Raw genomic sequence first — 55,998 nt, forward strand, 5'->3', positions numbered from 1 at the left:
AAGAACTGTATTCGGTGCTACTTTCGCGCTATCGACAAAGCGTTGTGTTTGTCAGCTGCGAAGAAGGAAGAGTATGAAGCATTTCGCTAAATCCGTCAACTCCTTCTTTTCCCTACCTTACTCGGCATTTGCATGCGTCGTTCAGCGAGGGGGCGAATTATAGCCCTGCTCCGCGTGCGCTGCAAGGGCTATTTTTCCGCCCTCACCGCCCAGCAAGCATAGTCTTCACTTCAAGCGCCTTTTTGTGCAGCCTGTCGCAATCGGCTGGCGTAGTTCGTGGTCTTTAGGCACAGTGGCAACATCAGACTCTGACGCTACTCAACAAGGGTTAAACTTGCCCGCTGCGTCGATTAACTCTTGTACTTGAAAGTGCCACCATGCTTCCGATTTCCAGCCTGCCCCAATTGTTGAAAACCATCCTCGCTTGGTTGCAACGGGCATTCGACGCGACGACGACCTGGGTCACCCAACTGTCCTGGTGGAAATTCTTCCTGTTCGCTGCACTGGCCCTGATCGCCGGTTCCATTTTGCAAGATGAGCTGTTCTCTTCCAGCCCGGACGAAGAAGTTGTCATCAAGTCGCATAAACGCAGCAGCAAGGGTTCGGGGGAAACCAATATCCTGATCGACGATACGGGGATTCACTTCAATCCCCGCAACAGCAAGAACCGGCGCAGCAGCGCGGCCGATGCAGCCAGCGAGCCGGCCGATGCCGCCGAGGCGGACGCACAAGCCAGTGCCGTGCCCCCTGAACCACCGGAGCCGCCGGCCGCCCCTGCCAAGCCCAGTTATCCAGTAACGACGAATGCCTCGGGCGAAGAAGTCCATATTGAATTGCCGCCACAAATCGGTGAAGAGTTGTCGAATGCCATCGAAGAAGCGGTCGATGATGCGGCGGAACAAAAAGTGTCGCGCTATCACCAGCAAGCCTCGACCTGGTTCAAGAGCTTTGTGTCCTTGCTGGTCTTGGCCCTGTTCGCCATGAAAGCCCTGGTCGGCGGCAAGAAACGTGCGGAAGCGGAAACCGTCACGGCGAATGAGGCGGCCGAACGGGAATCCATGCAGCGCCAGCTCAGCGAAGCAAAGATGCAGATGATGCAGGCGCAAGTCGAGCCGCACTTCCTGTTCAACACGCTTGCTTCCGTCGAACACCTGATCCAGGTCGATCCGCCGCGCGCGGCCAAGATGCAGCGCAGCCTGATCCAGTATCTGCGCGCCGTGCTGCCGCAAATGCGCGACAACGCCCTGATTACCAACCTGGGCCGCGAAGCGGACATGGTGCAAGCGTACCTGAACCTGCTGAAAATGCGCATGGAAGAACGCCTGACCGTCGACTTCCAGATTCCCGATGGCCTGCGCAGCGCCGCCTTCCCGCCCATGATGTTGCAATCGATGGTGGAAAATGCCATCAAGCACGGCCTGGAAGTCAAACCGGAGGGTGGCACCCTGCGCATCGTGGCCGAAGTGGCGCACAGCAAGCTGCGCGTCACGGTGACCGATGACGGCCTCGGCTTTGGCGTGGTGCCCAGCGATGGCACGGGCCTCGGTTTGCCCACCATCCGTGAGCGCCTGAAGCTGCTGCATGGCGACGAGGGCAGCCTGACCATTACGCCAAATCAACCGTCCGGCGTGTGCGCCGTGATCGAAGTGCCATATCAATTGTCCAAATAAGACAGAGTAGTTGATAAAAACGCTAAATCATTGAATAATCAATCTTCGCCTGTTCACACTTGAGACCTATGCCTACCGCTATTATTGCCGACGACGAAAGACTGATGCGCGACCAGCTGCGCCTGCGCCTGGGCCAGGCCTGGCCTGAACTGGAAATCATCGGCGAAGCCAAGAATGGCGACGAAGCGATCGAACTGGTGGAGCAACTCAAGCCGGACTTTGCCTTCCTCGATATCCGCATGCCGGGCAAGACGGGCATGGAAGCGGCGCAAGTAATCGGCGGCAAGACGCATATCGTCTTCGTCACGGCCTATGATAGCCACGCCGTCGAAGCCTTCGAGCGGGGCGCCGTCGACTACGTGCTCAAGCCGCCCGAGCATGAGCGCTTGCTGGTCACGGTGGAGCGCCTGAAAACGCACTTGAACAAGCCGGCGCTGGACGTCAACAGCAGCGTCACGGCCATGCTGTCGCAGCTGGCGGAGAAAATCACGGCCAAGCCCACCTATTTGCAATGGATACAGGCCAGCATCGGCCAGGACTTGCGCATGATCCCCGTGGAAGAGATCCTGTTCTTCCGTTCTGACGAGAAATACACCTGCGTGCAGACCGCCAAGTATGAGGCGCTGATCCGCAAGCCCGTGCGCGACCTGGCCGAAGAGCTCGATCCTTCGCTGTTCTGGCAAATCCACCGCGCCACCTTGGTCAACGTGAATGCCATCGAAGGCGTGACGCGCGACATCCGCGGCCGCCACCTTGTGCTCATCAAAGGCAAGTCCGACAAGCTCGAAGTAAGCCGCAGCTTCCTGCACCTGTTCAAGCAAATGTAAGTCTCCCGCCGCCGCCCGGCCCTGGCCGGCGCGGCGCATGCCTCTCTTCTTCCCCCTTCCTGCGCCACATCAAGCCGCGCCGCGCCAACAGGCATAGGCTAAAGTCCTGTCCGCCATTCCTGTCTTGCCTGCCTTCGTTCACGTTCGCAAGGAGAAGCCCATGCCTGACCGAGGCAGTTCCACACTGCTGCGCATCCTGCCGTTGGGCATGGCGGCGGCGCTTTTGCTGTGCCTGTTTCCTCCCCTCAAAGCCCGCCGGCAACGACAGGCGCGTGGCCAGGCCATCATCGACAGCGCCAGCGACGCCATCATCAGCATCGACAGCCGGCAAATCATCCTGCATGCGAACGCGGCGGCAGCCAGATTGTTCGACGACACGCCGGCCGGCATGCGCGGCATGCGCCTGGGCCAGTACATCCTGCGCGACTTGCGTACCCTGGGCGGCCTGGGCAAGCACGAGGGCGATCCGCCGTTTGGCGACATCAACCTGGAGCTGCGCCTGACGGGCCGGCGCACCACCGACTACACCCTGACGGGACGGCGCAGCGACGGCGCCATGTTTCCCCTCGAAGGCTCGCTCTCGGCCATGCTGGAAGACGGCCAGAGCGTATTTACCATCATCGTGCGCGACATCAGCGCGCGCCAGCAGATGCATGAACAACTGGCCCGCTCCTTTTCGCAACTGCGCGAATTGTCGAGCGCGCTGCAATCGATCCGCGAAGAAGAGCGCAAGCATATCGCGCGTGAACTGCATGATGACTTGGGGCAACTGCTGGCCACCTTGCGCGTTGACCTGACCCTGGTGCGCCAGCACACGGAGACCACCGCGTCCCTGCAGGCGCTGCTGTACAGCATGGATGGCTTGCTGGTGACGGCCATCACCTCGTTGCGGCGCATCGCCAGCAACCTGCGCCCGCGCGCGCTCGATGAAGGGGGCTTGTATTTTGCGCTGCAAAAACTGCGCCACGACTTTCTGTTGCGCCGTGCCATCCATTTCGACTTGCTGGCCGACGAGGCCGACCTCGTGCTCGACGATGCGCGCAGCACGGCCATCTACCGCATCGTGCAGGAAGCGCTGACGAATATCGCACGCCATGCCGAGGCCAGCCATATCACCATCGCCCTGCACCGCATCGACTCCTCACTGGCCATCACCATCCAGGATGACGGCCGCGGCATCGCCGAACACGACCTGGAAAAAGCCACGGCCCTGGGCTTGCTGGGCATGCGCGAACGGGTATGGGGTTTGAATGGCAGCATCCATATCGGCGCCGATAGCGAGCTGGGCGGCACTCGCATCGAAATCTCGCTGCCCATGCATGCGGAAGCGGCAACAGCGGCGATGCAATAAAAAAGGCGCCCGCAGGCGCCTTCTACTTCGTCACATCGAATACTGCTTAGAACTTGTGTGCCAGACCGATCTGGTACGAGGTCAGCGACTTGACGCGCTCGCGGCCAGCGTAAGCGTACACGTCGGTACGCTTCGACAGGTGGTAGTCGTAGCCGACGCCGAATTCCTTGATGGTGTCCTGATCCTTGACCTTGTTGTTGCTTTGCTCTTGCTTGCCATACGACACTTTGGCATCGCCGCCGCCAACCGTGTAGTTCAGGCCAATCAGGTAAGACTTGAATTCGCCGTTGGCAGCTACCTTGGTGTCGCCTTTCGAGTAGGCGGCCGTGACCTTGGCTGGGCCGAATTTATAGCCGCCACCGATGGACCACAGGTCCGGCTTGGCGGCCGTTGCCGTTGCTTGTACGGCTTTTTCGTAGCCGGCGTGCAAGCTGATCGGGCCGTTGTCGTAGGTTGCCAGGCCAATCACGCCTGCGTCAGCGCTGTTGACTTCGCTCAGCACGTATTGCAGGCTGCCCACGAAACCGTCAAAGCTTGGGCTGTTGTAGGTCACGGCATTGTTGACGCGCGACGAGCCGACGCCCGAACGCAGCAGGGTTTCATTGTTCTTGCCGACCACGCCGTAGGTGTTGAATGGATCGACGCGGGCGATGGTGCCATCAACCAGGTTCTTGGTGCGGCCCAGGATGGCGGTACCAAACGCGCCTTTCAAGCCCACGTAAGCTTGACGGTCGAACAACACGCCTTTTTGCGCGCCGGTGTCAGCCAGGAATTCACTTTCCAGGTTGAAAATTGCGGACAGGCCGCCACCCAGATCTTCCGTACCCTTGAAACCGAGGCGCGACGCGTTGTTTTCGCGTTGTACCGTCGGCTGGCCAGTGGTCTTGGCAATACCGAGGTCAACCAGGCCATACACGGTGACGTTCGATTGTGCTTGTGCCGTAGCTGCTGCGAAGGTGCCGATGATCAATGCTGCCAGAGTAATTTTTTTCACTTGAGATTCTCTACATTAGGTTGGACAAGAATGGTGCTGCTTAGCTGCTGAACCGAATCATGCCCACCAAATACTTCAACAATATGACATCGACAAGATGTTGTTTTTTGGCACAACATCGTGTCAGATAAAAACAACAGGCGAAAAAAAACCGCCCGAGGGCGGCTCATGCGGCGGCAAGGCCTATTTACCGTAGGTCGGAGTAGCGTGGCAAGGCCACGCGTAATCCGACAACATTGTTGGCAAGGCGGCGGTGTCGGATTACGCGGCTGCGCCGCTAATCCGACCTACCATATAGACAGATCAGCTTTATTTCAGACGACAGCTCAGCAGCCAGTAGTATTCCAGACGCTTCATGCGAATTTCGCGGGCCGAATGGGCAAACTTCTTGCGCAGGTGGCTATCCGATGGGAAATTCTTCAGCACTTCATAGCGCTCGCCCCCATCCGTCGTGCGGAACTGGTGGGTGTTGCCTTCCAGGTCGGTACGCGCGATCACGGTGCTGCTGCCGTCGACATAGGAATTGTCGATCAGCACCAGCAGGATGTCCTTGCCCAGCTTGCTGCGCAATTGCTTCAGGTATTTATCCTGGTCTTCACGCTTGACGTGCGACCACCAGAAACCGGCGAACACGGCCGTGAACTTGCCCAGCAGATCGTCGGGCAAATTAAAGGCGTCGAGCTTGGCGAAACTGACGTTGTCCGGCAAGCCGCGCGACTGGGCCAGCGCCAGCATTTCATCGTTGACATCGGTGGCCAGCACGGACTCGGCCGACTCGGCGACCACTTCCGTCCAGTAGCCGGTGCCGCAAGCCAGTTCCAGCACGGTGTGGCCTTCCAGCACGTCGGCGACCTTGTCGCGCAACACTTCCAGGTCTTCCTGGCGTTCGGGCTTGTCATAGACGCGCTCGTACTGCTGCGCGATGGTGGCGTAATATTTGGCAAGCTGATCGGTAATCATTGTTTCTTCTCTTCTTAAATAATCTTGGCCAGGCAACTCGCCCGGCCGACTTCCTGCATTGTTTATAGTTCGTAGTGCTCTTTATCACCGCTCATCGCCTGCTCGATGAGCTTGCGGTTCAGGGTCGGCGTCAGCAACTCGATAAAGGTATAAATATAGCTGCGCAAATACGCGCCTTGCTTGACGGCCACGCGCGACACATTCATGCCGAACAGGTGGCCGACAGGGATGGCGCGCAAGCCTTTGTCGCGCTCGGCATCGAAGGCCATACCCGCTATGATACCAATCCCCATGCCCAACTCGACATAAGTCTTGATCACGTCCGCATCGATGGCCTCGAGCAAGATGTCCGGCTTCAGGCCGCGCAGCACGAAAGCGTGGTCGATCTTGTTGCGTCCGGCGAACGCGCTGTCATAGGTAATCAGGGGGAAGGCGGCGATTTCTTCCAGGGTCACGGACTTCGATTTGAGCAGCGGATGGTCGACCGGCACCACCACCACGTGCTCCCATTGATAGCATGGCAAGGTAATCAGGCCATCGATGGCGGCGATCGATTCCGTGGCGATGGCCAGGTCGGCCTGGTCGCGCTGCACCATCTCGGCGATCTGGCGCGGATTTCCTTGCAACAAAGACAATCTTACCTTCGGGAACTTCAGCATGAAGGCTTGCACGACCTTGGGCAAGGTGTAGCGCGCCTGCGTGTGCGTGGTGGCAATGGTAAAGCTGCCGCTGTCCTGCGCCGCGAATTCCTTGCCGATGCGCTTCATGCTGTCGATTTCCTGCATGACCAGCTCGACCGACTCCAGCACCAGGCGGCCTGGCTCCGTCAAGCCGCGGATGCGCTTGCCGTGACGCGTAAAAATATCCACGCCCAGCTCTTCCTCCAGCTCGATGATGGCTTTCGATACGCCCGGTTGCGACGTAAACAAGGCCTTGGCGGCGTCCGTCAGGTTGTAATTCTGCCGGACCGCTTCGCGCACGAAGCGCAGTTGATGGAGATTCATTGCTGGTTTGCCCTAGATTGCCGTGATTTGCCGAGTTTCCGCCCCACCCATGATTTTGCGTTCATGCATATACGCATATCGCATATAAGCAAATGCGTACTTAGTAGTTTGGAATAAACACTAAGTTTATTACTATTGCGGGTACTTTGGGGGTGCAAGCATGACTTTGTCTTATATAGTCTCAGGATTTGCCGTAGGATTACTCGTAGGAATGACCGGCGTGGGCGGCGGCTCGCTGATGACGCCGCTGTTAACCCTGCTGTTTGGCGTACCGCCTTCCGTGGCCGTGGGCACCGACCTGGCGTTCGCCTCGATCACCAAGAGCGCCGGCACCCTGACGCACCGCCTGCGCGGCACCATCCGCTGGGATATCGTCAAGCGTCTGTGCATCGGCGCCCTGCCCGCCGCCGTCATCGCGACCCTGGCGCTGAAATCGTTCGGTACCCTGTCGCCGGAAATCGGCCAGATCATCCGTTACTCGATCGCCGGCTCCGTGCTGCTGACCGTCGTGGCGCTGATTTTCAAGGGCCGCATGCTGGCCTGGATCAACGCGCACCCTGAGAAACAATTGCAAGGCAACAAGCTTGCCGCCGCGACCATTATTTCCGGCGCCGTGCTGGGCGTGCTGGTGACGGTCTCGTCGATCGGCGCCGGCGCCATCGGCGCGACCCTGCTGGTGATGCTGTATCCACGCATGAGCTCGGCCGAAGTGGCGGGCACCGATATCGCCTACGCCGTACCCCTGACGGCCATCGCCGCCCTGGGCCACTGGTGGCTCGGTTCCATCCACTGGGAATTGCTGGCCTCGTTGCTGGTCGGCTCCCTGCCCGGCATCACGCTCGGTTCCTGGGTCGCCCGCTCGGTGCCGGAAAAGTTTTTAAGAGTCCTGCTGGCGATGACCTTGACCGGCGTGGCAGTGAAGCTAATCTATTAATTACCGAACAAGTGACTAGAGCAGTATCAAGAACATAATCCCAGGCAATCTTCCAGCACCCCGGCTTTTTTAGGAATTGATATGTACCATTACGATCAGTACGACCACCTCATCATCAAAGAACGCATCGCCCAGTACCGAGACCAGGTTGCGCGCCGTATCGCCAATGAACTGACGGAAGAGGAATTCATTCCGCTGCGCCTGCAAAACGGCCTGTACATGCAACGCCACGCCTACATGCTGCGCATCGCCGTGCCCTACGGCTTGCTGTCGTCGACGCAGATGCGCATGTTCGCGCACATCGCGCGCAAGTATGACCGCGGCTATGGCCACTTCACGACGCGCCAGAATATCCAGTTCAACTGGATCGAGCTGGAACAAACGCCCGATATCCTGACCGATCTGGCGTCCGTGGAAATGCACGCGATCCAGACGTCCGGCAACTGTATCCGTAATACAACATCGGATCCGTTCGCCGGCGTCGCCGCCGATGAAATCATCGATCCGCGCCCGTACGCGGAAGTATTGCGCCAGTGGAGCACCTTCCACCCCGAGTTCATCGCCCTGCCCCGTAAATTCAAGGTCGCCATCAATGGTGCCGAAGAAGACCGTGCCGCCATCGCCGTGCACGACATCGGCTTGACGGCCGTGCGCAACGCCGCTGGCGAAGTGGGCTTCAAGGTGATGGCGGGCGGCGGCATGGGCCGCACGCCGATCCTGGGCAGCGTCGTGCGCGACTTCCTGCCATGGCAGCATTTGCTGACCTACATCCAGGCGATCATGCGCGTGTACAACCTGCACGGCCGCCGCGACAACAAATACAAGGCGCGCATCAAGATCTTGCTGAAAGCCATCGGCGTGGAAGAATTCACGCGCCAGGTGGAAGCGGAATGGGTCGACTTGAAGGACGGTCCGGAAACCCTGACGGCCGAAGAAATGCAGCGCGTGGCGGACTTCTTCAATCCGCCTGCCTACCTGGCCTTGCCGGAACTCGACTACAAAACGGAACACGCGGACAACAAGGCGTATGTGAACTGGCTGGCGCGCAACGTCAAGCCGCACCAGCGCCCCGGCTACGTGGCCGTGGTGCTGTCCCTGAAGAAAACGGGCGTGCCGCCCGGCGACGCGACGGCCGAGCAGATCGACTTCGTGGCCGATCTGGCCGACCGCTACAGCTTTGGCGAACTGCGCGTGACGCACGAGCAAAACCTGGTGCTGGCCGACGTGGAACAGTCGAAACTGTTCACACTGTGGCAGGAAGCCAAGGCGCACGGCCTGGCCACGCCGAACATCGGTTTGCTGACGGACATGATCTGCTGCCCCGGCGGCGATTTCTGCTCGCTGGCCAACGCCAAGTCCTTGCCGATCGCGGCCGCCATCGCGGAACGCTTCGACAGCATCGACTTCCAGCACGACATCGGCGAGATCGAACTGAACATTTCCGGCTGCATCAATGCCTGCGGCCACCATCACGTGGGCAGCATCGGCATTCTCGGCGTCGACAAGGATGGCAGCGAATGGTATCAAGTGTCGATTGGCGGCGCGCAAGGCAACAACGCCGCCATCGGCAAGATCATCGGACCATCGTTCTCTTCCCTGCAGATGCCTGAAGTCATCGGCCGCCTGCTGCACGTCTACGTGCGCGACCGCCATGAAGGCGAGCGTTTCGTCGACACGGCCCAGCGCCTGGGTGTGGCACCGTTCAAGGAACACGTATATGCAACGCCGATCACGGTCGGCAACCTGGTGGGAGAAGACGAATATGTTTGAAGTACGCGAAGAAATCATCAAGAACGCCGCCGTGGTGCCAAATACCTGGGGCTTGCTGCGCCTCGATGAAACCGACACGCCGGAAACAGTGGTCGTGCCTGCCGGCAAGGTCATCGTGCCGCTGCCCGTATGGCAAGCCCAGCGCGAGACCCTGGCGGCCCGCCTGCCCGACATCGGCGTGTGGCTGGCCAGCGACGAGCGCCCGGAAGAGTTGGCGGCCGACGTGGCGCAACTGCCCGTCATCGGCGTGGACTTCCCGAAATTCACGGATGGCCGCGGCTATTCCATCGCCTTCAACCTGCGCGCCCGCCTGGGTTTCCAGGGTGAATTGCGCGCCATCGGCGACGTCTTGCGCGACCAGCTGTTTTCCATGCACCGGGTCGGCTTTGACGCGTATGCGACGCGCCCGGATCGCAGCATCCACGACGCCCTGAAAGGATTGTCGGTCTTTTCGGAAACCTACCAGGCATCGTGGGATCAGAAGTCGCCGCTGTTCCGCCGCCACCAGCGCGAAGGCCAGAATCCTGACCTCGACAACGCGGCCGGCATCTGAGGACCCATCATGAGCGATTTGACTTCTTTGATTGACGCCACCGAGCAAACGCTGACACGTATCGCCGCGGATTTTTCGCCAGCCGTGTTCGCGTCCAGCCTGGCAGCCGAAGACATGGTGCTGACCCACATGATACTCAAGGCGAAGCTGCCCATCGGCATCTTTTCCCTGGAAACAGGCCGGCTGCACCAGGAAACCCTGGCCGTGCTCGACAAGGTCAAGACCCGTTACGACCACGACATCACCCTGTACCGCCCGCAGCCGGAAGCCGTCGCCGCCTACGTGGAACAAAATGGCCTGAACGCGTTCTACAACAGCGTCGAGATGCGCCGCGAATGCTGCCGTATCCGCAAGGTCGAGCCCCTGGGCCGCGCCCTGGCCGGCAACAAGGCCTGGGTGACGGGCCAGCGCCGCGCGCAGTCCACCACGCGCGCCGAGCTGCACGTGCAGGAAGACGACGCCGCGCACGCGATGACGAAATTCAATCCGCTGGCGGACTGGTCGGAAGAAGACGTGTGGGACTATATCCGCGCCAATGACGTGCCGTACAACGCATTGCACGACCAGGGTTACCCGTCGATCGGCTGCGAACCGTGTACGCGGGCCGTGCAGCCGGGCGAAGATGTGCGCGCCGGACGCTGGTGGTGGGAAAACCCGGATTCGAAGGAATGCGGCCTGCACATGGTGGACGGTAAGTTGATACGCATCAAATCCGTGGCAGCCTGAACAGACACAACAGACTCAGCAGAACAAGAAAGCACCCATATGAGCAATATTTTGAACCAGCGTCACCTCGACAGCCTTGAATCGGAAGCCATCCACATCATGCGCGAAGTGGCGGCCGAATCGGCCAACCCTGCGCTGCTGTTTTCCGGCGGCAAGGATTCCGTCGTCCTGCTGCGTTTGGCCGAGAAAGCCTTCCGCCCAGGCAAGTTTCCATTCCCCCTCGTACATATCGACACGGGCCACAACTTCCCGGAAGTCATCACCTTCCGTGACAAGAAAGTGGCGGAACTGGGCGAGCGCCTGATCGTCGGCTCCGTGGAAGACTCGATCCAGCGCGGCACCGTGCGCCTGCGCAACCCGGCCACGGATTCGCGCAATGCGGCGCAAGCCGTGACCTTGCTGGAAACCATCGCCGAACATGGCTTTGACGCCTGCATCGGCGGCGCGCGCCGGGACGAAGAAAAGGCCCGCGCCAAGGAACGCATCTTCTCGTTCCGCGACGAATTCGGCGCCTGGGACCCGAAAGCCCAGCGTCCGGAACTGTGGGACCTGTATAACACCCGCGTGCATCCTGGTGAAAACATGCGCGTCTTCCCGATCTCGAACTGGACCGAACTGGACGTGTGGCAATACATCGCCCGCGAGCAACTGGAATTGCCGCCGATCTACTTTGCGCACGAGCGCCAGGTGATCCCGCGCAACGGTTTATTGGTGCCGCTGACGGATCTGACGCCGCCGCGCGACGGCGAAACGGTGGAAACACAAATCGTGCGCTTCCGCACGGTCGGCGATATCTCGTGCACCTGCCCCGTGTCGTCCGACGCGGCGACGGTCGACGCCATCATCGCCGAGACGGCAATCACGCAAATCACGGAACGGGGCGCCACCCGCATGGATGACCAGACTTCCGAAGCCTCGATGGAAAAACGCAAGAAAGCAGGATACTTCTAATGAACGCAGCACTCCAGAACACCACCTCCACCGACAGTTTAGAGCGCGGCATGTTGCGTTTTATTACGGCCGGTTCCGTCGATGACGGCAAGAGCACCCTGATCGGCCGTTTGCTGTTCGACAGCAAGGGCATCTTCGCCGACCAGCTCGACGCCATGTCGCGCTCCAAGCACAAGCGCACGGTGGGCGACACGGTCGACCTGTCGCTGCTGACGGACGGCCTGGAAGCGGAACGCGAGCAAGGCATCACCATCGACGTGGCCTACCGTTACTTTGCCACGCCGAAACGCAAATTCATCATCGCCGATACGCCGGGCCACGAGCAATACACGCGCAACATGGTCACGGGCGCCTCCACGGCTGACGCCGTCATCATCCTGATCGACGTGTCGAAAGTCAAACTCGGCGACGACGGCAGCGTGGAACTGCTGATCCAGACCAAGCGCCATTCGACCATCGCCCACTTGCTGCAGATCGAGCACGTGGTCGTCGCCGTCAACAAGATGGACCTGGTCGATTACGATGAAACGGTATACAACCGTATCGTCGCGGCCTACCGCGAATTCGCCCAGTCGCTGGGCCTGAAGGACATCACGCCGATTCCATTGTCCGCATTGACGGGCGACAACGTCGTCGAACGCGGCGACAAGCTGGGCTGGTACACGGGCCCGACCCTGATCGAGCTGCTTGAGTCCTTGTCCGTCTACGACGAATCGCACGACACGCCTTTCCGCTTCCCGGTGCAGCTGGTGGCGCGCCACAACGGCCACGAAGCGAACGACTTCCGCGGCTACATGGGCCGCATCGAGGCAGGCAAGGTCAGCATCGGCGACACCCTGGTGGTGCAGCCATCAGGCCAGACGGCCACCGTCAAGGATATCGTCACCCTGGACGGCTCGCTGAGCACCGCCGTGGTGGGCCAGTCCGTGACCCTGCTGCTCAATGAATACCTCGACATTTCGCGCGGCGACTTGCTGGCCAGCAGCGAGCGCCCTGCCACCCTGCTGAAAACCGTGGTGGCCGACGTGTGCTGGCTGTCGGAAGACGCACTGGATCTGCGCCGCAAGTACTGGATCAAGCACGGCACCAAGCAGACGGCGGCCAAGGTGACGGCGATCGAATCGATCCTCGACATCAATACGCAGCAGCGCCATCCAGCCGAAGGCCTCAAGCTGAACGATATCGCCCGCATCAGCCTGAACGTGCAGCAGGCGCTGGCGGCCGACGCGTATGCCGATATCCGCGCCACCGGTGCTTTCATCCTGATCGATGAAGTCACCCACCAGACGGTCGCGGCCGGCATGGTTCGACTCTAACCCCGCATCGTCCAGGAAAGGCAGCCACATGAACAGCTCCCCATCTCTCCCCGGCAAGGTCTACCTGGTCGGCGCCGGCCCCGGCGCGCAAGACCTGATGACCTTGCGCGGCGCGCGCCTGCTGGCGCAAGCGGACGTCGTGCTGCACGACGCGCTGGTCACCGAAGAGATGCTGGAGTTGTGCCCGCAAGCGCAAAAAATCCTGGTCGGCAAGCGCTGCGGCCAGTTGTCGACGGCGCAGGCGTTCATCAACAAGCAATTAGTAGACAACGCGCGCAAGCACGCCGTCGTCGTGCGACTGAAAGGGGGCGACCCCATGCTGTTCGGCCGCGCCGACGAGGAATTGCGCGCGCTGGAAGAGGCGGGCATCGAAGTGGAAGTGGTGCCCGGCATCACCACGGCCCTGGCGGCGGCAGCGGCCACGCAGCAGCCGCTGACCAAGCGGGGCGTGTCGCGCAGCGTCGCCTTCTTTACTTCCAGCACGGCGCCAGGCGAACCTGACCAGACGCGCATTCCCGACTGCGATACCCTGGTGCAATACATGGGTGGCCGCGAAGCCATCGCCACGGCGCAGCGCCTGCTGGCGCAAGGCCGCCGCGCCGATACCCCGGTGGTGGTGATTGAAAACTGCAGCCGCCCGGACCAGCACATCGTGCGCCTGCCGCTGAGCGCCCTGGCGCGTGGCCTGGGCGATACCCACGGCCCCGTGCTGGTGATGCTGGGCGACGCCATGGCCGCGCGCGCGCACCAGGCCATCGACAAAACGGCCGCTCTTCTGGCGCGCCATGCCTGATTAAACACAGCGTATTTTACCGACTTTAAAGTCAGTAACCGACGTCTTCAGAGGAAACATGATACGATGCTGACGCATCTTTTCTCGAGAAGTTGTTGCGTGATAGCAATAAATTCACGCTTCGCCCCGCCATAGCGCTTGCCATGCGGTTTCCCGGCTGACGGGAAGCACTGGCAATCTCCCCGAAAAAAGCTGCGCCCGCAGGCTGCAATACCGCGCCGCGCAACTTTAGCCTTACGATCACACATGAATTTCACCTCCGTGCGCGAAGCCCTGACTTCGCTCAGCCGCAGCAATGTCGGCGTCGCCAGCGCTGTGCTGCTCAGCATGCTCGCCTCCATCGCCCTGTGGACAGTGTTTCCGAATATCGACGACGAAAACCATTTGCTGGAGTGGCTGCAGGCGCTGTTCCTGGCCCTCGCCTGCACCGTGCACGGCGTGCGCGCCTGGCAAGAGACTGACCGCCAGTCGCTGCGCTTCCTCATGCACGCAGGCCTGTGCGCACTGCTGTTCGGCTTCCTGCTGCGCGAACTCGATATCGACCAGTTCGGCACGGCGCCAGCGTGGGCGCAACTGGAAAAAGCCCTGCGCGTGCTGGAATTGCTGATACTGATACGCATACTGATCTTTTTCGCGCCGCGCGCGCGCAAGGTGTTTGCCCATGCCGGCCTGATTTTCACCATGCGCATCACCATCCTGACGGCCATCGGCGGCTTGCTGATGGTTGCTGGCTGGCCCTTCGACAAGAAGGTCTTCCATGGCATGCCGGACGCTTACGCGCTGCTCGGCGAAGAAGTCTTCGAACTGGGCGCCTATTTGCTGCTGTTCCTCGCTTCACTGTCCGACAGCTCGGCCGCCGCCCGTATCAGCCTGGCGCCGAAGAAGAAATCGGCTTAAGCGCCTTCAAATGATGATGGCAGCGGCAGCAGCCGCTGCAAGGTGGCGGCCACGCGCAGCAGGCGCGGGTCGTCATCATCCGCCTCGTCGCAAGTATCGTTGATGCAGAAAAACGGCAAGCTGCCGAAACGCGCCGCCAGTTCCTCCAGCTGCCGCGGCGCCTGCACATCGCCGCTGGCGATATGCAGCGGGTCGAGCATGCGCGAGCGCGCAATCCCCTGATGCACCATCCAGCGCGGCACCAGGTCGGGCAGCAATGCCGGCACCTGCCACGAGCGGAACACCGTCGCGCGCACGCTGGCAAACATGGCCGGCGCCAGCCCTTCCAATGCATGCAGCGCGCTTTTCAGCATGGGCCGCGGCGCATGCGCATACAGGCGCGGTTCATGCAGGTATCCGGCGTACTGCGCCGACAGCCATTGCCGCGACAACGTGGCGCAGTTGGCTGGCGCGGCCACGTCGGCGCGCAAGTCCTGCAGATCATCGTGCAGCGCGCTCTCCGTGAACACACTCAAACGCCCCTCCCCTTCCCCGCCAAACCAGAAAGCGGGCTCGAACGGCGCGCCGAAAAATACGTCGTCGTTCAGATACAGGAAGCGTTCGGACAGGCCCGGAATATGGTGCAGATACGATTCGATATGGCCCGAGTCGAACACCGGCAGGGATGCAGCGGGCATCAGGCTCGCATGGTCGATCACCGTCAGGCGCGGTGAGGCGCGCAGCCAGTCGGGCACTTGCCGGTCCGTCAGCAGGTAGATGTGGCCGTGGCCGGGGAAGAAGCGCTCGAGCGCGCGCAGGTTGTAGCGCAGTTCGCCGTTGTCGCGGTAGCGCCCCGCCACGTTGCCATGCAGGGCCAGCTGGCCGGGATGCGCCTGCGCCCAGGCGGCATAGGCGCGCTGCCGGCGCGTGCGCCAGGCGGGATCGGCGCCGTCCACCCACAGGTAGACGATGTCGATGCCGCTCAAGGGAGAATGCTGGAGCCTGGCGCCGCCACGCAGTAATCGGCGATGGCGGCGAGCACGCTGGCGTTCTCGCCCACCGCCTCGACCACCTTCAGGCGCAGTGCCGGATGCTGCTGGCGCAGTTCTTCCAGCAACAGCGGCAAGTCGCGCAGCACATGCCCGCCCTGCCCCAGGAACACGGGCACCACGGTGACGTCCAGGGTGGCGCCGGCGGGCAGCTCGGCCAGCAGGGTCGCCACCAGTTCGGGCAAGCGCGGCGTCATCAGCTCCAGGAAGGCCAGGTGCACGCTGGTGGCAGGCATGCGCGCCTGGGTCAGGTCGCGCAGGCGTTCGAAAGGCGCGGCCCACGATGCGGCGCGCGCGCCATGGGCAAACAAGATCAGTGCCTGTTTCACGTTCGTCTCCATCAGTGCCGCTCCACCCACCACAGGGCGCCCAGCGCCAGCAGCAGATACAGCGCGCTCGGCGCCACCGCCGTCAGGAAGGCCGGCCAGGTGCTGAGCAGCCCAAGATGCGAGAACAGCGTGTTGACCAGCATGAAACTGACGCCGATCATGATGCCGATGAAGATCTTCAGGCTGATGCCGCCGCTGCGCGTATGCATGTAGGCGAACGGCAGCGCCAGCGCCATCAGCACGAAAATGGCCAGCGGATCGATCAGCTTTTTCCAGAAGGCGATGCGGAAGCGCTCCGTTTCCTGCTTGTTCTCGGCCAGGTGGCGCGTGTACACGGCCAGTTCGCTGGCCGACATGCGCTCCGGGTCGGACGCCGACACCGTCAGGATCTTCGGCGTCACTTCCGACGTCATGTCCTTGCTGGCGCTTTGCACCGTGTGCACCAGGCTCGTTTCCTGTCCATAGTAGTTCGACAGCTTCGGCTCGAAGCCGGGCGAAGTGGCCGCGCTGTTCGAGAACGAGGTTTCCGTCACCTCGGTCAGGCGCCAGATATTATTGCCCTGATACGTCGCGCCCTTGGCCACGGTCAGGGTGCGCAAGCGCATGTCGGTGTCGAATTCATACAGCTTGACGTTTTTCAGCTGGCCGTCCGGACGCGCTTCGCCGACATTGAAGAAGCGCGAGCCGGTGACGGTGCCCGTCAGGCCCTCGCTCTTGACCATGTCCTTGGTCCACAGGCCCGAGCGAAACTCGCTCGACACGGCCGCGCCGCGCGACGTCAGCTTGAGGCGTTCGGCCAGCGGCTCCGTGCGCGGCGTGATCAATTCGCCGAAGATGAAGGTGATGACGACGAAGACGATACCGATGCGGAACAGGAAACCGGCCGCCATCGCCGTCGACATGCTCGATGCGCGCATGATGGTAAATTCGGAACTGGCGGCAAACTGCGCCATCGTATAAATGGTGCCGATCAGCGCCGCGATCGGCATCACCTCGTACACGTGACCAGGCACCAGTACCAGCACATACAGGAAGGCGTACTGGATGGTATAGCCGTTGCGGCCCACCTTGGGCAGCTCGCCCGTCAGGTCGATGAAGGCTTGCAGTGCCAAAAAAGCGAGCAGCACGAACAGCACCGCCTGGAATATCGAGACCGCAAAATAGCGCTGTAAAATCTTCATTTCGATGCCGCTTTACTTGGTTTGCCGGCGCGGCGCGCGCGCTTGAAAGCCGCCAGCAGGACCAGCGGATGATAGCGGTGGTTCACATTCAGGCGCCACGCGAACAGCGCCACCACGGCCAGCGCCGCCAGCAGGTGCAACGGCCACCAAGCCAGGCCAAAGCTCAGGCGGCCCTGCTTCACGCTCGCTTCGATGACCTTGATCAGGTTGCTGTACGTAAAGAAAATCAGCAAGGCGATAATCAGGTTGGTCGAACTGCCGGCACGCGGATTGACAAAGCCCAGCGGAATGGCCAGCAGGATCAGCATCAGGCCGATCAGGGGCGCGCTGACCCGCCACAGCAATTCGGCCATGGTGTAGGGATTCGCATTGGCGACCAGCGCCATGGTGCTCATGGCGCGCACGCCCAGCTCCGCTCCCAGCTCCTGCTGCTTGCTCTCGATGCGCATGATGTACTGTTCGAATTCCATGGTCTGGAAGTCCGCTTGCGTCGGCACGCCCTGGTAGCGGCGGCCGCTCTTGAGCACCAGGAAGCGTTCGCCCTTGGCGTCGGTATTGATCACGCCTTCCTTGGCGACGACGACGACGGCGCTGCCTTTTTCATCGACGGTATTGACGAAGACGTTTTGCACCACGGTCTTTTCGCCGCTGACGCCCTCGACAAAGAAGATGCGGTTGCTGCCGGCCGATTCGCGGAACTGGCCCGGCGTGACTTTCTGCAGGTCTTCGCGCTTTTCAAAGCGCGCCACATATTCATCGCTTTTCTTTTGCGCCCACGGCGTGGCGTACAGGCTCAGGACGCCGGTAGCCAGCACCAACGGCAGGCCGAAGCTGAGCACGGGCCAGATCCAGCGCGACAGGCTCAGGCCGGAGGCGAACCACACCACCATCTCCGACTCCTTGTAGCTGCGCGTGACGACCATCAGCACCGAAATGAAACCGGTGAGGATGATGATGGTGGGCAGCTGCATCAGGGCGGAAAAAACCATCAGCGACATGACGTCGGACGACGCAATCTTGCCGCCCGCCGCCTTGCCGAGAATACCGATCAGCATCCAGGTGAGCAGGATGCTGAACAAAACTGTGAAGGTGGCCCCGGCGGCACTAGCCAATTCACGTCGAAGGGCGCGTTGAAAGATCATTCGGAGTTTATAATTCGGGTCAGTTAGTTGAGTAACACGTTACTAGTAAATGAAAACGGAGAACCAAATGGACTTTAGCATAAAAGCATTCGATACCAAGAGCACCCTCGGCACGGCCAAAAGCGGATGCATCGCGGTTGCGGTATTCGAAAACAAAAAACTGTCGCCAGCGGCAAAATCGCTGGACAGCAAGGGTGCGATTTCGGCTGCGCTGAAGTCCGGCGACATCAGCGGCAAGCCTGGCAGCACCTTGCTGCTGCGCGCAGTCGATGGCGTCGCCGCCGAACGTGTTCTGCTGGTAGGCATGGGCAGCGATGATACTGTCAGCGAAAAAAGCTTCACGACCGGCGTACAAGCCGCACTGAAGGCCTTCGGCTCGCTGGGCGCTGCGGACGCCATTATCGCATTACCGCTGGCTGAAGTGAAAGAGCGCGACGTAAATTGGGCAATCCGTTGCGTGGTGCAAGCCGCCCACGACAGCGAATACCGCTGCGACTCGCAAAAAAGCAAAAAAGATCCGGCGCCAGCCGGCGTGCGCAAGATCGTCCTGGCCGCTCCCGCAACAGCAGCGACGCGCGGCGCGCTGGCGCAAGCCATCGCCATCGCCAACGGTTCCGACCTGACGCGCAAGCTGGGCGACCTGCCGGCGAACGTCGCCAATCCGACCTACCTGGCCAACACGGCCAAGCAGCTGGCCAAGGATTACAAGTTCGAAGTCGAAGTACTGGACCGCAAACAGCTCGAAGCGCTGAAAATGGGCAGCTTCCTGTCCGTCACCAACGGCAGCGAGCAGCCGCCGAAATTCATCGTCCTGAAGCACATGGGCGGCAAGGCCAAGGATGCGCCAGTCGTCCTGGTCGGCAAGGGCATCACCTTCGACACGGGCGGCATTTCGATCAAGGCCGGTCCTGGCATGGATGAAATGAAGTACGACATGTGCGGCGCCGCCTCGGTACTGGGCACCTTCCGCGCCATTGGCGAAATGAACCTGAAGCTGAACGTCATCGGCGTCATCGCCGCGTGCGAAAACATGCCGTCGGGCCGCGCCACCAAGCCGGGCGACATCGTCACCTCCATGAATGGCCTGACCATCGAAGTGCTGAACACGGACGCCGAAGGCCGTCTGGTGCTGTGCGACGCGCTGACTTACGCCGAACGCTTCAAGCCGGCAGCCGTGGTCGATATCGCCACCCTGACGGGCGCTTGCGTCGTCGCCCTGGGCCACCATAACAGCGGCCTGTTTACGCGCAGCGATGCGGCGCATGACCAGCTGGCCAATGAATTGCTGGCAGCGGGCAAGCAGTCGAGCGACACGGCATGGCGCATGCCGATCGAAGAAGCGTACAACGAGCAGCTGAAGTCGAACTTCGCCGACCTGGCCAACATCGGCACGCCAGGCGGCGGTTCGGTGACGGCAGCGGCCTTCCTGGAAAACTTCACCAAGAAGTACACCTGGGCGCATCTGGACATCGCCGGCACGGCATGGAAATCGGGCGGCGCAAAAGGCGCGACCGGTCGTCCAGTTCCCCTGCTGACGACGTTCCTGATCAACCGCGTGTAAGAGAACGCAAGAAGACAGCCGCCATGGTCACTGACCCTGGCGGCTTTTTTTCGTGTGTAGTAATCAGTAGACGACGGGATTGGGCAAAGGCGACGGCGCCACCTTGGGCTGCACCACCGTTTCCGGCACGGCGGCCGGCTGCGGCTTCGCGGCGACGGGGGCGGGCGGCGGCGCCAGGCGCGCCGGGTCCTGCATGACGATGGTCAAAATCGATGGATAGTCAAAGCCGGCGCCCGTGTTGCGGTCGACGAAATAGCCGACGCCCAGGGTCAGGATGACATTGCCCCAGACGCTGCCATTGAGCTTGGGATCGATATGGTCGTCCATCGCGATGGCAGGTGAACCGTGCTTGCGGCAGTCGACCTTCAACGGTTCCTGGCTCTTGCGGATGGTGATGCGGCCGGGCGTGGTGACGAACCACTTGCCCACGTCGTTGCTGAGGATGCAGCCGGCGCCCGTCAGCTCGCGGTTGTCCTGGATGGTTTGCACCAGCACCATCTGCTCGGTGTTGCCCGTCAGAGTGGCGCAGCCGCCCAGGCCTAACAGCAGCGTCCCGGCGGCAAAGGCGGCAAGGGGGGCAGACAGCGGCACGCGCATGGGAAGCTCGCTTAACGGACGGGAATCGGCTGGTCGCCGGGCACGGCGACGGCGGTGACGCTGTTTTTCGGACTGCCTTCGATCAGGCGGTCGGAATACACGAGGTAGACCAGCGCATTGCGCTTGCTGTCGACCATGCGCACGACGCGCACGTGCTTGAAGAAGATCGAGGCGCGCTCGGTAAACACTTCTTCCTGGCGCGGCAGTTTGCCCTTGAATTGCAGCGGCCCCACCTGGCGGCAGGCCACGGCCGCATCGGCCTTGTCTTCGGCCAGACCGACGGCACCCTTGATGCCGCCCGTCTTGGCGCGCGACAGGTAGCAGCTGACGCCAGCGACGCGCGGGTCGTCATACGCTTCGACGACGATCTTGTGGTCAGGGCCGATCAGTTTAAATACCGTATCGACCGAACCGATGGTTTCGGCATGTGCCGCGGCGCAGGCAAAGCCCAGCACCAGAGCGGCAGGCAGCAATTGACGCATGAAAGAATCCCGGGCACGCACGCAGGCGGCCATCAGTTGATGGGAGCGAAACGCTGGACCATGACGCCTTCGACTTCGATCAGTTGAAAGAACACGTCTTTCGGCCGGGTCCAGATGGAACCGTCGGCGGCGCGATAGACGATCATCGGCGTCAGATCCGCTTCCAGCGTGGCTTCGCACACCAGTTCGTAAATGCCGCCTTTATAGTGCCGATAACGCATCGCCGTCCCCTCAAGCCGTTGAATCTTCGCTCTTGTCGTCGGCCAGTGCCTTCTGCTTCTGCTTCAGGCCCTGGATTACTTTCAGTATGCCTTCCATGCCGGCCGCGCCATCGGCGCCGCTGAAGGCGTCGAGCACCTCATTGAGCACCTTGTTGCGCACGGTCGCTTCATCGGAAGACATTTCCAGCGCGCGCTGGGCTTTCGCCGCCTTCTCGGCCGCGCTCACGCGCGGCTTGGCAGCCGTCTTGCCATGCGTCAGAGCTGCCTGCCAGATAACCCAGCGGCGCTGGGTCTCGAAAATCAGGTACTCATCCGGTTTATCTTCTCTTCGCCGCACAATGTGGCCGTCACGCTGCGCCCACGCTTCAAATGCAGTTCGCATTTTCTTCCTTTGCAAATGCTACGCGCAAGTCTCACTATTAAAACTGCAACATTTCAAAATAGTACCATCTATTGATGTCGCAAAACAGTCTCATAGATATAGTACTGCAATTTATATAACAAGTCTGGCGGCGCCAGAGACGGAATTGACACTCCGTCCCCGGCACAGTGGTCATGTAATCGGAATAGCAATTACAACTAATTACAACTGCTTCCTGTTCGGTTCTTCACTTGGCTGTAACAAAGCCGTATGACACAGTTGTTACACGGTGCCATTTTAGTAGTTTTTATCGCGTTTTAGCGAGAAACTTTACACCTTTGTCGCGTTAAACGGCGGGACGCATCCTGCCGCGCCAGCCACTTATGCCAAATCAAACATAGGGGTTGATCAATGATACACAAAAACATAATATTCATGCGCCACGATTGGTTAAGTATAAATATTTTATCCCTCCTCTTTTTCCCGGCCAGTCAATAAAGCCCATACCGGGCAAGCGGCGCAGGACGCCATCGACACGCATGCGGTAAGATTCGCGCCTATCGCCACCTATTCAAGCAAGGATTTTTCCCATGAAACTCGCCACCTGGAACGTCAACTCGCTCAAAGTGCGCCTGCCGCAAGTGCTGCAGTGGCTGACAGACAACCCGGTCGACATACTCTGCCTGCAAGAGACCAAGCTCACGGATGACAAGTTCCCCGTCGCCGAGATCGAGGCGGCCGGCTATCAGGTGGTCTTCAGCGGCCAGAAAACGTACAACGGTGTGGCCATCCTGTCGAAGCTGCCGATCACCGACGTGGTCAAGAACAACCCGCGCTATGAAGATGCGCAGCAGCGCATCCTGGCCGCCACCATCGGTGGCGTGCGCGTCGTCTGCGCCTATGTGCCGAACGGCCAGAGCGTCGATTCGGACAAATACGAATACAAGCTGGGCTGGCTGGCCGCCCTGCACGACTGGCTGGCCGAAGAAGCGCAGCAGCATCCGCAACTGGCCGTCGTCGGCGACTACAATATCGCCCCCGACGACCGCGACGTGCACGACCCTGTCGCCTGGGAAGGCCAGGTACTGGTGTCGGACAAGGAACGCGCCGCCCTGCAGCGCCTGTTCGACATCGGCCTGATGGACGCCTTCCGCCTGTTCGAGCAGGCCGACAAATCGTTCAGCTGGTGGGATTACCGCCAGCTGGGCTTCCGCCTGAACAAGGGCCTGCGCATCGACCACATCCTGCTCTCGCCCGCCCTCGCCGGCCGCTGCACGGCTTGCGTGATCGACCGCGTGCCCCGCAAATGGGAACAACCGTCCGACCATGCGCCTGTCGTGGCGACGATTGACTAACTAACGACTATCCGCTCCAGCAAGGCCTGTGCGTTCACGGCGGGCACTGGCGCGGAAAACAGATAGCCCTGCGCATAGCGGCAGCCGTTCGCCTGCAGGAGGGCGAACTGTTCTTCCGTTTCCACGCCCTCGGCCACGGCCGACAATTGCAGGCTGTCGGCCAGCGCGATGATGGCCGCCACGATGGCGCGGTCTTCCGCACTGTGTTCGAGATCCTTGATGAAGGCGCGGTCGATCTTGACCTTTTTCACGGGGAAGCGCTTCAGATAGGCCAGGCTGGAATAGCCGGTGCCGAAGTCGTCGATCGACAGGCGCAAGCCCATGCCATTGATCTGGCGCAAAATCTCCAGCGTATGCTCGCCGTGCTGCATCAGCGCCGTCTCGGTGATCTCGAATTCCAGCAGCGCCGGATCGATGCCCGTTTCGCGCACCACGGCGCCGATGGCCGCCACCAGGCCCTTGTGCATGAACTGGCGCGGCGACAGATTCACCGCCAGCGGCACCGGCTGCAAGCCCTGGCGCTGCCAGGCCATGCTTTGCTCGCAAGCCTGGCGCATCACCCACTCGCCCACCGGCACGATCAAGCCGTTTTCCTCCATGATGGGGATGAAGCGGTCCGGCAGCACCAGGCCGTGGCCGGGACGGCGCCAGCGCAGCAGCACTTCCATGCCATGCAGGCGGCGCGTGGCGATATCGATGATCGGCTGGTAAAACAGTTCGAACTGCTGCAGCGCCAGTGCCGTGCGCAAGCTGCTTTCCAGATCAAAATGCAGGGCCGCCGCCTGGTTCATCGTCTGCGTGAAGAACTGGTAGTTGTTGCGGCCATTGCCCTTGGCGTGGTACATGGCCGCATCCGCATGGCGCATCAGCGCATCGACGTCGCCGCCATCGTCCGGATACAGGCAGATGCCGATCGACGGCGTCACGTGCAGCACGTGGCCGTCGAGCGGAAAGGCGGGCGTCAGCGCCTCGATGACCTTCTCGGCCACGCGCGCCGCCTCGTCGCTGCCGCGGATGCCCGGCACCAGCACGACGAATTCATCGCCGCCCAGGCGCGCCACCGTGTCGCTGGCGCGCACGGCGCCGCACAGCCGGGCGGCCACTTCCTTGAGCAGCAAATCGCCCGTCATGTGGCCCAGCGAATCGTTGATGGTTTTAAAGCGATCGAGGTCGATGAACATCACGGCCAGCTTGCGCCCGGAGCGCTGCGCGGCCAGCATGGCCCGCTCCAGCCGGTCCGACAGCAGCGCGCGGTTCGGCAAACCCGTCAGGTTGTCGTGGTAGGCCATGTGATGCACGCGCGCCTCGGCCTGGCGCCGCTCGACGATCTCGCCCTGCAGCAGCAGGTTGGCGCCGGCCAGTTCGGCCGTGCGTTCCTGCACGCGCAATTCCAGCTCGTCGCGCGCGCGGCGCACCGCCTCGGCCGCCTCGCGGCGCGCCGTCACGTCGTCGACCAGCCACACGGAACGGCCATGCGCATGCGCCAGGTCGAACGGCCGGCCGGACAGGCGCGCCCAGAAGCGGCTGCCATCCTTGCGCACCAGCTGGTATTCCGACATGTGCACGCGCCCCGCATCGAAATCGCGCGCCGTCTCGCCGCGCGCCACCTTCCACGCGGCCACGTCCGGATACAGGGCTTGCACCGACAGGCCGTTGATCTCGCCGGGGCCATAGCCGAACAGCTCTTCCATCTTGCTGTTGGCGCGCAAATTGTAGCCGCCCTCTATCACCGAGATGCCCAGCACGGCGCTGTCGAGGATGGCCTGGTTTTCCAGCAGCGCGTTGCGCAGGGATTCTTCGGCGCGCTTGGCTTCCGTGCGGTCTTCGATGATCCAGATGGTGCCGGCGGCGGGGTCGTCCGGATTGACGACGTAGGCGATCAGCTGCGCCCACAAGGTCGTGCCGTCGCGGCGCATCATCTCGACTTCCGTCTGGAAGGGCTTGGCCACCGACAGGAAGGGAAAGGCCGCCGCACCCAGCAACTCGTACGATTGCTGCGACACGTACAGCGCGCGTCCGGGCAAGCCCAGCGCCTCGTCGCCGCTGTAGCCGAACATCGCGGCAAAGCCCAGGTTATAGCGCGTGATCTGGCGGTTCTTGGTGTACAGGATGCTCACCGAGGCATTCGTCATGATGGCCGCCACCTCCATCTGCGCCTGGCGGCTGGCCGTGATGTCTTCCAGTATCCAGATGGCGCCCTGCTCGCTGTGCGTCTGGTCGACGGCCTTGGCGCGGATGCGGCACCAGAACAGGCTGCCGTCGCGGCGGCGGAACAGCGATTCATCCTGCTCGTACGGCAAGCCCTGCCCCAGCAGCGGCGTCGCTTGCACGCCAAACGCCTCGTAGGCGACGGGCGAGGGAAACAGCTCGGCGGCGGGCAAGCCCGTCATCTCTTCCTGTGCGTAGCCGAACATTTCGGCAAAGCGGGGATTGCAGCGCAGGATCAGGCGCGAACGGGAAAACAGGATGCCGACGGAGGCATTGTCGAGAATGGCCTGCTGCTCCAGCATCAGCTGGCGCGTCGCCTCCTCGGCCGCCTTTTGCGCGCTTCGGTCGTCGAACAGCCAGATCGTGTCGCGCAAGCCGCGATCCGTCTGGCTCTCGGGATTGAGCACATAGCCATACGCCAGCGCCCAGAACGTGGAGCCGTCGCGCCGGCGCATTTCCATCTCGCCCTGGAACGGCAGGCCGCGTCGCAGCAGGGGCGAAGCCTGCCGCACGACATTGTCATATGCCGCGCGCGACGGATACAGGTCGGCGACGGCCAGGCCCACGCCGCTGTCGCCGTCAAAGCCGAAGCATTCGGCGAAGCGCCGGTTGTAGCGCAGCACGCCCTTGTCGCGCTGGAAGCCGATGGCCAGCGGCGCGTTATCCATCACGGCCTGCATTTCCAGCATGGCGCGGCGCAACTGGTCTTCATCGCGCCGGTGGTCGCTGATGTCTTCGATGATCCAGACCGTGCCGTCATGCGTATTGAGGGGATCGACGGCGCGCCCGTGCAGCCGGCTCCAGAACAGCGTGCCATCCTGGCGCCGCAATTCCAGCTCGGTGCGGTATGGCTTGCCCTTCGAGAGCAGCGGCGCCGCTTCCAGCCCCAGGGCGCGGCAATGCTCGGCGGAGCGGTACAGCACCGCGCCCGGCATGCCCGTCAGCTGGTGGCGCGCATAGCCGAGCATCTCGGCGGCGCGGATATTGCACTCCTCGATGAAGCCGCCCTTGGAAAAGACGATGCCGACGGCCGCGCTTTCCAGGATGGCCTGCTGCTCGAGCAAGGTCTTGCGCAAGGCTTGCTGGTCGCGCTGCTGCACGCGGATGTCGGCAAACACGAGGGTCGCACCGGGCAAGCCATCGTCCACCAGAAGCGGCCTGGACCAGACCTGCACGGCGATGGCGCCCGATACCCCTTGCAGGCTGCTGTCCCACTGCCGCTCGCGTCCGGCCGCACCGAGCGCGCCGCGCAGCATGCTGGTGCTCGACGCGCGATAGGCGTCCGTAAAGCAATCGGTCAGCAAGCGCCCCGAAATATCTGTGCCCAGCAAGGCCTGCAAGGCGCCATTCGCCGCCACCACCATGCCGCAGGCATCGCAGGCACAGGCCGGCAAGGCGATCAGCTGCAAGGCATCGGCAATGAAATCGGGACTGGTGGGGACGCGGTTCATGGACACCATGGGACGGTTAGGGACGAGATAAACATGCGCTTGGGAAAATATTCTTCCAAGCATCATGGTGCTGCTAGATCATAAACCAGTTTCCACGGGTTTTTTCATATTCCTTATTGGCAATATCTGAAACGCCACAGACCACTTGCAACACGATCGTTGCAACGGCGTTGCATGGCAAGAAAATGAAACAAATCGTTTAGAATAAAGCATGCGCCGCCCTCCCCAACCTCCGCTCGACCACCGCGACAAACCCGTCATCTGGACCGTCTCCGTCTCGCGGCTGTTCGACCTGTTCCGCGACATCACGCTCGAATACGACGACCTGGCGACGATCGAACCGATCAACCTCGGTTTCGACGACGCCGTGCGCCACATCCGCGAACGCATGGCCACCGAGCGCTGCGACGCCGTCATCGCGGCCGGTTCCAACGGCGCCTACCTGAAAGGCCGGCTGTCGGTCCCCGTCATCATCGCCAAGGCCAGCGGCTACGACGTGATGCAGGCGCTGGCGCGCGCGCGGCGCATCTCGCCGCACATCGGCGTCGTCACCTACCAGGACCCGATGCCGGAACTGGCCGAATTTGCCGCCACCTTCGGCTTCCAGATCGCGCAGCGCACCTACGCCACCGAGGAAGACGCGCGCGCGCAGATCAATGAACTCAAGGCGGCCGGCGTCAAGGCCGTCGTCGGCGCGGGGCTCGTCACCGACCTGGCCGAAGAGGCCGGACTGGCCGCCGTCTTCGTGTATTCGGCCACGGCCATCCGGCGCGCCTTCGACGACGCGCTGGAACTGGCGCGCCTGACGCAGATCGAATCGACCCGGGGACGCCGCGCGGTGGTGGCCGACACCCTGCGCGCGCGCCACGGCCTGCACGATCTGCGCGGCGAATCGGAAGCGATGGAAGCGCTGCGCCAGTCGGTGGTGCTGTATGCCCGCTCGCCGGCGACGGTGCTGATCCAGGGCGAAACGGGCAGCGGCAAGGAACTGGTGGCGCAGGCGATCCACCGCGAAAGCCCGCGCAGCCTGGGCGCAAACCGCCCCTTCATCGCCATCAATTGCGGTGCCATCGCCGAGTCCTTGCTGGAATCGGAACTGTTCGGCCACGAGGACGGCGCCTTCACGGGCGCGCGCCGGGGCGGCCATGCGGGCCTGTTCGAAGCGGCCAACCACGGCACCCTGTTCCTCGACGAAATCGGCGAAATGCCGCTGGCCCTGCAAACGCGCCTGCTGCGCGTGCTGGAAGAGCGCGAAGTGGTGCGCGTGGGCGGCACGCGGCCCATCGCCATCAATGTGCGCATCATCAGCGCCACGCATTGCGACCTGGAGCAACGCATCCGCGAAGGCCGCTTCCGCGCCGACCTGTTCTACCGCCTGGCCGTGCTGCGCCTGCATTTGCCCGCCTTGCGCGAACGCGCCAGCGACATTCCTGGCCTCGCCGAGTGGTCGCTGAAAAACGCGCTGGCCGCGCTGGGTGCCCGTCCGCACCCCAACCTGCATGCGGAAATCCAGGCTTGCGCGCCGCTGCTGCGCCGCTACGACTGGCCCGGCAACGTGCGCGAACTGCGCAACCTGGCCGAGCGCCTGGCCCTGTTCCTGGCCGCCGAACCGCTGCAGGCGCTCACCCCCGCCTTCGTGCTGGGCGTGGCGCCGGAACTGGGCAACGCTGCCGGCACGGCACTGCCGCTGGCGTCATCCGCCGCAGCTGTCACCGCCGCACCGCGCCCGGAAGACGAAAGCGCCAGCGCGGTGCTGGCGCGCTTCGGCGGGCGCCGCGACGCCGCCGCCCACTACCTCGGCATCAGCCGCACCACCCTGTGGCGGCGCCTGCGCAGCGGCTGACTTTTCAACCATACCCCAAACACCATGGACGACTGGCCTCATTTGCACGAATTATGGCAACGCTGCACGGGGCACGCTGGCGCGAGCGGCAAAGAGGGACTGGCGCGCGACCACCAGGACATCAAGGCGCTGTACGCGCGCGGCATTTCCATGGAAGACGCCATGCAGTTCCTGTTCCAGCAACGCCCTACCCTGGAAGCTTTCCAGGCGTGGCTGGCTGGCCGCACGCGCGTGCGCCCGGCGCACGCCGCCAGCGCGCACCAGGACGTGCTGTCCGCCGCCGAGCTGCGCCATTTCGAGGAGCACGGCTATCTGGTGCTGCGCGGCGCCGTGCCGCGCGCGCAGTGCGAGGCAGCCCGGGCAGCCATCTGGGACTATCTGGATGCCAGCCCCGATGATGCCGCGTCGTGGTACCAGCCGCACCCGGGCAAGCGGGGCCTGATGCTGCAGTTTTCCGACCATCCGGCCCTCGAGGAAAACCGCCACAGTGCGCACATCCGCCACGCCTGTCAGCAGCTATATGACACCGGCATCGGCACTGGCGCCGGCATCTACGCCAGCATCGACAAGGTCAGCTTCAATCCGCCGCAAACGCCGCAGCACAGCTTCCCTGGCAGCGCCCTGCACTGGGACGTCAGCCTGCAGCAGCCGATTCCCTTCAAGCTGCAAGGCATGCTGTACCTGAGCGACTGTTCCGCGCAGCACGGCGCCTTTCACTGTGTGCCCGGCTTCCAGCACAAGCTGGCCGACTGGCTGCGGCAAGTGCCGCCGGGGCGCCAGCCGCGCGAATGGGCCGTCGACAATTTGCGGCCCATGCCCGTCGACGGCATGGCCGGCGATTTCATCATCTGGCACCAGGCGCTGCCCCACTGCGCCACGCCCAACCGCGGCCCGGCGCCGCGCATGGTGCAGTACCTGACCTACCTTCCTGACCATTGCCAGGACCAGGATGTGTGGATATGAACCGTTCATCCCGCCCTGCCGCCGTTCATCCCGCGGCGCTGGCAGCCGCACGCCTGTGCCGCTAGCATGGTCGTCAAGGAGGAGTACCCCATGAAACGAACACTGCAAACCTTGATCTTATCTAGTGCCCTGCTGGCGGCAGGCGCCAGCCAGGCCGCCGCCCCCAAGGCCTTCACGGTCGAAGTCACCGGACAAGGCCGCCCGCTGATCCTGATTCCCGGCCTCGCGTCGTCCGGCGAAGTGTGGCAAGGCACGGTGGCGCGCCTGTGCGGCCCGCAAGCCGCACGCCAATGCCACGTGCTGACACTGGCCGGCTTTGCCGGCGCGGCGCCCATCGAAGGCGACTTGCTGGCGCAGGCGGAGCAGCAACTGGCCGACTACATCGGCAGCCAAAAACTGGGCCAGCCGGCCATCATCGGACATAGCCTGGGCGGCTTCCTGGCCCTGAAAATGGCCATCGACCATCCGGCGCAAACGGGCAAGCTGGTGATCGTCGACTCGCTGCCGGCGCTGGGCGCGACGCAGCTGCCCTCCATCACGCCGCCGCAGCTGCAAGCCATGGCGACGCAGATGCAATCGGCCATGCGCGCGCAGGATGGCGCCACCTACGCCACCAGCCAGCGCCGCGCCGTGACCAGCATGGCCAGCGCGCCGGCCGACGTGGAGCGCATCATCGGCTGGGGCCAGCGCTCGGACCGCGAGACGGTGATCAAGGCCATGGGCACCCTGATGGCCAGCGACCTGCGCCAGGATGTGGCGAAAGTGCGCTCGCCGACCCTGGTGCTGGGCACCTGGATCGCCTACAAGGACTTTGCGCCGCGCGCCGCCATCGAGGCTACCTTCCAGCAGCAGTATGCACAGCTGCCCGGCGTAAAAGTCGCGCTGGCCGATACGGCGCGCCACTTCATCATGTACGACCAGCCGGACTGGATGCATGCGCGCATCGAACAGTTCCTGGACTAGGCGATGAACACGCCCTTGCAACGGCCGCCGCTGCTGGCCAGGATCAACTGGTACTGGACCTTCCAGCTGGCCGGCTGGGGCGCGCTCACCCTGTTCAACAGCGTATATGGCGGCTCCACGCAGCTGCGCATCGTCGTGACGATTGCCGGCTGGGGCTCGCTGGGCGGGCTGCTGCTGTCGCATCTGTGGCATGGCGTCCTGCAGCGGCGCGGCTGGGCGGCGAACGGTCTGCGCTGGACACGCATCGTGCCGTCGCTGATCGTGCTGGCCGCCATCCAGACGGCCAGCGTGGCGAGCGCCTTCCACGTCATGTATCCGCCGCACACCCTCCGCGGCATCGCCTGGCTGCCCGGCGCCCTGCTGTTCTGGTTCGGGGTATTCCTGACCTGGACGGTGTTCTACTTCACCGCGCTGTCGCTGCGCCGCGCCAGCCGCTTCGAGGCCGAGGCGCTGCGCCTGGAAGTGCTGGCCAAGGACGCCCAGTTGCGCGCCCTGCAGGCGCAAGTCAATCCGCATTTCTTCTTCAACAGCCTCAATAGCGTGCGCGCACTGATCTTCGAAGACCGCGAAGCGGCCGCGCACATGATCGACCAGCTGGCCGGCCTGATGCGCCACGCGCTGCAGTCCAGCCAGCACGCCACGGTGCCGCTGGCGGCCGAACTGGACGCCGTGCGCGCCTACCTGGCCATCGAACAGAGTCGCTTCGAGGAACGCCTGCGCGTCAGCTTCGACATCCTCCCCGGCCTGGAGCACGCGCGCGTGCCGCCCATGGCCCTGCAAACGCTGGTGGAAAACGCCGTCAAATACGGCGTCGAAGCGAGCGCCGAGGGCGGCGACATCCGCATCGCGGCGCGGCGCGGCGCCGACACGGACATGCTGCGGATCGAGGTGGCCAATACGGGTGAGCTGCGCGGCGCATCCGGCTCCACCGGCATCGGCCTGCGCAATGCGCGCCAGCGCCTGCAACTGGCCTGCGGCGAGCGCGCCAGCCTGGAACTGCGCCAGCAGGCGGGCTGGGTATATGCCACCATCGACTTGCCGGAGCCGGCATGAACGGCCAGCCGCTGAAGGTAATGCTGGTCGATGACGAGCGCCTGGCGCGCGCCGAGCTGCGAAGGCTGCTGGCGCCGCATGTGCAGCACGGCGTCGTGGAGATCGTGGGCGAGGCGGCCAGCGCGGCCGATGCCGTCGCGCAGATCGGCAAGCTGCGCCCCGACCTGCTGCTGCTCGACGTGCAGATGCCGGGCGGCTCCGGCTTCGACCTGCTGGCCGCGCTCGATGATGCGCCCGACGTCATCTTTTGCACGGCCTTCGACCAGTACGCGCTGCAGGCGTTCGAGGTCAGCGCCCTCGACTACCTGCAAAAACCCGTGCAGGCGGCGCGCCTGGCCACGGCGCTGGCGCGTGCCGGCGCGCGGGCGCAAGCCGTGCCGCCGCCCGCGCCGCGCAAGGTCTTCATCAAGGATGGGGAACGCTGCTGGTTCGTGGCGTTTGACGATATCCGCCTGCTGGAATCGGAAGGCAACTACACGCGCGTGCATTTCGGCGCGCAGCGGCCGCTGATGCTGCGCACCCTGAACCAGCTGGAAGAAAAGCTCGATCCTGCCCTGTTCCTGCGCGCCAACCGGCGCCAGATCGTCAACCTGGCGCAGGTGGCGCGGCTCGCGCCAAATGCCGCCGATGGCCTAGCCCTGCACCTGCAGGACGGCAGCGTGGTCGAGGTATCGCGCCGCCGCGCGCAGCAGTTCAAGGCCGCCTGCGGCCTGTAGCCACCTTACTTCAGCGCGGGGATAGGCTGCGCCTGGAAGGCGGGGCGCGGCTGCTCCTTGAGCTTTTTCGCCAGCATGTCGAGCGCCACTTCCAGCTGGCGGTCGGCGCCATTGAAGGTGGCGTGCGGCGGGTTTTCCACCTCGACGTCCGGCACCACGCCCACGCCTTCGATCAGCCACTGGCCGTCGATGCCGAACTGGCCGTTTTCCGCCACGCGCGCCATGCCGTTGTCGGCCAGGCGCGTATTGTCGCTGAGCCAGACTCCGGCGCCGGCCGTGCGCTTGCCCACCAGCGGCGCCAGTTTCAATGCCTTGATGCCGGCGGCGAAAGTCTCGCCATCCGAATACGTGAGTTCATCGACCAGCACCACCAAATGGCCGCGGAAGGTGTTCTGCATGTTCGACGATGGCTGCACGCCCGGCGGCGCCCAGTAGGCCCAGGCCTTGCGCAGCAGTTTTTCGATGATCCAGCTGTCGATATTGCCGCCGTTATTGCGCCGCACGTCGATGATCAGGCCTTCGCGGTTGATGTTGGCGTAAAAATCGCGCGCGAACGAGGCGATGTCATTGGCGCCCATGGCGCGCAAATGCAGGTAGCCGATGCGTCCCTGCGAAGCGGCCGCCACCTGCTCGGCGCGGCTCAGTTCCCAGTCGCCATAGCGCAGTGCCGTCTGTTTTGCCATGTTCACGGGCGTGACGATCACGGCGCGCGGCGCGCCTTTGCCACGTTTGACTTGCAGCAGCACCTGCTTGTCGGCCTGGTTCAGCAGCAAATCGCTGATGTCGCGCGCGGCCAGCACGTCCTTGCCGTTGACGGCCGTGATCACGTCGCCCGCCTTCACATCCACTTCGGGGCGCGACAGCGGTGCGCGCGCCGAGGGCAATTCCGCTTCGCTGCGGTAGACATGTTCGACCCGGTAGCCCTCGCCGGTGCGCGCCAGCACGGCGCCGAGGCCCGCCGGCGTGCCTTCCTGCTCCGTGCGGCGCAGTTCGCCGGGACGGATCTGCGAATGCAGGGCGCCCACTTCGGCCACCATCATGCCGAGTACATCATTGAGTTCGGCGCGGTCCGTGACCCGCTCGACCAGCGGCGCATATTTGTCGCGCGCCGCCTTCCAGTTCACGCCGCGCATCTTCGCGTCGTACAGGAAGTCGCGGTGCAAACGCCACGCATCGTTGAACATCTGCTTCCATTCCAGGCGCGGATTCGACACGAACGTCCAGTCGTCGACCTTGACCTTGGCCTTCGACAGGTCCGCCGGCAGCTTGGCGCCCGCCTCGATCACCAGCATCTCGCCCGGGCCGGTGGCGGCCGCAGTACGGTAATATAAATGCTTTTTATCCTGCGCCAGGTCGAATTCGCGCACATTGGCCACCAGCAGTTCCGGCTTGGAGCCGGTATTGCCAATCGCCAAGGTCTTCAGGCTGGACTTGTTCTCGCCACTTTCCCGTTCCAGGAAATACAGGCGCTTGTCGTCGGCGGCCAGCGCGCTGTAATTGCCCGCCGCCAGCGGCACTTCATACAGGCGCTCGGCCAGGCCCTGGCTGACGATGGCAGGCAAGGCGGCTGGGGCCTTTTTCACGGCCGTCTTGCCGCCGGCCTTTTCCAATGCCTTTTCCGCCGCCTGTTCGGCCGCCTTTTCACCATCCGTCTCGGCCGGTTTCACTCCCGGACGGCTCAGCTCATCGTCGGGCTGAAACGGGAAACGGTTGCCCGGCTGCAGTGCCAGTGCATACACGCCGATGCGCTTGTCGAACACGGGCCCCATGTTGCGATCGCCCCACGGCGAGCCGTTGGCCAGCTGAAAATTGCGCGCCGACATGAAATACAACCACTTGCCGTCGGGCGAAAACACGGGCGAACCGGACGTATAACGGTCGCTGGTGACGAATTGCAGCTGTTTCGACGCGAGGTTGTACAAGCCGATCTGCTCGCGCTGCTCGTTGCTGGCCACGCGCACGATGGCCAGGTTGTGGCTGTCGGGCGACCATTGCACTTCGTCATGCTTGTCCACGCCGGCCTTGCCCGCGTCATCGATCAGCTGGTTGCCCCTGGTCGCCAGGTCCAGCAGCCAGAAACGGCCCTTTTTGTCCGTGTGCGCCAGCCAGCGCCCGTCCGGCGATGGATACAGTTTCCAGCGGTGGTTATCTCCCTGCGTCGTCAGCTGCTCGCCCTTGCCCGAACCATCGGCGGCGTACTTCCAGATCTCATTCTCGCCGCTCGTGTCGACGATGGCGAAGACGGATTTCTCGTCGCTGGAAAACACGGCGTCGCGCGCCCGCGCCCCTTCGGGAATGGCGATATCGACTCGGCGCAAACTGCCTGTGCCGGCGATGCTGACCTTGCCGCGGGCGGTGAGGATGATGCGCTCATCCTTGCCCGACACCTGCACATTGGAGAGGGTGTCCAGTGGCGAGCGGATCTGGCGCGCGCGCTGCTGGTCGAAGTCGGACACGAGGCTGATCGGCAATGGCGACGACTCCGTCCCTGCCGCCAGGTCCAGCACTTGCAGGTCCGCACCCAGTTGATACACGATCTTGCCGTCGCCCAGCTGCGCATTGCGCACGTCCCACTGCGTGTGGGTCGTCAAGGCGCGGCGGTCGGAGCCGTCCGGCAGCATGCTCCACAGATTGTCGCTGCCGCCCTCGTCACTGATGTAATAGACTCTGCCTTGCCACCACATGGGGCGCTTGTTGTTGCCAGCCAACACAGCAGGCTCCGCATGCATGCGCACGGCCTCGCCCTTGCCATCGAGGTCATAGCGCCACAGGGTCGCATGCGCGCCGCCGCGGTAGTTGCGCACATTGTCGTTGGTCATGGCCAGGCCGAAACGCGTGAAGAACAGCGTCTTGCCAAAGTCGTCGAGCACGGCGTCGTTGGCGTCAGCCACGGGAAACACGCGCCGCGTCTGTTTCACGGGATCGATGGCGGCGACGATGCGGCGCGAAGCGGGGCCATCCGTGTTTTGCGTGCTGACCAGCACCTCGCCCTGCGCCGTCCAGCCCAGCACCAGCACGCCGCCATTGTCATACGAAATACGGCGCGGCAAGCCGCCGGCCAGCGGCATCACGTACGCTTCCTGCGCCCCTTCATAGGCGGCGGAAAAGGCAATCCACTGGCCGTCGCGCGAAATCGCCGCGTTCGTTTCATAGCCGGGATGCGTGGTCAGGCGCTGCGCCGCGCCACCGCGCAGATTGCTTTTCCACAAATCGCCTTCGGCCGTGAAGACGACGGTATCGCCACGCACGGCGGGAAAGCGGAAATAGCTGCCGGCAGGAGCGGCGGCAACAGCGGCAGCGGCGGCGCTACCCAGCAAGCCGGCGGAAAACAACAGGAAGGCGAGAGTACGGGAAATTTTCATATGGACATCCAGATGGCGGTCAGGCGGTATGGACACCATGTCGATACCGGATAGCAATTCTGGCATAACTATGACCAAAGAAAACCTTCTTAAAACCTTCTTTATTGCCCATAAAAACGAAAAAAAACCCGCGCCACTTGCGTGGGCGGGTTTTTCGTTGACTGCAGGAAGCTTATTCCACTTCCACCGTTTCCGGTGCTGCCGTCGGTGCCGCGTCTGGCGGTTCCGGGAATTCCAGCAAGACCTGGTCCTTGTCGTCGAGGTCGACGGTGACCCGTCCACCGGTGACCAGGCGGCCGAACAACAGTTCGTCGGCCAGGGCCTTGCGGATCATGTCCTGGATCAAGCGTGCCATCGGACGCGCACCCATGAGCGGATCGAAACCTTTCTTCCCGAGGAAAGCACGCAGCTTTTCGGTAAACACGGCCTCGACCTTTTTCTCGTGCAACTGCTCTTCCAGCTGCATCAGGAACTTGTCGACCACGCGCAGGATGATTTCCTGGTCCAGCGAGCGGAAGCTGATGGTCGCGTCGATGCGGTTGCGGAACTCCGGCGTAAACATGCGCTTGATGTCGGCCATCTCGTCGCCCGCCTGCTTCGAATTGGTGAAGCCGATCGACGTCTTTTGCAAGCTTTCCGCCCCCGCATTGGTCGTCATGATGATGATCACGTTGCGGAAATCGGCTTTGCGGCCATTGTTGTCCGTCAAGGTGCCATGGTCCATGACTTGCAGCAGGATATTGAAAATGTCCGGATGGGCTTTTTCAATTTCATCGAGCAGCAAGACCGCATGCGGCTTCTTGGTGATCGCTTCCGTCAGCAAGCCGCCCTGGTCGAAACCAACATAGCCCGGCGGCGCACCGATCAGGCGCGACACGGCATGGCGTTCCATGTATTCCGACATGTCGAAACGGATCAGCTCGATACCGAGGATGAAAGCCAGCTGTTTCGCCACTTCGGTCTTGCCGACGCCGGTCGGACCGGAGAACAGGAAGGAACCGATCGGCTTGTCCGTCTTGCCCAGGCCCGCACGCGCCATCTTGATGGCCGACGCCAGCGCATCGATGGCGGGATCTTGCCCAAACACGACATTACGCAAATCGCGGTCGATCGTCTGCAGCTTGCTGCGGTCGTCCTGGTTGACCGTTTGCGGCGGAATGCGCGCGATCTTGGCAATGATGTCCTCGATCTCGGCCTTGCCGATGGTTTTCTTTTGCTTCGACTTCGGCAGGATGCGCTGCGCCGCGCCTGCTTCATCGATGACGTCGATCGCCTTGTCGGGCAGATGGCGGTCGTTGATGAAGCGCGCAGCCAGTTCGGCCGCCGTCGACAGGGCCGAGGCCGAGTATTTCACGCCATGGTGCTCTTCGAAGCGCGATTTGAGGCCGCGCAAGATTTGCACGGTTTGCTCGACGGTCGGCTCGTTGACGTCCACTTTCTGGAAGCGGCGGGAGAGCGCATGGTCTTTCTCGAACACGCCGCGGAATTCCGTGTACGTGGTCGCGCCGATGCACTTCAGCTGGCCATTCGCCAGTGCCGGCTTCAGCAGGTTGGACGCATCCAGAGTGCCGCCCGACGCCGAACCCGCACCGATGATGGTGTGGATTTCGTCAATGAACAGGATGCCGTTCGGATTGTCCTTCAACTGTTTCAGCACGGCTTTCAGGCGCTGTTCGAAGTCGCCGCGGTATTTGGTTCCGGCCAGCAAGGCGCCCATGTCCAGCGAATACACGACGGCATTCTGCAGGATTTCCGGCACATCGCTTTGCGTGATGCGGTAAGCGAGGCCTTCGGCGATGGCCGTCTTGCCCACGCCCGCCTCGCCGACCAGCAGCGGATTGTTCTTGCGGCGACGGCACAGGATCTGGATCACGCGGTCGACTTCTTCCTCGCGCCCGATCAGCGGGTCGATCTTGCCTTCGGCAGCGGCCTTGTTCAGGTTTTGCGTGAACTGGTCGAGCGGACTTTCCTTCGGCTGGCCATCGACAGGCGCTTCTTCCACGCCTTCGGAGGCTTTCGCGCTTTCCGTCGACTGGTCCTTGCGCACGCCGTGCGAAATGAAATTGACCACGTCCAGGCGTGTCACGCCCTGCTGGTGCACGTAGTAGACCGCATGCGAATCCTTCTCGCCGAAGATGGCCACCAGCACATTGGCGCCCGTGACTTCCTTCTTGCCATTCGAGGCGGACTGGACGTGCATGATGGCACGCTGGATCACGCGCTGGAAACCAAGCGTCGGCTGGGTGTCGACTTCGCCCGTGCCAGGCACGGTCGGCGTGTTATCGCCGATGAAATTGGTGAGGGTCTTGCGCAGGTCCTCTATATTGACCGCGCAGGCACGCAACACCTCGGCAGCGGAGGGATTGTCCAGCAGTGCCAGCAGTAAATGCTCAACCGTGATGAATTCGTGCCGTGCCTGCCGAGCTTCGACAAACGCCATGTGCAAACTTACTTCTAATTCCTGCGCAATCATACTTCCTCCATCACGCACTGCAGGGGGTGCCCCGCCTTGCGCGCATGCGTTAAAACGAACTCCACTTTGGTACACGCTATATCTTTAGAGAACACGCCGCACACTCCTTTGCCGTAGCGATGAACACTGAGCATGATTTGCGTCGCCGTTTCACGGTCCTTGTTGAAATACTCCTGAATGATGGCCACCACAAATTCCATCGGGGTGTAGTCGTCATTGAGCAAGGCTACCTGGTAGAGCGGTGGCGGCTTCAGCACTTGCCGCTCCAGCAGGGTTTCTGTGTCGTGCTTGGTTGCCATACGCTTATTCTAATGCTTTCACAGTGGTTGTCATGCGCAATATCTACGCCTTTCCAATTGTTTTCAATCTTACGCGTTTTCTTAATAGTGCGCAGATGGCGACCTTGCCGCCAAAATCAAGAGTTGCTTTTTTGGTTGCCGTGAAGAATTTGGCAATATCGATGGAAAAGCGCTTGACTTCATTATTTATTCCGCCAACAATGCTGTATCGACTGTTGCAGTAATGTACAGCTTGATAAGAAGTGAGACGTCGAGGAGGGGGCAAGAAGCTTCTTGCTTTTATGGCTCGTGTGATTTGTTTTAATTTTGAAAGTTCTTTTTATGGCAACAGGTACAGTTAAGTGGTTCAATGATTCCAAAGGTTTTGGCTTCATCACTCCAGATGATGGCGGCGAAGATTTGTTTGCTCATTTCTCCGCAATCAACATGAACGGTTTCAAGACCCTCAAAGAAGGTCAAAAAGTTCAATTCGAAGTCACGCAAGGCCCTAAAGGCAAGCAAGCTTCCAACATCCAAGCAGCCTAAGCATCGCCGGCCCTCAGATGTGAAAAACCCCGTCTCCTGACGGGGTTTTTTTTCGTCCGCAGGGTGCGCAGCACCCTGCCCCTCTATTACATGTGCTCGATCATCACGGCGCCGAAACCGGAGCACGACACTTGCGTGGCGCCTTCCATCAGACGGGCAAAGTCATAGGTGACGCGCTTCGAGGCGATCGATTTTTGCATCGAGGAAATGACCAGATCGGCCGCTTCCAGCCAGCCCATGTGGCGCAGCATCATTTCCGCCGACAAAATCAAGGAACCGGGGTTCACGTAATCCTTGCCCGCGTACTTCGGCGCCGTGCCGTGCGTCGCTTCGAACATGGCGACGGAGTCCGACAGGTTGGCGCCCGGCGCGATGCCGATGCCGCCCACTTGCGCCGCCAGCGCGTCGGAAATGTAATCGCCGTTCAAATTCAGGGTGGCGATGACGCTGTATTCGGCCGGACGCAGCAAAATCTGTTGCAGGAACGCGTCAGCGATGGAATCCTTGACGATGATGTCGCGGCCCGTCTTCGGATTCTTGAACTTGCACCATGGACCACCATCGATCAGTTCGGCGCCGAATTCCTTTTGCGCCAGCGCATACGCCCAGTCGCGGAAGCCGCCTTCCGTGTACTTCATGATGTTGCCTTTGTGCACGATCGTCACGGATGGCTTGTCATTGTCGATCGCGTACTGGATGGCCTTGCGCACGAGGCGTTCCGTGCCTTCGATGGACACGGGCTTGATGCCCAGGCCCGACGTGGCCGGGAAGCGGATTTTCGTCACGCCCATTTCATTGACGAGGAAATCCATCAATTTCTTGGCTTCGGGCGAACCCTGCTGGTATTCGATGCCGGCATAGATATCTTCCGAGTTTTCACGGAAAATCACCATATCCGTCTTTTCCGGCTCTTTCACGGGCGATGGCACGCCCGTAAAGTAGCGCACGGGACGCAGGCAGACGTACAGATCGAGCTGCTGGCGCAAGGCCACGTTCAGCGAGCGGATGCCGCCGCCCACGGGTGTCGTCAGCGGGCCCTTGATGGAAACGACGTAATCTTTGAGTACTTGCAGGGTTTCTTCCGGCAGCCACACGTCGGGGCCGTACACATTCGTCGATTTTTCGCCCGCATAGATTTCCATCCAGCTGATCTTGCGCGCGCCGCCGTAGGCCTTGGCCACGGCAGCGTCGATCACCTTGATCATGACCGGGCTGATGTCGATGCCCGTGCCATCGCCTTCAATGAAGGGAACGATGGGATTATCTGGTACATTCAGCGAAAAATCGGCGTTGACGGTGATTTTTTGGCCGTCAGCAGGTACAGTGATATGTTGATACATCGTGATCTCCGAAGTGGGACGCACCGCTGGCGGGCAACACAGGCCGGCGACGCGCTCTGCGATTGCAGAGTTTACAAAAACAAGTCCGAACAAGGCGGCAACAACGCACTTTAGCAGGGAAAGAACACCCGGACCATCCGCGTCGCCAAAGAACCGCAGCGCCATAGTCTTCTATAAGACATAAGACTAACGTTTCACATTATGCACCAGTATCTTACAGGGCGCCACGCTTTTGCGGCGCCGACCAGCAGCCACCATCGTTTGCATCAATTTATCCAGCATGCCACTCATCCTCTTCAATAAACCATTCCAGGTCCTGTGCCAGTTTTCGCCGCAGGATGGCCGCACCACCCTGGCCGACCATCTCACCATCCCCGGCATCTACCCGGCCGGCCGGCTCGACGCCGACAGCGAAGGCTTGCTGCTGCTGACGGACGATGGCCGCCTGCAGCACGAGATCAGCCACCCGGACCGCAAGGAAGCGAAAACCTACCTGGTGCAGGTGGACGGCGTGCCCGACGCGGCCAGCCTGGCGCGCCTGCAGGCGCCGCTGGACCTGGGCGACTTCATCACCAAGCCATGCAAGGCCGTGCGCATCGCCGAGCCGGACTGGCTGTGGCCCCGCAATCCGCCCATCCGCGCGCGCGCCGACAAGCCCACCGCGTGGCTGGCAATCACTTTAAAAGAGGGAAAAAACCGGCAAGTGCGGCGCATGACGGCCGCCGTCGGCCTGCCCACCCTGCGCCTGGTGCGCAGCGCCATCGGCCCGTTCTCGCTGGCCAGCCATCCCTTGCTGCCCGGCGAATGGTGCGAAGTGCCGGCCGAGAACATAGGAAAAGCGTGAGCGGGACAAGAAAAAACAGCCGCGGCGTCGAATTTTGCCAATAAGCACTATTTATTTTTAGATAATGCATTAAAATCATCCCACCTTAACATGACAGAAAAGGAAAGATGATGAAAAAAGCAATCCTGGCCCTGGCCGCTACCCTGTTTGCTGGCGCCGCACTGGCGCAATCGGGCGCCAAGGTGCACGCTTCCGCCGCGACCGATGCCGTCAAGCCGCCACCCGCCTCGGCTGCCAGCCATGCGTCGGCCGCCACCGACGCCGTCAAACCGGCGCCGCCGGCCTCGGCCACCGTCAACGCTTCGGCCGCGACGGATGCGGCGCGTTCCGGTGCATCAACCAAGGCTTCGGCCGCGACCGATGCACCACGCCTGATTCCCCAGGCGCGCAAGACGAAGCAGCCGGCCGCTGAAGCTGGCAAGCCCGTGAAGTAAATGCAGTTTCCGGGGTTACGGCAGCAGCCATGTTGCTGTAACCCCACGCTTTCGGCGCGGACAGGCAGCATGCTTGACCAGGCAGCCGCCAGCATGGCTTAATCGCCGCTTCGCAGCCACCGTCACGCCCCCATGAAAAATTCCCTACGCCGTCTGATCCTGTCCACCGCTCTGCTGGCCTGCGCCGGCATTGCCCAAGCGCAAACAAAGAGCGTGCAACTGTCGGCTGGCATGCACTTGATCCAGGCGGAAGTGGCCGCCACGGAAGCGCAGCGCGAACAGGGCTTGATGTACCGTGAAAAAATGGAGGCCAATGCGGGCATGCTGTTCGTCTTTGGCAATCCATCGACGCAATGCATGTGGATGAAAAACACGCCGCTACCCCTGTCCGTGGCCTTTATCGATGCCGGCGGCAAGATCATCAACATCGAAGACATGCAGCCGCACACGCTCGACAGCCATTGCTCGACGAAGACCGTGCCCGTGCGCTATGCGCTGGAAATGCACCTGGGCTGGTTCAAGCAAAAGAATATCAAGCCAGGCATGAGCATCGGCAACTTGCCGGCCGCACGTTAGGCGGTGGCCGCTGTCCGCTGCGGACACGGCCGCGAAAAAGAACGCGAAAAAACCCGCCAGAATGAATCTGCGGGTTTTTGCTTTTCAACCAGTGCCAGCGTACCGGCACAGGCAAGGCCACTGTAGTGGCTTGCCTGCTGGCGAATATTAAGCGGACAGTGCTTTCAAAGCAGCTGCCAGACGGCTCTTATGGCGAGCTGCCTTGTTTTTGTGGATGATCTTCTTGTCAGCGATACGGTCGATGGTCGACACGGATGCTTGGAAGATTGCAGCAGCAGCTGCCTTGTCGCCGCCCTGGATCGCTTTGCGAGCAGCTTTGATAGCCGTGCGCAAGGTCGAACGTTGGGACGAATTGTGTGCGTTTTGCTTAACTGCTTGACGAGCGCGTTTGCGCGCTTGTGCGGTATTTGCCATGGAATTTCCTAAAACAGGGTCAAAGTGCGTTTGCAAACATTAGTGTTTGCCAACCGGTGCGTTCTGTGCGTCTGCCGAACCATGTGTGCCAAACCAGTGCCTGTCAAACATTAGTGTCTGCGTAACAGAATTCTGTACAGCCTTCGATTATAGCGATATTTTCAAGCGGGGGCAAATCAAAAAACCGTGTGTCACGTCAAAAACACGTGAAAATGGGCCTGACAAGGGCGAATAGGCGGCGCTTGTTACCCGCTTGTTACCATATTTTAAGCGTTTGCCGGTACCGCGCCCGGCTATAATCTGCCCCCATGAACTTGCTTAAAACCCTCGCCGCCATTTCCAGCATGACCATGCTGTCCCGTGTAACCGGATTATTGCGCGAAAGCCTGTTCGCGCGCGCCTTTGGCGCCGGCGCCTACACGGACGCCTTCATTGTTGCCTTCCGCATCCCCAACCTGTTGCGCCGATTGTTTGCCGAGGGCGCGTTCTCGCAAGCCTTCGTGCCGATCTTGTCTGAATACAAGAACCAGCATGGCCAGGAAGCGAGCAAGCAACTGGCCGACCATGTGGCCACCACTCTCGTCTGGGCCACCCTGCTCGTGTCCGCCATCGGCATCGTCGGCGCACCGTGGTTCGTCTACGCGATCGCCACGGGCCTGTCCAAGGATCCAGGCGCTTTTGACGCTGCCGTGTGGATGACGCGGTTGATGTTCCCCTATATTACTTGCATGTCCTTCGTGGCCCTGGCCGGCGGTATCTTGAACACCTGGCGCGAATTCAAGATTCCCGCGTTCACGCCAGTGCTGCTGAACCTGTCGTTCATCGCCGCCTCGCTATTTCTCGCGCCCCATCTGGCGCAACCGATCTACGCCATGGCCATTGCCGTGTTCGCCGGCGGCCTGCTGCAAGTGGCGATCCAGATTCCCGCGCTGATCAAGATCGGCATGCTGCCCCGCCTGTCGATCAATCCCGCCATCGGCCTGTCCGACGGCGGCGTGCGCCGCGTATTGAAGAAGATGGGACCGGCCGTGTTCGCCGTCTCCGCAGCGCAGATCAGCCTGATGATCAACACCAGCATCGCGTCGCGCCTGGTCGAAGGCAGCATTTCCTGGCTGTCGTACGCGGACCGCCTGATGGAGTTCCCCACCGCCATGCTGGGCGTGGCCTTGGGTACCATCTTGCTGCCCAGCCTGTCGAAGGCGAACGTGGATGGCGACAAGACGGAATACTCGGCCCTGCTGGACTGGGGCTTGCGTTTGACCTTCCTGCTGGCCCTGCCCGCCGCCGTGGGCATGGCAACGCTGGCCACGCCGCTGATCGCCACCCTCTTCCATTACGGCAAGTTCACGGCCGAATCCGTGACCATGTCGACGCAGCCGCTGGTGGCCTACAGCCTGGGCCTGATCGGCATCATCTTGGTAAAAACCCTGGCGCCCGCGTTTTATGCGCGCCAGGATATCCGCACACCCGTGAAAATCGCCATCGGCGTGCTGATCGCCACGCAGCTGATGAATCTGCTGTTCGTGCCCTACATCGCCGTGGCCGGCCTGGCCCTGTCGATCGGCCTGGGCGCCTGCCTGAACGCCACTTTTCTCTACTGGGGCTTGCGCAAGCGCGGCATCTACCAGCCAAAACCGGGCTGGGCCAAGTTCTTCCTGCGCCTGCTGCCGGCACTCATCGTGATGGGCGGCGTGGCGTATGCTGGCGCCATGCGCATCGACTGGATCGCCATGCAAGCCCATCCGCTGTTGCGGGCCGGCGCACTGGCGTTGGTGGTGGCCCTGTGCGGCGTGGCCTACTTTGCCACCTTGTTCCTCGTTGGCTTCCGCTTCCGCGATTTCAAGCGCCACGCGTAACAACATGCGCAGGACGTTGTTGCCTGCGTCTCGCCGTACTAGCGTACTGTCTTCGACTTGGCGCCTAGTCCTGCCCATGTTGTCGCAATCGCACACGTAACAAGAAACAAAAAAACCCGCCTCGGCGGGTTTTGTCATTCTGACCAAAGTAAATCAGGCAGCTTTGCGGGCGCGGCGGGCCGCGAAGCCGACCAGCGCCAGGCCGCCCAGCAGCATGCCGTAGGTTTCCGGTTCCGGCACGGGCAAGGCGGAGACCGTGCCTACGTACTGGCCATTCTGCAAACCGCTCAAGCCCGATACACGCACCTCGTAGTTGCCCGCAGCCAGGGAACCGGCCCAGCTCAGGCTCTGGATGCCGGCCACCGACGTCAGGGTCAGGTCGCCATAACCCACCAGCGTGGCGGCGAAGTTGCTGATCGCGCCTTCGGCAACGGAAAACGTTTGCAAGGCGCCAAACGAGGTCGACGATGGGGTCAGCAGCTTGAAGGTCCACAAATCATTGACCACCGAATTGGCGGCGAAATTGGTGGTGATCGATGCCCGCGTATCGAAGCCGCTCGGATCCAGGATACCCAGATTGTAAGTGGCCGCCGATGCGCTGAACGATGCTGCAGCCAGAATGCCTGCCGCGATAAATTTCAATTTCATAAATTATCCCTTAAAAGTAATTTATGGCCGCCAAGTGGGCCAGCCATCGCTTTAGTACTGAAAGTACCAGGCAGAATGGTAGCATAAAGACATTAAATTACTTGTAATTATTTTATTGAAATTTCATTTATTGAAAGTATTTCCTCTATGAAATGGTTATAAGTCAAGATGAATTTCCAAGTGAAAATAGTTGCCCTTGGATACTTCGTTGTTGACTTATGGTTAAAGCGCATTGCGCGCCTCTTGTTCTGCGCCACTCTCTTCGTCCGGCTCCACCACCTCGGGCGGTACCGGTTCGGGCGCTGGCGCGACAGCTTGTGGCGGTGGAAACAAGGCGGGCTGTGCGGTGGAGGACGGTGTGGCGGCGTCTGCAGGCACCAGCGGCAACCCTGCCGGCGGCACGGGCCCGCCGGCGACAAACTGCCACTCGGACAGGTGCGACTTGCCTTCGAAACCGGTGAAACGGGCCTCGAAATTACCCACTTTCAAAGGCGCGGACGACGACAGGCTATGCACGCCGATGATGCCCTGGCTGCCGGGCTGATACAGCAAGCCCCACTCGGCGCGTCCCGTGATGGGATCGACATACAGCTTGCGCAAATGCCGGCGCACTTGCGGAAAGCGGGGATCGCGCAGCAAGGCGGCCAGAGTCGGCGGCTGCTGCGGCTGGCCGGCTGGCGTGGCGCCCGCGTAACTCTGCAGCGCATCGACAAACTGCGCGCCGATGTCGAGCAATTCCTGCTCGGCCGCCTGGCGCTGCAGCAGGGAACCCATCTTCAGCCCGGCCGCCCCCACGAGGCCCAGGATGGCCACCAGGATGATCAGGCCCAGGTAAGTGAAACCACGCTGGCGGCGCGCAGGACGGTGCATGGCCGCTACCAGTCGGCGAACGGCGTGCCGCTGCGGTCCTTGCCGGGCGCGCCGCTTTTCACGTCATACACCTGGCCCGGCGTGTCGTCGGGCGGCGGCACGATGAGCCAGCTGCTGTCGCTGTCCGTGATGGGGTCGATGGGCATGGCGCGCAGGTATTTCTTTTCCACCAGTTGCTCCAGCGTATCGGGATAACGGCCCGTATCGCCGTGGAACTGGTCGATGGTCGCGCGCAGGTTGCGCAAGTTATCGGCCAGCACGGTTTCCTTCGCCTTGTCGAGGCTGGGAAAATAGCGGGGCACGGCCAGGGTCAGCAGCAGCGCCACGATGCCGAGCACCACCAGCAACTCGATCAGGGTAAAGCCGCGCGTGCGGGCGGCGCGGTCATGGGTACGCATGGTTCACCATAGACGGTAAGGCACGTTGTTCAGGCCGGTCTTGTTGGAAGTCGAGTACACATCGTAGACATCGTCGCCCTCGCGCGGTTCGGCCGCTTCGCTGGCGTAGCTGCGCTTGCCCCACGTTTGCGCATCGCTCAGGCCAGCATCCGCATTGAACGGGTCGCGCGGCACGCGGCGCAGGAAAAACAGCTTGCTGCGCTTCGGGTTGCGCTGGTCCGGCACGCCCTCGACCAGCAATTCCAGGCTTTTCGGATAACCGCTGGCGTCGGGCGCGCGCAGGACGCGGCCCTCGTCGCCGGCCCGTTTATAGGCATCGAGCCCCTGGCGGATCTCGCGCAGCGCGCGCCGCAGCTCCTGCTCCTGGCGCCGCTGCACCGTCACCTGCGTGACGGGGATCACCAGGGTGGCCAGCACGCCCAGGATGGCCAGGGTCACCAGCAGCTCGATCAGGGTGAAGCCGCCTTGCCCGCCTTGCGCATGCGCCAGTCTCATTTGGCGGTAGGCGGCGCCACCGGCACCGGCTGGCTGGACGAGAACGGCAAAGGCGCCGCCTGCAGCGGCACGGGCTGGCCAGCCGGTATCGGCAAGGGAGAGGCGGCAGGCTCGGGCGACGGCGCCACGTCCGGCGCCGGCACGCTCTGCGGCAAGGCCGCTGGCACCTGGCCGGACGCCATCATCGGCTGCGCCGGCGCCGGCTGCATGCCGACGGCCGACTGGCCGGAACGCACGATCACCGTGCCCGGCATCTGCGTGGGCGCCTTGGCCGCCATGTCGGGCCGGCGGCGGAAGCTGCCCTCGGTGCCAGCGGAAAACTCCGACTCCTTCGCTTCCGGACGCTGCACCGTGCGCACCAGGTGCGGCGTGATCGACAGCACGATTTCCGTCTTCTGGCTATCGTCCTTGCTGCTGCCGAACAGCCGTCCCAGCACGGGGATGTCGCCCAGGCCCGGCACCTTGTTGCCCGAGCTGCGCTCTTCATTGTTGATCAGGCCCGCCAGGACCTGGTTTTCGCCATCCTTCAATTGCAGCATGGTCGACGCCTGGCGCGTGCCAATCTGGTACAGGGTCGAGCCACTGCGGGTGGTGGTGGCCGCCCCCAGGTTGCTCACTTCCAGCGAAATGCGGATGCCCACTTCATTGTTCAAATAGATGGTCGGCTCGGCGTTCACCGTCAGGCCCACGTCCAGGTAGCTGACCGACTCGGACGCGAAGCCGCCCGTGCCCGGCGAAATGGTGGTGGTCACCACGGGTACCCTGTCGCCGATGACGAATTTCGCCTTTTCACGGTTGCGCACGCGGATGCGCGGGTTGGCCAGAATGTTCGCGTCACCATCCGTCTTGTTGGCGTTCGCCGTCACGGCCAGGTTGCTCACGCCAATGGTGCGCTGGTTCAGATTATTCAGGTCGTTGATGGTCAGCCCGATTCCGCCCGAGGTGGAAAGCGGCGTCAGGGTCAGGCTCGATGGCCAGGCCACGCCCAGTTCCATCAGGCGGCTGCGCTTGACTTCGAGGATTTCCAGCTCCAGCACCACTTCCGCCTCGGGCACGTCCTGCAGCGCGATCAGGCGCTCGGCCAGGCGGATCGCCTCGGGCGTGTCGCGCACGATGACGAGGTTGAGTTTTTCATCGGCCACCACGTCACGCGTCTTCAAAATGGTCTTGAGCGTGTTGGCCACCTGTTTGGCATCCGCGTTCGCCAGGAAGAAGGTTTTCACCAGCACTTCCTGGTACTCCTTCAATTTCGCCGCCACGTTCGGGTAAATCAGGATCGTGTTCGCATCCATCACCTGCTGCTCCAGCTGGTTCGTCACCAGCAGGAAGTAGACGGCCGATTCCACCGTGCTGTTTTTCAGGAAGATCGAGGTTTTCGCGTCCGCCTTGACGTCCTTGTCGAAGACGAAATTGAGGCCGGAACGGCGCGCGATCAACTCGAACACCTGTTTTAACGGCGCGTCGCGAAACTCGATGGTGATCGGCTGCTTGTACGACCTGGCCAGGCCCGATTCGACGATGGGCGGCGCCGTCTTTTCATCGACTTCGCGCAGCAGCGCGCGCGCGCCGGCGTGGTTCGGCTGCTCCGTCAGAATGGCGTTCAGGCGCTGGCGCGCGGGGTCGTATTGTTTTGCATCAAACGCCGTGCGTGCGTCGGCCAGCAATTTCCCCTGGCGCTGCTCGCGTTCGAGCGCGCGCAAGCCGCTGTTGGCGCGCTCGTTCTGCGCATCGATTTCCAGCACGCTCATGAAAGAAGCGCGCGCCAGCTCGCCCTGCCCCGCCTGCGCCTGGCGCTCGGCCTGCTGCAAACGGCTGCCGGTTGCCCGCTCGCGCGCCTGCAAGTAAGCGCTGCGGTATTGCGCGTTGCCGGGATCCTGCCGCAGCGCTTCCTGCAGCTTTTGCAGGCCGGCCGGCACCTGATCTTGCGCAATCAGCTCGCGCCCGTCGCGGTAGGCTTGCTGCCCGGCGCAGCCGGACAGCAGCACCAGCATTACAGGCAGCAGCGCCGATGAAAAGGAACGAGACATCACTCGGAAACTCCAATGTTGAGCTGCTGAACCTGGTTCAACGGCAGATAAGTGAGCGTCATGACGGGCGGCGCGATCGTCACGACCTTGTAGGCGCCATCGATGACGGTATGGGCGCGCACGATATACATCTTGTCGGCGCGCGACAAAAACACTTCCCAGGCACCATCGGCGGCCGCCTTGCCCAAGTAGACGAAGGGTAGCGGCGGCGCCATCGGCGGTGGCGGCGGCGGTGGCGCGACGGCTACGATTTTCGGCGGTGGCGGATTCCAGTTCTGGCTCTGGAAAACAGCGCCGGCGCCACCAAAGGTCTCGCCCTCCTCGCCCGCCACTTCGCTGCGCGGCAGCAGGGCCAGGATGGCGGGCTGCGCGGTCGGCGGCTTGACTGCCGCATGGCGCGCGGGCGCGACGGCCCGCTCGACCGCCTCGGCCACCTCGGCCACGGGCTGGCGCTCGCCGAACAGCAGCAAGGCGCCCGCGCCCAGCACGCCGGCCAGCATCAGATAATGGCGCGGGGTCATGGCGTTTCTCCCGCATCGCCCGGTGTATCGGTCAGATAAAACGTCAGGCGCAAGCGCGCTTCGAGTTGCGTATCGGCGATCTGCTCGCGGCGAAAACTCAGTTCGTCGAGCGAAGCAAAGGGGACGGCGCGCAGCGCTTGCAGCGCGAACTGCGACACGGCCGCATAACTGCCTTTCAGCGGCAAGCTCACCTGGTATGTCGCGACCCGGCTGGCCTTGTCGTAGCCGCTCTTGTATTCGCCCTGCGCCAGCAGCAAGCCGTTTTTCGCGGCCAGGTCGAACAGCTGCTTGACTTGCTGCTCCGCGTGGCGCTGCTGTCCCATCGCGGCATAAAAGCGCGCCAGATTCTCGCTGGACGTCGCCGGCGGCGCCGCAGCCACCACGGCCAGCGCTGGCTGCGGCAAGGGCCGCGCTTCCAGTTGCGCCGCCAGGGCGCGCTGCTGCCAGGCCCACGCCCAGGCTGCCACGCCCAGCGCGAGCAGGGCCACGGCCAGGCAGGCGGGCGCGCCCAGGCGGCGCAGCAGCAGTTGCGCGTGCAGGCGCACGCTCGCGAGGTCGATGGCCATCATGGCGCACCCCAGCGCGCTTCGAGCTGGAAGCGCAAGGGTTTGTTCGGATCGAGCGCATTGATTTCATGGCGCAGCAGTTGCACGCGCGTGCCGAACAGCTCCTGCTGCTTCAGTTGCGCGATATAGGCCACCATGGCGTCGCTACTGGTCGTCTCGGCCGTGATCTTCAGCACCCGCTTGCGCGCATCCGGCTCCAGCGCCAGCAGCGCGATTGCAGGGGGCGTGGCGCTGGCCAGCGCATCCTGCAGGTCGCGCCACGGCAGATTCAATTGCAGGATGGCCGCATTCACGGCTGCCGCCTGCGCCGGCGCGATCGGTGTCTGCGGTGCGCTCACCGGCCCCTGCGTGGCGGCCAGCACGCGCTGCTGCGCGCGCTGCAACTGCGCCTCGCTTGCCTGCTGGCGCTGCAGCGCGGCGCTGCCGCTGTACGCGGCCGTGACGGCCAGCGCCACGCCCAGCGCGCCGATGCACCACGCCCAGACGGGAACGCGGTGCAGGCTGCGGCGCCAGTTGGGCGGCGCAAAATCGATATCGAGGCGCGTCATGCCACGCCTCCGCTATGCGCCAGCCGGGCCGCCGGCGACAAAACGTCTTCGCCATCCGGCGTGGAAAAAGCCTGGCAATGGAACTCCCTCTCCGGCGTCAGCCAGCCCGCTGGCGGCGCGCCGCATAGCTGCAGCAGCGCCGGTGCGGGCACGCCTTGCAGCAACGCCTCGCGCGCCAGGGTCTGCACCAGCCAGTCCCTGCCAGCGCCAGGCGGCACGGGCAGCGCGCGCACGGCGCGCAGACGGCCCTCGTGCCGCACGCCCAGGGTCAGGACGTGCTCCTGCAGCTGGCCAAACCAGGCGCCCGGCTTCAAGGCCCCGTGCCAGCGGTTCCAGTGGCGCGCAAATTGCGGCGTAATGAAAATCAGGGCCAGCTTGCGTGCGTCGGCCACGCGCGTCAGCTGCGCCAGCAGCGCGCGGGGCACGGCGCAGAAAAACGGCGCGCGCGCATCCCAGGCGCCGCTGCTGCGCCACAGGCCCGGTGCATCGCCATACAGCGACTGGAAGCGCAACGCGGCGGCCGCCTCGATGTCGGCCAGGCGCGCAGCGCCGTGCGGCATGTCCACCTGCCACAGGCGCGCCAGCGCATCGTCGAGCACGACGGACAAAGGCCAGCCCGCGTATTGGCCAACTGGCAGAATCTGTTCCAGCGCCTGGCCCAGGGCGGCGAAGTCGCCATGCGGCGTGTCGTCGGGCGCATACGCGGCTTCGCCCAGCGGCGTCCAGGCGGGTGCGCGCCAGCGGCTGCTGCGCCACAGGCTCACCTTGCTCGCCGCCACGCCCAGGCGCAGGGCTTGTCCAAAACCTCTACGCATGCAGGGTGACCCTCTTGATTTCCGTGATGGTGGTGGCGCCCCGCTTGACCAGTTCCAGCGCTGCCAGGCGCAGGCTGCGCGTGCCGTTCGCATACGCTGCCGCCTTGATCTGGCGGATCGGTTTTTTATCGACGATCAGTTCGCGGATTTCATCGGTCAGCACGAGGATTTCGGCGATCGAGCGGCGTCCCTTGTAGCCCGTGCCGCGGCAGTCGCCACAGCCCTTGCCCTGCTTGAATTGATACTGCGTCACGTCGGCGCGCGCCAGGCCCACGCTGGCCAGTTCCGCATCGTCGGGCGTGTAATCGGTGGCGCAATGGGGGCAGTTGGTGCGGATCAGGCGCTGCGCCCAGATGCCGTTCAGGGCCGAAACAAACGCATACGGGTCGATGCCCATGTGCGTAAAACGGCCGAACACGTCGAAGACATTATTCGCATGCACGGTGGTCAGCACCAAATGGCCCGTGAGGGCCGATTGCACGGCAATTTCCGCCGTTTCGCGGTCGCGGATCTCTCCCACCATGATTTTATCGGGGTCATGCCGCAGGATCGAGCGCAAGCCCTTGGCGAAGGTCAGCCCCTTCTTTTCATTGACAGGGATTTGCAGAATGCCGGGCAGCTGGTATTCGACGGGGTCTTCGATGGTGATGATCTTTTCGCGCCCGTTATGGATTTCCGTCAGCGCCGCGTACAGGGTCGTGGTCTTGCCCGAGCCCGTGGGACCGGTGACGAGCAGCATGCCGTAGGCTTCCTGCGCCAGCGCGCGCAAGGCTTCCAGCGATGGCGCATCAAAACCCAGCGCTTCCAGGGTCAGCGCGCCGTAGGCCTCGATCATGGCGCGCTTGTCGAGGATGCGGATGACGGCGTCCTCGCCATGGATGCTGGGCATGATGGAGACGCGCAAGTCGATTTCGCGCCCGCCCGATTCGACGCGGAAGCTGCCGTCCTGCGGCACGCGGCGCTCGGCGATATCAAGTTCGGCCAGCACTTTCAGGCGCGAGATGATGTGCTCTGCCACTTCGATGCCGTTGACGGACGTGGCATGATCGAGCACGCCGTCGACCCTGTACTTGACGGCCAGGCCGCCGGCCGTGCTTTCCAGGTGGATGTCCGAGGCGCCTGCTTTGAGTGCGTCATACAGGGTCGAGTTGACCAGCTTGACGGCGGGGCTGGCCGCTTCCGACACGCTGGCGAACGACAGCACGGCGGCCGTCTTGCCGTCGCGCCGCGCGTCCGTGGCGGCGCCGGGCAGCAGGCTGTCGACGGCGCGCGCCGATTCTTCCTGCTTCGACAGGTAGGCGCCGATGTCGGCCTGCAGCGCCAGACGGATGCTCAAGGCGCCCTGCCCCGCGCGCGCGCCGAGCCAGGTTTGCAGGTCGAGATCGAACGGGTCGGCGATCACGCCCACCAGCTGGCCGCCGGCGGCGCGCAGCAGCACGCTGTGGCGCGCCAGCGCCTGCGACAGGGGCAGCACATCGAAAGCGGGCGACAATGCCAGCATGTCGGCCGTTTCCAGCACGTCCAGACCGAACGGGCGCGCCAGTGCGCGCACCACGGCGCGCGCCTCGATGCCGCTCAGTTCCTGCAATTCCTCGACCAGGCTGCGCTTCGATTGCCGGCTCAGGATGCGCGCGCGCTGCAGCAGCGCAGGGTCGATGGCCACGGTGGCCACGGCGGGCGCGGATTCGGTTTGCATCATGAAATATCGCCGGCAAGGTCAAAGATGGGCATGTACAGCAGGATCACGATGGCGCCCACGACCAGGCCGATGGCGGCCATCAGCAGCGGCTCGAACGTGCGCGTAAAACGGTCGATCCAGCGGCTGATTTCGCCGTCGTAAAAGGCGGCCGACTGCGTCAGCATGGGGCCCATGTCGCCCGTGCGCTCGCCCACGCGCAGCATGCGCAGGGAAATGGGCGTCGTCAATCGATGCTGCTCAAAGGCCGACGACAGCGGCTGGCCCGCCTCGATGGCGCCGCGCGCCTGCTGCAACGACGCCTGCATGCCCGGCGAGACCATCGCCTGCACGGTGCCAATCGCCTGCACGATGGTGATGCCGCCTTCGGCCAGCATGCCCAGTGTCAGGTACAGGCGCGACAGTTCATAGATGCGCACGCGCTCGCCGATGCCGGGCAGTTTCGCCAGCAGGCGCGCCACGCCGCCATGGCGCAGCACGCGCCGCACGGCCGTGAACAGGACGCTGCCGACCAGCGTCAGCCCGAGCAACAGCAGCACGCCATGCTGCGTGACGAACTGGCCCCAGCTGAGCATCACTTGCGACATCCATGGCAGGTTGCGCCCGGCGCCCTGGTACACCTCGGCAAAACGGGGCACGACATAGCTGATCAGGAAGGCGCTGACGCCGCCGCCCACGGCCAGCAGGATGGCGGGATAGATGGCGGCGCTGACGATTTTACTGCGCACCGTATCGATGCGCTGCTGGTAGTCGATGTAGCGCGACAGCGCACGCGGCAAGTCGCTCGTGCCCTCTGCCGCCTTGACGATGCCGATGTACAAAGGGGGGAACAGTTCCGCTTGTTCTGCCAGCACGGCGGAAAAGCGCTTGCCTTCGCGCAAACCTTCCAGCAGGCGCGTGAGCACGCTGCGCGTGGCCGGCGACGCTTCCTTTTCCAGCAAGGCTTCCAGCCCTTCGACGATGCCCAGGCCCGCGTTCAGCAGCGCCAGCAATTCCTGGCTGAACAGCAGCAGGGGCAGGGCCCGCGCGCGCTGGCGTCCGGCCGCGCTGAACGGCGTGGCCCGCAGCGGGCGGATGGCGCTGACGAACAGGCCGCGCGCCTCGGCCTGGCGGCGCGCGTCGGCTTCGTCGCGCCCGTCGATCACGCACGTCTGCAAGGTAGTTACGGCCTGGTCCGTGGAAAGCGCGCGTACTTCGAACTGCATGATGGCTTGTCCGTAGGAAAAAGAATGCGCTGGCGCTATTGCGAGCTGATGTCGGCGTTCTCGCCGCTGCCGCCCGGCTGGCCATCCTTGCCCATCGAGACGATGTCATATTCGCCCTTGCTGCCGGGCGCGCGGTATTGATAGGCATGGCCCCACGGGTCGAGCGGCACGGCCTTTTTCAGGTAGGGGCCATTCCAGCGTGTACCGGCGGCGGGCGGCGCGGCCAGCAGCGCGGCCAGGCCTTCTTCCGTGGTCGGGTAGCGCCCCACGTCGAGCCGGTAGGTATCGAGCGATTTTTCAAACGCCTCGATCTGCGCCTTGGCCACCGTCACTTCGGATTTGCCCAATTGGGCGAAATATTTGGGGCCGACATAGGCCGCCAGCAAGCCGATGATGACGATGACGACCAGCAATTCGAGCAAGGTAAAGCCGCGCGCATGGCGCGTTGCCGCAAGGTTCTGCCTGTGTGCTGCATGCATCCGGTAACTCCTTCTTGCCTACCTTCAATACATTGCCGCCATGTGCGCCGCGGATGGCCGCGCACAGGCGGCGCGCGCCTGCCTGATGCCTAAGTAACCCCCAATAAATTATTGTAATTTCTGACTTCCATAACCGGCGCTAGGCGGCGTTGCTCACTGCTAGCAGTGCTCGCACTGCGTCGCAGCGAGCGCCTTGCATAGCATCCGGTTCTGTTCGTCATAAATTCACACTAATTTCCCGAGGCTTACTTAGCAGGCTACCATGCCGCTTATGGTTAATACAATCTTTTATTTGTACTGAAAACAACAAAATTCCAAGGGAAACCATCGCGTTTGCACTAACGCAAGTCGCGCGCCACCCGCCCTGCGGCCGGCGTAGAATCGGTGCATGAGCGGCCACGCCGCCTGCCTCGGGAGCTTGCATGTCTGCAATCCGTTTCAGCCTTGCCATCCTGGCCGCCGCCAGCGTGCTGCCTGCCGGCGCAGCGGCGGCGCAGCGCCAACTGTATATTGTGCAACTGAGCATGCAACTGCCCACACCGCCTGACGCGGTACAAAGGGAAGGCCAACGGCAAGCGCAGCGGGAAGCCGACCGGCGCGCCGTGCTGGCGCTGGTGCCCGATGCCACGGTGCAATACCACACGGTGCAATACCAATATACGGCCGCGCTGAACGGCTTTGCCGCCCTGCTGACGCCGGACGAAGTCACGCGCCTGCGCGCCAGCCCGCTCGTGGCGCGGGTGGCGCCTGGCACCGAGGATCAGATCAACGGTGGCGGCACGCACCTGACCGCCACACCCCGGCCGCAGCACTAAACGGCCTCAGGCGGCCAGCAAGCGCAGCGCGATGCCGCGCGACACGGCTTGCGTGCGGTTGCTTACGCCCAATAATTTGTAGATGCGCTGCAAATGGCTTTTCACGGTCCCGCCGCTGATGCCGAGAATTTGCCCCACCTCTTCATTGCTCTTGCCGATGCTGACCCAGTGCAGCACTTCCAGCTCGCGCGCACTGGCCGCGCGCGCCACGCCGGCGAGTGCTGCCTGCGCGCCGTCCGGCAGCGCCAGCCAATGCAGGTGCAGGCAGGGCAGCAGCAATTCCAGCACATAGGCCTGGCGCGCCGGGTCCGTCCGGGGCGCACCGAACAAGGCAAAAAAACTGCCGCCGCCCGCCGCCGCGCTGCCATGTACCAACACGCCATCGAGGATGGCCACGCGCCGCCCGCCTGCGCGCCACGCTTGCGCCAGCCGCGCCACCTGCCCCTGGCGCGGGTCGCTCAGCGCCCGCACCTCGGCCTCGGCGAGCACCGCGCTATGCCAGGCCGCGCTGCGCACCACGCCGCCATCGGCGCTCAGCTGCGCGCAGACGAGCACGGCATGCGGCAGCAGCGCCTGCAGCGGTCCCTGGCTC

Annotated in this window: 54 protein-coding genes and 1 pseudogene (1 of these 55 only partly in view); 25 read left to right on the top strand and 30 right to left on the bottom strand. The window is 62.8% G+C overall.

Going from position 1 to position 55,998, the window contains the following annotated elements:
• Window positions 1-377: 377 nt before the first annotated feature.
• The 3 genes from KO539_RS26110 (at window position 378) to KO539_RS26120 (ending at window position 3,848) form a co-directional block, all read left to right on the top strand.
• The gene (locus KO539_RS26110; RefSeq protein ID WP_219312938.1) at window positions 378-1,670 is read left to right on the top strand and encodes a sensor histidine kinase; all 1,293 of its coding nucleotides are present in this window, start codon (window positions 378-380) and stop codon (window positions 1,668-1,670) included.
• 68 nt (window positions 1,671-1,738) lie between these two features.
• Window positions 1,739-2,497 carry a LytTR family DNA-binding domain-containing protein gene (locus KO539_RS26115; protein ID WP_035825940.1) on the top strand — a complete coding sequence of 253 codons (759 nt, stop codon included), beginning with the start codon at window positions 1,739-1,741 and terminating at the stop codon, window positions 2,495-2,497.
• Window positions 2,498-2,657: 160 nt separating this feature from the next.
• Window positions 2,658-3,848: a PAS domain-containing sensor histidine kinase gene (locus tag KO539_RS26120; protein WP_219312940.1), complete on the top strand. Its 1,191-nt coding sequence runs from the start codon at window positions 2,658-2,660 to the stop codon at window positions 3,846-3,848.
• Between the two features lie 46 nt (window positions 3,849-3,894).
• Here KO539_RS26120 and KO539_RS26125 read toward each other — a convergent pair whose 3' ends face one another.
• From KO539_RS26125 to KO539_RS26135, 3 genes are all read right to left on the bottom strand, one after another.
• Window positions 3,895-4,842, bottom strand: coding sequence for a porin (locus KO539_RS26125; RefSeq protein ID WP_219312942.1), 948 nt, complete (start codon window positions 4,840-4,842; stop codon window positions 3,895-3,897).
• Window positions 4,843-5,151: 309 nt separating this feature from the next.
• Window positions 5,152-5,802, bottom strand: a complete 651-nt coding sequence (locus tag KO539_RS26130) for a class I SAM-dependent methyltransferase (protein WP_219312944.1) — start codon at window positions 5,800-5,802, stop codon at window positions 5,152-5,154.
• A 62-nt stretch (window positions 5,803-5,864) separates the two neighbouring features.
• Entirely contained in the window at window positions 5,865-6,806 is a 942-nt protein-coding gene (locus KO539_RS26135) for a CysB family HTH-type transcriptional regulator (RefSeq protein ID WP_035825933.1), read from the bottom strand.
• Window positions 6,807-6,966: 160 nt separating this feature from the next.
• On the opposite strand from KO539_RS26135, the gene KO539_RS26140 reads away from it, so the two are divergent.
• The 8 genes and pseudogenes from KO539_RS26140 to KO539_RS26175 all read left to right on the top strand — a co-directional run bounded on the left by KO539_RS26140 (window position 6,967) and on the right by KO539_RS26175 (window position 14,746).
• Window positions 6,967-7,740 carry a sulfite exporter TauE/SafE family protein gene (locus tag KO539_RS26140; protein ID WP_034782225.1) on the top strand — a complete coding sequence of 258 codons (774 nt, stop codon included), beginning with the start codon at window positions 6,967-6,969 and terminating at the stop codon, window positions 7,738-7,740.
• A gap of 81 nt (window positions 7,741-7,821) precedes the next feature.
• Entirely contained in the window at window positions 7,822-9,510 is a 1,689-nt protein-coding gene (locus KO539_RS26145; protein ID WP_219312946.1) for a nitrite/sulfite reductase, read from the top strand.
• Window positions 9,503-10,063: a DUF934 domain-containing protein gene (locus KO539_RS26150; RefSeq protein WP_219312948.1), complete on the top strand. Its 561-nt coding sequence runs from the start codon at window positions 9,503-9,505 to the stop codon at window positions 10,061-10,063. The genes KO539_RS26145 and KO539_RS26150 overlap by 8 nt, the downstream gene beginning before the upstream one ends.
• Before the next feature lie 9 nt (window positions 10,064-10,072).
• A complete protein-coding gene (locus tag KO539_RS26155) occupies window positions 10,073-10,789 on the top strand; it encodes a phosphoadenylyl-sulfate reductase (protein ID WP_219312950.1) in 717 nt (238 codons plus the stop codon).
• Window positions 10,790-10,822: 33 nt separating this feature from the next.
• A pseudogene (gene cysD / locus KO539_RS26160) lies at window positions 10,823-11,740 on the top strand (sulfate adenylyltransferase subunit CysD); the annotation flags it as partial.
• Window positions 11,740-13,056: a sulfate adenylyltransferase subunit 1 gene (locus tag KO539_RS26165; protein WP_099401052.1), complete on the top strand. Its 1,317-nt coding sequence runs from the start codon at window positions 11,740-11,742 to the stop codon at window positions 13,054-13,056. The pseudogene cysD and the gene KO539_RS26165, both read left to right, overlap by 1 nt.
• Window positions 13,057-13,084: 28 nt before the next feature.
• Window positions 13,085-13,849 carry a uroporphyrinogen-III C-methyltransferase gene (cobA, locus tag KO539_RS26170; RefSeq protein ID WP_219312954.1) on the top strand — a complete coding sequence of 255 codons (765 nt, stop codon included), beginning with the start codon at window positions 13,085-13,087 and terminating at the stop codon, window positions 13,847-13,849.
• Window positions 13,850-14,095: 246 nt separating this feature from the next.
• Entirely contained in the window at window positions 14,096-14,746 is a 651-nt protein-coding gene (locus KO539_RS26175; RefSeq protein ID WP_219312956.1) for a hypothetical protein, read from the top strand.
• On the opposite strand, the gene KO539_RS26180 is transcribed toward KO539_RS26175, so the two are convergent.
• The 4 genes from KO539_RS26180 to lptF are packed head-to-tail and all read right to left on the bottom strand — an operon-like array spanning window position 14,743 to window position 18,426.
• Window positions 14,743-15,711 (bottom strand): stealth family protein, encoded by a 969-nt coding sequence (locus tag KO539_RS26180; protein WP_257626491.1) that lies wholly within the window; start codon window positions 15,709-15,711, stop codon window positions 14,743-14,745. The two genes, KO539_RS26175 and KO539_RS26180, sit on opposite strands and share 4 nt — an antisense overlap.
• Window positions 15,708-16,115, bottom strand: coding sequence for a sirohydrochlorin chelatase (locus tag KO539_RS26185; protein ID WP_219312958.1), 408 nt, complete (start codon window positions 16,113-16,115; stop codon window positions 15,708-15,710). Before KO539_RS26185 ends, KO539_RS26180 begins: the two co-directional genes overlap by 4 nt.
• A complete protein-coding gene (gene lptG, locus KO539_RS26190) occupies window positions 16,115-17,284 on the bottom strand; it encodes an LPS export ABC transporter permease LptG (protein WP_035825911.1) in 1,170 nt (389 codons plus the stop codon). Before lptG ends, KO539_RS26185 begins: the two co-directional genes overlap by 1 nt.
• A complete protein-coding gene (gene lptF / locus KO539_RS26195; protein WP_099401048.1) occupies window positions 17,281-18,426 on the bottom strand; it encodes an LPS export ABC transporter permease LptF in 1,146 nt (381 codons plus the stop codon). Before lptF ends, lptG begins: the two co-directional genes overlap by 4 nt.
• 67 nt (window positions 18,427-18,493) lie before the next feature.
• Here lptF and KO539_RS26200 point away from each other — a divergent pair, with 67 nt between their 5' ends.
• Complete coding sequence (locus KO539_RS26200; protein ID WP_219312960.1) at window positions 18,494-19,987, top strand: leucyl aminopeptidase; 1,494 nt, start codon at window positions 18,494-18,496, stop codon at window positions 19,985-19,987.
• Between the two features lie 63 nt (window positions 19,988-20,050).
• On the opposite strand, the gene KO539_RS26205 is transcribed toward KO539_RS26200, so the two are convergent.
• From KO539_RS26205 to KO539_RS26220, 4 genes are read right to left on the bottom strand one after another with little or no spacing between them, the layout of a single operon-like run.
• The gene (locus tag KO539_RS26205; protein ID WP_257626492.1) at window positions 20,051-20,584 is read right to left on the bottom strand and encodes a hypothetical protein; all 534 of its coding nucleotides are present in this window, start codon (window positions 20,582-20,584) and stop codon (window positions 20,051-20,053) included.
• 11 nt (window positions 20,585-20,595) lie between these two features.
• Entirely contained in the window at window positions 20,596-21,066 is a 471-nt protein-coding gene (locus tag KO539_RS26210) for a CreA family protein (RefSeq protein WP_051959673.1), read from the bottom strand.
• Between the two features lie 32 nt (window positions 21,067-21,098).
• Window positions 21,099-21,287 carry a DUF1653 domain-containing protein gene (locus tag KO539_RS26215; protein ID WP_034782199.1) on the bottom strand — a complete coding sequence of 63 codons (189 nt, stop codon included), beginning with the start codon at window positions 21,285-21,287 and terminating at the stop codon, window positions 21,099-21,101.
• A 10-nt stretch (window positions 21,288-21,297) separates the two neighbouring features.
• Window positions 21,298-21,669, bottom strand: coding sequence for a hypothetical protein (locus KO539_RS26220; RefSeq protein ID WP_034751548.1), 372 nt, complete (start codon window positions 21,667-21,669; stop codon window positions 21,298-21,300).
• Between the two features lie 569 nt (window positions 21,670-22,238).
• On the opposite strand from KO539_RS26220, the gene xth reads away from it, so the two are divergent.
• A complete protein-coding gene (gene xth / locus KO539_RS26225; protein WP_219312962.1) occupies window positions 22,239-23,003 on the top strand; it encodes an exodeoxyribonuclease III in 765 nt (254 codons plus the stop codon).
• Here the strand turns inward: xth and KO539_RS26230 are convergent.
• Window positions 23,000-26,662, bottom strand: coding sequence for a bifunctional diguanylate cyclase/phosphodiesterase (locus KO539_RS26230; RefSeq protein ID WP_219312964.1), 3,663 nt, complete (start codon window positions 26,660-26,662; stop codon window positions 23,000-23,002). The genes xth and KO539_RS26230 overlap by 4 nt on opposite strands.
• A 211-nt stretch (window positions 26,663-26,873) precedes the next feature.
• Between KO539_RS26230 and prpR the strand changes: the two genes are divergently transcribed.
• The 5 genes from prpR (at window position 26,874) to KO539_RS26255 (ending at window position 32,200) form a co-directional block, all read left to right on the top strand.
• A complete protein-coding gene (prpR, locus tag KO539_RS26235) occupies window positions 26,874-28,505 on the top strand; it encodes a propionate catabolism operon regulatory protein PrpR (RefSeq protein WP_219312966.1) in 1,632 nt (543 codons plus the stop codon).
• 24 nt (window positions 28,506-28,529) lie between these two features.
• The gene (locus KO539_RS26240) at window positions 28,530-29,468 is read left to right on the top strand and encodes a phytanoyl-CoA dioxygenase family protein (protein WP_219312968.1); all 939 of its coding nucleotides are present in this window, start codon (window positions 28,530-28,532) and stop codon (window positions 29,466-29,468) included.
• A 90-nt stretch (window positions 29,469-29,558) separates the two neighbouring features.
• Entirely contained in the window at window positions 29,559-30,431 is an 873-nt protein-coding gene (locus KO539_RS26245) for an alpha/beta fold hydrolase (RefSeq protein ID WP_219312970.1), read from the top strand.
• Window positions 30,432-30,434: 3 nt separating this feature from the next.
• On the top strand, window positions 30,435-31,484 hold the full coding sequence (locus tag KO539_RS26250) for a sensor histidine kinase (RefSeq protein ID WP_219312971.1): 1,050 nt from the start codon (window positions 30,435-30,437) through the stop codon (window positions 31,482-31,484).
• Complete coding sequence (locus KO539_RS26255; protein WP_219312974.1) at window positions 31,481-32,200, top strand: LytTR family DNA-binding domain-containing protein; 720 nt, start codon at window positions 31,481-31,483, stop codon at window positions 32,198-32,200. Before KO539_RS26250 ends, KO539_RS26255 begins: the two co-directional genes overlap by 4 nt.
• 5 nt (window positions 32,201-32,205) lie before the next feature.
• On the opposite strand, the gene KO539_RS26260 is transcribed toward KO539_RS26255, so the two are convergent.
• From KO539_RS26260 to clpS, 3 genes are all read right to left on the bottom strand, one after another.
• Window positions 32,206-35,562, bottom strand: coding sequence for a S41 family peptidase (locus KO539_RS26260; RefSeq protein ID WP_219312976.1), 3,357 nt, complete (start codon window positions 35,560-35,562; stop codon window positions 32,206-32,208).
• A 172-nt stretch (window positions 35,563-35,734) separates the two neighbouring features.
• Entirely contained in the window at window positions 35,735-38,035 is a 2,301-nt protein-coding gene (clpA, locus tag KO539_RS26265; RefSeq protein WP_219312977.1) for an ATP-dependent Clp protease ATP-binding subunit ClpA, read from the bottom strand.
• Window positions 38,032-38,334, bottom strand: coding sequence for an ATP-dependent Clp protease adapter ClpS (clpS, locus tag KO539_RS26270; protein ID WP_034751577.1), 303 nt, complete (start codon window positions 38,332-38,334; stop codon window positions 38,032-38,034). Before clpS ends, clpA begins: the two co-directional genes overlap by 4 nt.
• Window positions 38,335-38,366: 32 nt before the next feature.
• Here clpS and KO539_RS26275 point away from each other — a divergent pair, with 32 nt between their 5' ends.
• A complete protein-coding gene (locus tag KO539_RS26275; RefSeq protein ID WP_219312979.1) occupies window positions 38,367-38,558 on the top strand; it encodes a hypothetical protein in 192 nt (63 codons plus the stop codon).
• Between the two features lie 97 nt (window positions 38,559-38,655).
• Window positions 38,656-38,859: a cold-shock protein gene (locus tag KO539_RS26280; RefSeq protein WP_010395943.1), complete on the top strand. Its 204-nt coding sequence runs from the start codon at window positions 38,656-38,658 to the stop codon at window positions 38,857-38,859.
• Between the two features lie 86 nt (window positions 38,860-38,945).
• Here the strand turns inward: KO539_RS26280 and icd are convergent, their stop codons facing one another.
• Window positions 38,946-40,199: an NADP-dependent isocitrate dehydrogenase gene (icd, locus tag KO539_RS26285; RefSeq protein WP_035825883.1), complete on the bottom strand. Its 1,254-nt coding sequence runs from the start codon at window positions 40,197-40,199 to the stop codon at window positions 38,946-38,948.
• Window positions 40,200-40,479: 280 nt separating this feature from the next.
• Between icd and KO539_RS26290 the strand changes: the two genes are divergently transcribed.
• The 3 genes from KO539_RS26290 to KO539_RS26300 all read left to right on the top strand — a co-directional run bounded on the left by KO539_RS26290 (window position 40,480) and on the right by KO539_RS26300 (window position 42,053).
• A complete protein-coding gene (locus KO539_RS26290) occupies window positions 40,480-41,043 on the top strand; it encodes a pseudouridine synthase (protein ID WP_035825881.1) in 564 nt (187 codons plus the stop codon).
• Window positions 41,044-41,153: 110 nt separating this feature from the next.
• On the top strand, window positions 41,154-41,477 hold the full coding sequence (locus tag KO539_RS26295; RefSeq protein WP_219312982.1) for a hypothetical protein: 324 nt from the start codon (window positions 41,154-41,156) through the stop codon (window positions 41,475-41,477).
• Window positions 41,478-41,609: 132 nt separating this feature from the next.
• Window positions 41,610-42,053, top strand: coding sequence for a DUF192 domain-containing protein (locus KO539_RS26300; protein WP_219312984.1), 444 nt, complete (start codon window positions 41,610-41,612; stop codon window positions 42,051-42,053).
• A gap of 147 nt (window positions 42,054-42,200) precedes the next feature.
• Here KO539_RS26300 and rpsT read toward each other — a convergent pair whose 3' ends face one another.
• Entirely contained in the window at window positions 42,201-42,467 is a 267-nt protein-coding gene (gene rpsT, locus KO539_RS26305; protein ID WP_010395935.1) for a 30S ribosomal protein S20, read from the bottom strand.
• A 308-nt stretch (window positions 42,468-42,775) separates the two neighbouring features.
• Between rpsT and murJ the strand changes: the two genes are divergently transcribed.
• Window positions 42,776-44,323, top strand: a complete 1,548-nt coding sequence (gene murJ / locus KO539_RS26310) for a murein biosynthesis integral membrane protein MurJ (RefSeq protein WP_219312986.1) — start codon at window positions 42,776-42,778, stop codon at window positions 44,321-44,323.
• A 153-nt stretch (window positions 44,324-44,476) separates the two neighbouring features.
• Here murJ and KO539_RS26315 read toward each other — a convergent pair whose 3' ends face one another.
• From KO539_RS26315 to gspG, 12 genes are all read right to left on the bottom strand, one after another.
• On the bottom strand, window positions 44,477-44,971 hold the full coding sequence (locus KO539_RS26315; RefSeq protein WP_219312988.1) for an FxDxF family PEP-CTERM protein: 495 nt from the start codon (window positions 44,969-44,971) through the stop codon (window positions 44,477-44,479).
• Window positions 44,972-45,193: 222 nt separating this feature from the next.
• A complete protein-coding gene (locus KO539_RS26320; RefSeq protein WP_219312990.1) occupies window positions 45,194-45,841 on the bottom strand; it encodes a type II secretion system protein in 648 nt (215 codons plus the stop codon).
• A gap of 5 nt (window positions 45,842-45,846) precedes the next feature.
• A complete protein-coding gene (locus KO539_RS26325) occupies window positions 45,847-46,239 on the bottom strand; it encodes a type II secretion system protein (RefSeq protein WP_219312992.1) in 393 nt (130 codons plus the stop codon).
• 3 nt (window positions 46,240-46,242) lie between these two features.
• On the bottom strand, window positions 46,243-46,734 hold the full coding sequence (locus KO539_RS26330) for a type II secretion system protein (RefSeq protein WP_219312994.1): 492 nt from the start codon (window positions 46,732-46,734) through the stop codon (window positions 46,243-46,245).
• Window positions 46,731-48,761, bottom strand: a complete 2,031-nt coding sequence (locus tag KO539_RS26335; RefSeq protein ID WP_219313161.1) for a secretin N-terminal domain-containing protein — start codon at window positions 48,759-48,761, stop codon at window positions 46,731-46,733. Before KO539_RS26335 ends, KO539_RS26330 begins: the two co-directional genes overlap by 4 nt.
• The gene (locus KO539_RS26340; protein WP_219312996.1) at window positions 48,761-49,282 is read right to left on the bottom strand and encodes a hypothetical protein; all 522 of its coding nucleotides are present in this window, start codon (window positions 49,280-49,282) and stop codon (window positions 48,761-48,763) included. The genes KO539_RS26335 and KO539_RS26340 overlap by 1 nt, the downstream gene beginning before the upstream one ends.
• Window positions 49,279-49,851 carry a hypothetical protein gene (locus tag KO539_RS26345; protein WP_219312998.1) on the bottom strand — a complete coding sequence of 191 codons (573 nt, stop codon included), beginning with the start codon at window positions 49,849-49,851 and terminating at the stop codon, window positions 49,279-49,281. The genes KO539_RS26340 and KO539_RS26345 overlap by 4 nt, the downstream gene beginning before the upstream one ends.
• Window positions 49,848-50,396 (bottom strand): hypothetical protein, encoded by a 549-nt coding sequence (locus tag KO539_RS26350; RefSeq protein WP_219313000.1) that lies wholly within the window; start codon window positions 50,394-50,396, stop codon window positions 49,848-49,850. Before KO539_RS26350 ends, KO539_RS26345 begins: the two co-directional genes overlap by 4 nt.
• Complete coding sequence (locus KO539_RS26355; protein WP_219313002.1) at window positions 50,393-51,211, bottom strand: hypothetical protein; 819 nt, start codon at window positions 51,209-51,211, stop codon at window positions 50,393-50,395. Before KO539_RS26355 ends, KO539_RS26350 begins: the two co-directional genes overlap by 4 nt.
• A complete protein-coding gene (locus KO539_RS26360; RefSeq protein ID WP_219313162.1) occupies window positions 51,204-52,907 on the bottom strand; it encodes a GspE/PulE family protein in 1,704 nt (567 codons plus the stop codon). The genes KO539_RS26355 and KO539_RS26360 overlap by 8 nt, the downstream gene beginning before the upstream one ends.
• Complete coding sequence (locus KO539_RS26365; RefSeq protein ID WP_219313003.1) at window positions 52,907-54,112, bottom strand: type II secretion system F family protein; 1,206 nt, start codon at window positions 54,110-54,112, stop codon at window positions 52,907-52,909. The genes KO539_RS26360 and KO539_RS26365 overlap by 1 nt, the downstream gene beginning before the upstream one ends.
• Before the next feature lie 35 nt (window positions 54,113-54,147).
• The gene (gene gspG / locus KO539_RS26370) at window positions 54,148-54,591 is read right to left on the bottom strand and encodes a type II secretion system major pseudopilin GspG (RefSeq protein WP_034782166.1); all 444 of its coding nucleotides are present in this window, start codon (window positions 54,589-54,591) and stop codon (window positions 54,148-54,150) included.
• Between the two features lie 422 nt (window positions 54,592-55,013).
• Here gspG and KO539_RS26375 point away from each other — a divergent pair, with 422 nt between their 5' ends.
• Window positions 55,014-55,406, top strand: a complete 393-nt coding sequence (locus KO539_RS26375; RefSeq protein ID WP_219313005.1) for a protease inhibitor I9 family protein — start codon at window positions 55,014-55,016, stop codon at window positions 55,404-55,406.
• A gap of 6 nt (window positions 55,407-55,412) precedes the next feature.
• Here the strand turns inward: KO539_RS26375 and KO539_RS26380 are convergent, their stop codons facing one another.
• On the bottom strand, window positions 55,413-55,998 hold the 3' portion of the coding sequence (locus KO539_RS26380; RefSeq protein ID WP_219313164.1) for a LuxR C-terminal-related transcriptional regulator. 89 nt of this gene lie beyond the right edge of the window; only the last 586 of its 675 coding nucleotides appear in the window; its start codon lies beyond the right edge, outside the window; the stop codon is at window positions 55,413-55,415.

Source organism: Janthinobacterium sp. NKUCC06_STL, assembly GCF_019345455.1.
Lineage (GTDB): Bacteria > Pseudomonadota > Gammaproteobacteria > Burkholderiales > Burkholderiaceae_D > Janthinobacterium > Janthinobacterium rivuli.

Bases quoted from the DNA above. Each gene is read 5' to 3' on its own strand.
- rpsT (WP_010395935.1), bottom strand. From the start codon at position 42,467: ATGGCAAATACCGCACAAGCGCGCAAACGCGCTCGTCAAGCAGTTAAG.
- KO539_RS26375 (WP_219313005.1), top strand. From the start codon at position 55,014: ATGTCTGCAATCCGTTTCAGCCTTGCCATCCTGGCCGCCGCCAGCGTG.
- KO539_RS26280 (WP_010395943.1), top strand. From the start codon at position 38,656: ATGGCAACAGGTACAGTTAAGTGGTTCAATGATTCCAAAGGTTTTGGC.
- xth (WP_219312962.1), top strand. From the start codon at position 22,239: ATGAAACTCGCCACCTGGAACGTCAACTCGCTCAAAGTGCGCCTGCCG.
- KO539_RS26145 (WP_219312946.1), top strand. From the start codon at position 7,822: ATGTACCATTACGATCAGTACGACCACCTCATCATCAAAGAACGCATC.
- KO539_RS26150 (WP_219312948.1), top strand. From the start codon at position 9,503: ATGTTTGAAGTACGCGAAGAAATCATCAAGAACGCCGCCGTGGTGCCA.
- KO539_RS26205 (WP_257626492.1), bottom strand. From the start codon at position 20,584: ATGCGCGTGCCGCTGTCTGCCCCCCTTGCCGCCTTTGCCGCCGGGACG.
- murJ (WP_219312986.1), top strand. From the start codon at position 42,776: ATGAACTTGCTTAAAACCCTCGCCGCCATTTCCAGCATGACCATGCTG.
- KO539_RS26290 (WP_035825881.1), top strand. From the start codon at position 40,480: ATGCCACTCATCCTCTTCAATAAACCATTCCAGGTCCTGTGCCAGTTT.
- KO539_RS26110 (WP_219312938.1), top strand. From the start codon at position 378: ATGCTTCCGATTTCCAGCCTGCCCCAATTGTTGAAAACCATCCTCGCT.
- KO539_RS26275 (WP_219312979.1), top strand. From the start codon at position 38,367: ATGCGCAATATCTACGCCTTTCCAATTGTTTTCAATCTTACGCGTTTT.
- KO539_RS26365 (WP_219313003.1), bottom strand. From the start codon at position 54,112: ATGCAGTTCGAAGTACGCGCGCTTTCCACGGACCAGGCCGTAACTACC.
- KO539_RS26335 (WP_219313161.1), bottom strand. From the start codon at position 48,761: ATGTCTCGTTCCTTTTCATCGGCGCTGCTGCCTGTAATGCTGGTGCTG.
- KO539_RS26260 (WP_219312976.1), bottom strand. From the start codon at position 35,562: ATGAAAATTTCCCGTACTCTCGCCTTCCTGTTGTTTTCCGCCGGCTTG.
- KO539_RS26350 (WP_219313000.1), bottom strand. From the start codon at position 50,396: ATGACGCGCCTCGATATCGATTTTGCGCCGCCCAACTGGCGCCGCAGC.
- KO539_RS26215 (WP_034782199.1), bottom strand. From the start codon at position 21,287: ATGCGTTATCGGCACTATAAAGGCGGCATTTACGAACTGGTGTGCGAA.
- KO539_RS26295 (WP_219312982.1), top strand. From the start codon at position 41,154: ATGAAAAAAGCAATCCTGGCCCTGGCCGCTACCCTGTTTGCTGGCGCC.
- clpA (WP_219312977.1), bottom strand. From the start codon at position 38,035: ATGATTGCGCAGGAATTAGAAGTAAGTTTGCACATGGCGTTTGTCGAA.
- KO539_RS26245 (WP_219312970.1), top strand. From the start codon at position 29,559: ATGAAACGAACACTGCAAACCTTGATCTTATCTAGTGCCCTGCTGGCG.
- KO539_RS26120 (WP_219312940.1), top strand. From the start codon at position 2,658: ATGCCTGACCGAGGCAGTTCCACACTGCTGCGCATCCTGCCGTTGGGC.
- KO539_RS26330 (WP_219312994.1), bottom strand. From the start codon at position 46,734: ATGAGACTGGCGCATGCGCAAGGCGGGCAAGGCGGCTTCACCCTGATC.
- KO539_RS26135 (WP_035825933.1), bottom strand. From the start codon at position 6,806: ATGAATCTCCATCAACTGCGCTTCGTGCGCGAAGCGGTCCGGCAGAAT.
- KO539_RS26155 (WP_219312950.1), top strand. From the start codon at position 10,073: ATGAGCGATTTGACTTCTTTGATTGACGCCACCGAGCAAACGCTGACA.
- KO539_RS26130 (WP_219312944.1), bottom strand. From the start codon at position 5,802: ATGATTACCGATCAGCTTGCCAAATATTACGCCACCATCGCGCAGCAG.
- KO539_RS26220 (WP_034751548.1), bottom strand. From the start codon at position 21,669: ATGCGAACTGCATTTGAAGCGTGGGCGCAGCGTGACGGCCACATTGTG.
- gspG (WP_034782166.1), bottom strand. From the start codon at position 54,591: ATGCATGCAGCACACAGGCAGAACCTTGCGGCAACGCGCCATGCGCGC.
- KO539_RS26240 (WP_219312968.1), top strand. From the start codon at position 28,530: ATGGACGACTGGCCTCATTTGCACGAATTATGGCAACGCTGCACGGGG.
- KO539_RS26230 (WP_219312964.1), bottom strand. From the start codon at position 26,662: ATGAACCGCGTCCCCACCAGTCCCGATTTCATTGCCGATGCCTTGCAG.
- KO539_RS26345 (WP_219312998.1), bottom strand. From the start codon at position 49,851: ATGATGGCCATCGACCTCGCGAGCGTGCGCCTGCACGCGCAACTGCTG.
- KO539_RS26325 (WP_219312992.1), bottom strand. From the start codon at position 46,239: ATGCGTACCCATGACCGCGCCGCCCGCACGCGCGGCTTTACCCTGATC.
- lptG (WP_035825911.1), bottom strand. From the start codon at position 17,284: ATGAAGATTTTACAGCGCTATTTTGCGGTCTCGATATTCCAGGCGGTG.
- KO539_RS26115 (WP_035825940.1), top strand. From the start codon at position 1,739: ATGCCTACCGCTATTATTGCCGACGACGAAAGACTGATGCGCGACCAG.
- KO539_RS26185 (WP_219312958.1), bottom strand. From the start codon at position 16,115: ATGGAGACGAACGTGAAACAGGCACTGATCTTGTTTGCCCATGGCGCG.
- clpS (WP_034751577.1), bottom strand. From the start codon at position 38,334: ATGGCAACCAAGCACGACACAGAAACCCTGCTGGAGCGGCAAGTGCTG.
- KO539_RS26355 (WP_219313002.1), bottom strand. From the start codon at position 51,211: ATGCGTAGAGGTTTTGGACAAGCCCTGCGCCTGGGCGTGGCGGCGAGC.
- KO539_RS26210 (WP_051959673.1), bottom strand. From the start codon at position 21,066: ATGCGTCAATTGCTGCCTGCCGCTCTGGTGCTGGGCTTTGCCTGCGCC.
- KO539_RS26165 (WP_099401052.1), top strand. From the start codon at position 11,740: ATGAACGCAGCACTCCAGAACACCACCTCCACCGACAGTTTAGAGCGC.
- KO539_RS26300 (WP_219312984.1), top strand. From the start codon at position 41,610: ATGAAAAATTCCCTACGCCGTCTGATCCTGTCCACCGCTCTGCTGGCC.
- KO539_RS26315 (WP_219312988.1), bottom strand. From the start codon at position 44,971: ATGAAATTGAAATTTATCGCGGCAGGCATTCTGGCTGCAGCATCGTTC.
- lptF (WP_099401048.1), bottom strand. From the start codon at position 18,426: ATGATCTTTCAACGCGCCCTTCGACGTGAATTGGCTAGTGCCGCCGGG.
- KO539_RS26340 (WP_219312996.1), bottom strand. From the start codon at position 49,282: ATGACCCCGCGCCATTATCTGATGCTGGCCGGCGTGCTGGGCGCGGGC.
- KO539_RS26175 (WP_219312956.1), top strand. From the start codon at position 14,096: ATGAATTTCACCTCCGTGCGCGAAGCCCTGACTTCGCTCAGCCGCAGC.
- cobA (WP_219312954.1), top strand. From the start codon at position 13,085: ATGAACAGCTCCCCATCTCTCCCCGGCAAGGTCTACCTGGTCGGCGCC.
- KO539_RS26200 (WP_219312960.1), top strand. From the start codon at position 18,494: ATGGACTTTAGCATAAAAGCATTCGATACCAAGAGCACCCTCGGCACG.
- icd (WP_035825883.1), bottom strand. From the start codon at position 40,199: ATGTATCAACATATCACTGTACCTGCTGACGGCCAAAAAATCACCGTC.
- prpR (WP_219312966.1), top strand. From the start codon at position 26,874: ATGCGCCGCCCTCCCCAACCTCCGCTCGACCACCGCGACAAACCCGTC.
- KO539_RS26250 (WP_219312971.1), top strand. From the start codon at position 30,435: ATGAACACGCCCTTGCAACGGCCGCCGCTGCTGGCCAGGATCAACTGG.
- KO539_RS26320 (WP_219312990.1), bottom strand. From the start codon at position 45,841: ATGCACCGTCCTGCGCGCCGCCAGCGTGGTTTCACTTACCTGGGCCTG.
- KO539_RS26360 (WP_219313162.1), bottom strand. From the start codon at position 52,907: ATGCAAACCGAATCCGCGCCCGCCGTGGCCACCGTGGCCATCGACCCT.
- KO539_RS26255 (WP_219312974.1), top strand. From the start codon at position 31,481: ATGAACGGCCAGCCGCTGAAGGTAATGCTGGTCGATGACGAGCGCCTG.
- KO539_RS26140 (WP_034782225.1), top strand. From the start codon at position 6,967: ATGACTTTGTCTTATATAGTCTCAGGATTTGCCGTAGGATTACTCGTA.